Below are 57,671 nucleotides of genomic sequence, written 5' to 3'. Positions count from 1 at the left end.
TAGTTTTGTAGGAGGGAAGTGTGTTAATGGTGACTCAGGGAGAACGCATATCGAATCCATATTTATACGAAATGCTAAATCTGATGATTGGTCAGGCAATAGTAGTGCAAACAGAGAAAAATATCCATCAAGGAAAATTAATCTCTGTATTACCTGACAATATCGTTGTAGAGATTAGTCGTACTCCATTGTTCATTCGTCTAAAGGAAATCGTGTGGGTGACGTTGGCAAAGAGGGAAAAATAAGCGCATTAAGGTCTCTATACTCAGAGAATATGAGTTAGAGGCCCTTTTTGTTTAACTAGTAGTTAGTGAATGTCGATATTCATTTACAATACAGTGCCAAACCACCGTGTTTTTAATCGATTTCAGTTCCAACAGCTTATTTACACTTCTAAAAAGAAAACGTCATATTTGTTTGATAATCAAAAATAAGCTGCAAAGGAATGATAACTCTAGGTTCCTTAGCAGCTTATTTATATTGCCTAACGGACAGTAATTTAGTCGCACCGAAAGCGACACGTCATGCAGTCCCAATAATTAAGTTTCACTTTATTGATTCTCGTTAAAGTAATCTAAAACGCCTTGGTAGATGCCGAGAGTAGCTTGTTCCCGGTATTTAACGGTTGTAATAACACGTTCCTCGCTACCATTACTTAAGTAGCCCAGCTCAACAAGGACAGCTTTTTGACGATTTTCTCGTAGAACTAAATAATTTCCTTGTTGGGTACCACGATTTTTTAAATCGATTTTATTTGAGAGTCCATTATTTATTGCCTCTGCAAGACCTTGTTGATTACTATTCATATAATATGAGGTGAAACCATTAATGGAGCTATCGTCAGTTGCATCATAATGTATACTGATAAAAGCATCTGCTTCATATTGGTGTGCAATTGAAACGCGTTTGCGGAGGTCAACATATTCATCTGATTCTCTTGTCATGACAACATTTGCTCCAGCAGCACTCAACTTTGAAGCAAGAAGAGATGCAGTTTTCAATGTAATTTCTTTTTCGTCGGTTCCACGTTGTCCAGTTGTACCGTGATCATTCCCACCATGTCCTGCATCTACAATAATCGTTAACCCATTTAAAGTACCTTTCTTGCGTGGTTTCGATTTTTCCTTTTTGGTAGGAGTAGCAGCTTTGCTCGACGAAGAAGTCGTAACGACCCAGTTCGCTACAAAAGCAGTTTTTTCATCTATTTGTATTTCATAAAAATCATTTTTAGCGCCTACAATAGGGTAGGTTTCACCAGCGTCTACGCGTTCAACAACATCAGCAACTGTTGATGCATCTGTCCGTAAGTTTGTCCCATTATAAATGATTGTGACAGATTCAAGCTCTGAGGAAGTAGAAGAAGATTTTGATGCCGTACTTTTTATATTTGAAAAAGTACCATAAAAGCTATAAACCCAACCTGTTTTTTTATTGTTATATTGAATTTGTACCCAGTTATGTTCTTGAGCTAGCACCTTAAAGGCTTGGCCATTTGAAACAGTTCCTATTTTGCTAGCATTTAAGTCTGGCTTTTGGCGCACATTAAGAGCATCCACTAAAACTGTAAATGTAGTATCTTTGTTGACTTTTTTTGTGGATACTTCGACTTTAGGTTCATCAGCCTCAGCTTTTACCTTTTTTTCAGGTAGAGCATTGATCGTCACATAGTCAGTGGATACCCAACCAACTAGCCCATTCCAATCTATTTTCGCCCATTCACCATTTTTTGCAATAAGGTTAGCTTGGTCGCCTGTTGATAATTGTCCAAGAACTGCTGAAGATATGTCAGGCTCAGTACGGATATTTAGACGATCGACTTGTGAAATCAACGTTTGATCAGCCACTTGCTTATCGTCTATCGAAGCGGTTAGCCAGGATGCTACCCAACCTTCGTACTTGCCTGCTTTTACTTGTATCCAATCGCCCTCACGACCAATAGAAGTTAATGGGTCACCCTCATCTAATGTCGTAATAATTGGATATGACAGTCCAGGTCCCTCACGTAAATGAAGAATCGTTCCAGTTACTTTTAAGTCACTGGAGTCGGCTAGTGCTCTTTGAACAGAGTGACTTGGAAATGCAAACGTTAGCACTAGTACGAAGATGATTAGAATATGTAAAAGTTTTGTCCTCATCAGATTCCTCCTATTCTTGTTCTATTTTACCATGCTTTAGTAATAGAATTCGTGGGAAAAAGGTAACGGAATTTGTTATTTTAACGAATGTAATGTAAAAAAAACAAAAACAGTTGACATTGCCTTTTGTTGTGACTAACATAAAGGGTAATCAAAAAAATGATTAACCGCTTATGACCAAGCAAGTAGCGTATACCTCTATTGAAGAAGAGAGGGAAAGACCTAGGCTGAAATCTTTCCTACAAAAATGTATAACGTGAATAACACTTGAGAGGCTTTTTTCTGAAAAGTAGTGCTTAGTAGGAAAAAACGGAATCGGCCGTTATCCGATCAGGAGGAGGACGCATGTATTTGATGCGTCAACTAGGGTGGAACCGCGGAAGCTTATACAGCTCTCGTCCCTTGCATTACGCAAGGAGGCGAGGGCTTTTTTATTGGACAAATTTTAAGGAATTCATACTTAAAATGAAGAAAGTCCAGAAGACAGCTTGCTCATAAGCAATTTACAAAGGAGGTATTTCTATGAGTTTTAAAGTGCCACGAGGGACGCAAGATATTTTGCCTGGTCAATCTGAAAAATGGCAGAAGGTAGAAGCGGTTATCCGTGATATTTGCCGTGTCTATCGTTACAACGAAATTCGCACACCCATTTTTGAACAAACAGATTTATTTGCACGTGGTGTCGGTGAAACAACAGATGTTGTTCAAAAGGAAATGTATACATTTGAAGATCGCGGTGGCCGTTCGTTAACATTACGTCCGGAAAATACAGCTGGAGTAGTTCGTTCTTATGTTGAGCATAAAATGTTTGGTGCACCTGATCAGCCAGTAAAGCTTTCATATTTAGGACCTATGTTCCGCTATGAACGTCAACAAGCAGGGCGCTACCGTCAATTTGTTCAATTTGGAGTAGAAGCCATTGGTTCAGCGGATCCAGCTATCGATGCAGAAGTAATCGCGCTAGCAATGGATGTCTACGGTTCAGCTGGTTTAAAAGATTTAAAATTAGTCATTAATTCACTTGGTGACAAAGATACACGTGACTCACACCGTACAGCACTGCTACAACACTTCGAACCACATATTCATGAGTTTTGTTCGGATTGCCAAAATCGTTTGCAAAAAAATCCACTACGAATTTTGGACTGTAAGGTAGACCGTGAGCACCCATTAATGAAATCTGCACCAGCATTAACTGATTTCCTAACAGAGGAATCAGCAACATATTTCGCACAAGTTAAAACGTATTTAGATACGCTGGGAATTTCATATGAGGTTGATCCAAACCTTGTAAGGGGTCTTGATTATTACAATCATACGACTTTTGAAATTATGTCAACGGCTTCTGGCTTTGGAGCGATTACTACACTTTGTGGTGGTGGGCGCTACAATGGCCTTGTACAAGAAATTGGTGGACCAGATGTACCAGGTATCGGGTTCGCATTAAGTATTGAACGCTTGTTGCTAGCACTTGAAGCTGAAGGTGTTGAATTAGACACAGCATCAGGACTTGATGTATATATGATCGCTATGGGCGAAGACGCGAAACTAAAAACAGTAGAATTAACAAGTACCTTCCGTGCAAAGGGCATTTCAGCTGAGATGGATTATTTAGATCGCAAAATGAAAGCTCAAATGAAATCTGCAGACCGTTTAGGTGCAAAATATACGATTGTTTTAGGTGAAACAGAGCTTGAAGAGCAAGTAGCTACTGTTAAGCATATGGAATCAGGAGAACAACAAAAAGTAGCGTTCTCAGAATTAGTGAATTACCTTTTAAAACAATAAACGAACACAAGCTGTTAAAACATAAATCGTTTTTATCATTACAGGATTAGCTGTCCAAATGATTCAAATATCTACGTCGTTTTGGACAGTTAATTCATTTAACAATGAACGGATATCTAATTTTCCATGGCATCAATTCTCTACTTAGTAGGAAGTGTATGCTACATATTTAAAATAACCGGTCCATCATCAAAAGTTAGGGATGACATATTGTAAAAACATATGTCAAGTGGATAAGTGAAACTGGACGCCCCCAGGAAAGCGCCAGGTGGAACGGAAATCAACCCTAAGTTATGGTGATGAGCCAAATAAATTTTGGAGGAATTAAATAAATGGCAACAAGAACACATGCTAGTAACGAGCTTTCAGAAGCATTACAAGGTGAAAAAGTCGTATTAAAAGGTTGGGTACAACGTCGTCGTGACCTAGGTGGTTTAATTTTCATTGATTTACGTGACCGTACTGGAATCACACAGGTAGTGTTTAGCCCTGACGTAGCAGAAGCACATGCTTTAGCTGATAAAGTACGTAGTGAATATGTAATTGAAATAGAAGGAACAGTGATCCTTCGTTCAGAAGACCAAATCAACCCAAATGTACCGAACGGTAAAATTGAAGTAGAAGCAACAAAATTAATCGTCATTAATACAGCAAAAACAACACCATTCCAAATTGAAGATCGCACAGACGTATCCGAAGATTTACGTTTAAAATATCGTTATCTTGACCTACGTCGTCCGGTTATGTTTGATACATTCAAAATGCGTTCGGACGTTACGCGTACAATTCGAAACTTTTTACAAAACGAAGGCTTCTTAGAAGTAGAAACACCAATTTTAACAAAATCATCTCCAGAAGGGGCTCGTGACTATTTAGTACCATCACGTGTACATGAAGGTGAATTTTATGCATTACCACAATCACCACAGCTATTTAAGCAATTATTAATGGTGTCAGGTTTTGAAAAATACTTCCAAATCGCACGTTGTTTCCGTGATGAAGACTTACGTGCTGACCGTCAACCAGAGTTTACACAAGTTGACATTGAAACAAGCTTTTTAACGCAAGAAGAAATTATTGAAATGAACGAACGCTTAATCCAAGCAGTTATGAAAGAAGTAAAAGGCATTGATATTCCTGCTCCATTCCAACGTATGAAATATCAAGAAGCAATGGATCGTTACGGTTCTGATAAACCAGACGTACGTTTTGGTTTAGAGCTTGTTGATTTAAATGACATTTTTGATGGCTGTGATTTCAAAGTATTTGCTGATACAGTGGCACAAGGCAAACAAGTAAAGAGTATTAACATTAAAGGTGCAGCAGATAAATACTCTCGTAAAGACATGGACGAGCTAACAAAATTTGTTGGTATTTACGGAGCAAAAGGTCTTGCTTGGTTAAAAGTAACGGAAGAAGGCTTAAACGGACCGATTGCAAAATTCTTTGACGATGCATTAGCAGCTGCTTTAATCGAACGTATGAAAGCAGAAGTGGGCGATATTTTAGTATTTGTAGCTGATCAAGCGTCTGTTGTAGCAGCTTCATTAGGTGCTCTTCGTACGAAATTAGGTCAAGAATTAGGCTTAATAGATGAATCACAATTTGCGTTCCTATGGATTACAGATTGGCCATTATTAGAGTACTCTGAAGAAGATGGTCGCTATAAAGCAGCACACCATCCATTCACGCGTCCATTTGACGAAGACATTCAATTAATGGAAACAGATCCTTCTGCAGTCCGCGCACAAGCATACGATATCGTATTAAACGGTTATGAGCTTGGTGGAGGTTCATTACGTATTTATGAGCGTGAATTACAAGAAAAAATGTTTAATTTACTTGGTTTCACAGAAGAAGAAGCAAGAGCTCAATTTGGCTACTTATTAGAAGCATTTGAATACGGTGTACCACCACATGGAGGTCTTGCATTTGGTCTTGACCGCTTCGTAATGCTACTTGCTGGCCGCACTAACTTACGTGACACAATTGCATTCCCGAAAACGGCAAGTGCTAGCTGCTTAATGACAAATGCACCTAGTGAAGTGTCTCCTGATCAATTAAGCGAGTTAAGCTTAGCCATCAAACCATTCAGAAAATAATTTGTACTTCTAAATACCTGGATTCCCTAGCGAAATTTGTCGGGAATCTAGGTATTTTTTGCGTTTTCGCAAGAAGACAGATTTTTTTAAGAAAATAGTTTGAATTATCAGAAATATAATGTTATTATAACTGTAATACGAATCCTGATGTGTTTGTCTAATTGCTAGCTCTACTTAACAGTTTTGACCGAACACTATAGAATCGGGAGCCTTCATTTTGTAGTCGCAAACAAGCCCCATGCGGAGCGGGACGTTTAAAGCTGCAAAGCGGGCACCCCCCTGCGAAATGCGGGTTCAAAACGAATGTTTCTTGGCATAACGGCACAATCGGGATTCGTCATACATAGTTATTAAGCAAAAAAGGAGCATTTAAATAGCTCCTTTTTTAGTGTTATTCGAAAAATAACTAGAAGCAGAACAAAAAAATTTAGAGGAGTATTGCGATGATCCTAGGCTTAAAAAAGAACGAAGTGAAAATCGTACCATATGATAGTGAATGGAAAAATGTAATGAATTAACTTAAAAATTTAGAAAATATGAAAAAATCACTTTTTATTTTTGGAAAATCATCATATAATTGGTATAGACAACTATACCGAATAAAAAAGTTGCCTGTAGCTTCGGTCAAGCTCCTCAAAAAACGCTAGGGGGTGATCTATTGAAGAATACGCTGTTAATTTCCAATGTTACGATCGTCAATCATGATGAAGCGCCGTTTAAAGGAGACATTTACATCGATGATGGTAAGATACTTAAAATAAGTCATAACATGTCTGAAAAGGCTGAGCAGTATATAGATGGCAAAGATAATAATTGGTTCCTGTTACCTGGCTATATTGATATGCACATACATGGCTCTGCCGGGCATGACGTGATGGATGCTACGCAATTAGCACTGCATCAAATGGCACGCTCTTTAGTTCAGGAAGGCGTGACAGGCTTCCTTGCTACTACAATGACGCAATCTATAGAAGCAATTGAAAGCGCTTTAGCGAATGTTGGTCAATTTGAAAATAATGAGGATGAGGCGAGCTTATTAGGTATACATGTAGAGGGACCGTATATATCAAAAAAACGGGCAGGCGCACAACCGATAGAATACATTATTTTGCCGTCTACGGAGCAATTTGCATACTGGCAAAAAGTAAGTAAGCAACGTATTAAACAAGTAACTTTTGCCCCTGAGGTAGAAGGAGGCTTTCCGTTTATTGAATCGTTAAAGGATTTAAATGTTATCGCTTCAATTGGCCATTCTGACGCATCCATGGAAGAGGTGGATCGGGCAGTAGTATTGGGAGTAAGGCAGGCTACACATTTATATAACCAAATGCGCCCTTTCCATCATCGTAATCCAGGTGTCGTTGGTGCAGTGCTTTTAGATGATCTAGTAAAGACTGAAATTATTGCAGATTTCGTACATAGTCATCCTCAAGCTATTAAGCTAGCGTATCGTATAAAAGGCGCGAAGGGTATTATCTTAATTACCGATGCGATACGGGCAAAAGGCTTACATCACGGTGATTATGATTTAGGTGGTCAAACCGTTCATGTTTCTAAGGAGGGCGCTCATTTATCTAATGGGGCTTTAGCTGGCAGTGTGCTAACGATGGAGCAAGCAATAAAAAATATGCAAGCAATCACCAATTGCTCATTGCAGGAAATTGTCGCAATGTCCTCTACGAATGCTGCTAAGCAATTACAACTTGCAACGAAAGGTCGTATTGCAGAAGGTTATGATGCAGATTTTGTATTACTAGATGAAAATTTAAATGTACAAAAAACTATTTGTCGGGGTAAAGTTGTATTTGAGAAATGAAAGTAAAGAGGCGATAAGAATGGTACAAGGTTTGTTAGATAAAAATTCTCATATACCTATTTATATACAAATAGAAGAGATCATTAAACAACGTATTTATTTAGAAGAATACAAAATCGGTGAAAATATACCTTCTGAGCGAGAGCTTTCTACGCAGTTTGATGTTAGTAGAATGACTGTTCGTCAATCTATCACAAATTTAGTCAATAGCGGATTGCTGTATCGTGAAAAAGGCAGAGGTACGTATGTTGCTAATCCAAAATTAGAACAACCGTTAAAAGGATTAACAAGTTTCACAGAAGATATGCGGGCTAGAGGGATGGAACCAAGCAGTAAAGTTTTACGCTTTGAGAAAATCGTACCACCAGTTGATATTGCAAGAGATCTCATGTTAGATGCTGGTGAAGAGGTATTCTTCGTTGTACGAATTCGTAGTGCTGATTCCAAACCAATGGCCATCGAAAGAACATATATTCCAGTGAAAATATATCCTGAATTAGATGAAAAGAAAATAATGGGGTCATTATATGCGTTAATTGAAGCAAAGTTCCATCAAAAAATTGGAAACGCTATTCAGCAAATGGAGGCAGCAATTGTTCTAAAAGAAGATAGTAAATTTTTGCAAATTAATCATACTGCACCGGTGTTAATTATTAAACGTACAAGTTATTTATCTGATGGAGTTCCATTTGAGCTTGTGCGAAGTACTTACCGAGCTGATCGATACAAATTCATTAGTGAAATTAAAAGGTGATCCTATGGATGCATATTTTCTAGAAATTCAAAAGATAATGCAAGTCGTCAAAGAGCAAGAATATCCCCAAATAAAAGAAGCCGCACAATTAATTGTACAAAGGCTTCAACGCGGAGGAATCGTCCAATTATTTGGTTGTGGCCATTCGCATCTTTTAGCGCAAGACGTATTTTATCGCGCAGGGGGGCTTGTACCTGTACGTCCTATAATTATTGAACCTTTAACATTACATGCAGGGGCAATGACATCATCAAAAAACGAAAAGGACCCGACGATCATTGAACAGTATAAAGATCATTTTGATTTTCATGAAAATGATGTTTGCATTGTTATTTCAACCTCTGGGAGAAATCAAGCACCTATAGATGTAGCATTTTTAGCGAAAGAAGCAGGAGTACTTGTCATGTCTCTGCAATCGCTTGCTTATTGCGAGCAAACGAGCCGTCATCAAAGCGGGAAGCGCTTAGAGGATGTAGTAGATAAAGTGATCAATACGCATATACCAATAGGAGATGGTTTACTGCATCACAATGACATACAGTATGCCCCATCCTCTACAGTTATTGGTTCAATTATACTAAATATATTATTTAGTGAAGTCATTGAGATCATAGCTCTATCTGACGAAGTATTACCCGTTTTTAAAAGCAATAATGTTGACTCGGATTCGTCTCATAATGAGGCTATGATTGCCTATTATCAACATCGAATTAAATTTAAATGACAAGCGGAGGGATATCGTATGAAGAAAACATATAAAATAACAGCGCCGGAGGGACTACATGCTAGACCCGCAGCTTTACTTGTAACAGCAGTCACACCATTTGAGTGTGATGTTCAGTTAACCTATAAAGAGAAATCAGTCAATTTAAAATCAATTATGGGTGTTATGGCACAAGGAGTAGCACCCGAAAGTATTGTAGAAATTTCAGCAGATGGGCCTGATGCTGAGAAACTTTTTCAAACAGTAACAGAATTAATTGTTTCTAAGGGAATTGGGGAAGAATACTAAACATCAAAGGCATTGTTGACTCTCAAGGGCAAACTATAAAGATTCAAGGTAGTCTTTAAGTGTACTTTTAATTGCGAGAATATTCTGTGTGGAAAGGGGGGCTTTTTTCTATGGAAATAAAAATAATCCCACCAAAAGATTATTTACAGGTACATCAATTAAGAGATTATTGTTTTCCTAATAAGTATACTGGCGCGCGTCGGGATGATTTTCATTATTGGGTTGAGCATAGCACAACATTAGGGGCTTACGATGAACATAAAGTAGTTGGACAGCTCCTAATATTGCCACTTAATATGACAATTCATGGTGAAAATTATGAAATGGGTGGAATTGGCTTTGTTGCAACCTATCCTGAGTATCGGCAGCAAGGGATTATCAAAAAGCTTATGACTGAGGCACTGAAGAAAATGCGAGAGAATGGGCAAAGCATTTCTGTGTTAGCACCATTTTCTGTATCCTTTTATCGTTATTTTGGATGGGAATTATTTTTTGAGAAGTTACATTACACGATTCCTCAATCGATGTTTCCTGCTTTCGGAAAGCAATTGGACGTTGTAAAACGTATGAGCTTTGAATGGCCAGAGCGTGATCTTTTTCAGGTGATTAAGGATTTTCATAATGCACAAGCGCTTATCAACAACGGAAGTATGCTTCGAGATGATGCGTGGTGGAAAAGAATAGAGAGAAGGATGCCTGATAGTCATTTTGCGGCATATTTTAACGATGATAAAATTGCAGGTTATATTCGGTATAAAATTAAGGATGAGACGTTTGAGATTCATGATTTTATTGCTGAGGATTTGCTTGCAGAACAAGCGATATGGCGTTTTATAACGTCGCATGCGGCGAGTATAAGTAACATTAAGGGAGTTACTTCTAACAACCATCAATTTGGCTTTTATTTTAAAGAACCTCAGTTTAAAAAGGAAGTTGTTCAAGATGTGATGGTAAGGGTCGTTGACGCTTTGAGGTTTATGCAACATTATCCGTGGGGTGATATTCAGGAGCCGCTATATATTCAAATTGAAGATACGTTTTGTAATTGGAATGAACACGTATTTCAAATAAATAAAAGTGGAGATATCTCGATAATTGAGACTAATTCTATCCTAGAAATGCATATGTTAACATTACCAATTAATCTTTTTTCAGCAATGATGGTTGGCTATTTAACTGTAAAGGATGCGGTTATGTATGCAAATAAACATTTAACTGAAGACATAATTGGTCGATGGCAGCTTGCATTACCCTCTAATAAACCAACATTTTATGAATACTTTTAAGAAAAGCGTTCATGAATGAATAACTATCGGACAATTAGTTCTGAAAATTTAAATTTTTTTAAACTTTTTTCTGGACTATACCACTTAAATGAATCCTTTTAGTAGTCTGGAACAAAGATATAGCCCAGTTTTCAAAACCATTTCTTAAGGAAGAAAATAGTGTAAAAAGGATATTGTGGTATATACCAATAGGTGCTATTCTCAACTTAAGAAAGCGATTTCATACGTCTTTCAGCGAATGGCCAAACATTCGCTGAAGTAGAGGAACTCAGTCTAAGAACGCCACGTCCTGTGGCAATTTATCTGTGCGAAAGCGAAGCGGCAGCAACACACGACTGAGTGACCAACGTCGTGTTGGCCCAAGCCTCCGGCCGATTCCAGACGCAATTATACCAAGGCATAATTGATAAATATAATCGCTAGAAAGACGAACTTAAATCACAAAGAGGAGTGTTTAGATGAAAAACATTATGCTAGTGTGTGTAGCGGGAATGAGTACTAGTTTGCTAGTGTCGAAAATGCAGAAAGCAGCGCAAGAACAAAATATTGAGGCAGATATTTATGCAATTGCTGAAAGTGAGGTCGACAAAGTATTAGCTACTAAAATGGCAGACGTGCTGCTACTAGGTCCGCAAGTCCGTTACTTAAAAGGAGCATTTGAAACAAAATACAAGGAAAATTTTCCGATTGATGTTATTAACATGATGGATTACGGCATGATGAATGGCGAAAATGTTTTAAATCAGGCGTTAAAGTTGATTGGTTAAGGGGGCTATGGCAATGGAAGAAACAGTTTTGATGGAATCTATTATGGGACTGATTGTGCACAGTGGTAATACGAAAAGTGAATGTATGGAGGCAATCCAGCTAGCAAAAAAAGGACAGATTCAGGAAGCAAAGGAAAAAATACAGCTAGCCAATGATTCATTGATTGAAGCTCATCATTCTCAGACGGCTTTACTGTCACAAGAGGCAAGGGGAGAAAAAGTAGAAGTGTCAATGCTGTTAATTCATGCGCAAGATCATTTAATGAATGCCATTACGTTTCGTGATCTAGCATCAGAAATGATTGAGTTGTATGAACGAATCAAAGGGGTGTAGCATCAAGCCTTGATGTCACAATAAAAAGTAAAGGGAGTGTGTGAAATGTTCCGTTTTTTAGAAGAAAAATTTGTGCCGGTTGCAGCTAGGGTAGGGAATCAGCGTCATTTAGTTGCCATTCGAGATGGTTTTATTACAATCATGCCATTGACTATTGTTGGATCACTTGCGGTACTTGTTAATAATTTGCCTATCAAATTTTATCAAAACGCACTTGATGCTATTTGGAAACATGAAACTTGGACACAGTGGGGCGGCAATATTTGGGGAGCGACATTTGGAATTCTCTCACTATTATTAGCCTTTACTATTGCTTACAACCTTGCAAAAAGTTACGACAAGGATGGACTGTCAGCCGGTGTCATCAGTCTTTCCAGTTATATGACATTTGGAACTTTTGCTGAAGGTGGATTAACAGGGTTAACAACAGGTACAGGCGGTTTGTTTATAGCCATTATTGTTGCTTTGCTGTCAACGGAAGTATTTTGTAGATTGTCTGGCAACCCTAAGCTATTAATTAAAATGCCGAATGGTGTACCGCCAGCTGTTTCAAAATCATTCGCCGCATTATTACCTGCAATTATTACAATTGGTTTATTTGCTCTAGTTCGTACAATTATTTCGGCGGGCTTTGATATTCCTGATATTGTCGGTTCATTCTACACAGCAATTCAAGAGCCGTTTATGGGCTTAACGAATACATGGGTTGCGGCTTTAGCTTTAGCATTCATTCCTACGTTTTTATGGACATTAGGTGTTCACGGTGCTAACATTATCGAACCATTTATGCAATCGATAAATTTGCCAGCTATTGAAGCGAATGTAAAAGCCATTTCATCTGGAGAAGTAGCACCATACATCGTAAATAAACCATTCTTTGATGCCTTCATCAATATGGGTGGTTCAGGTACAACAATAGCACTTATAATTGCTATTTTCATTATCGCTAGAAAGAATAAACAATATAATACCGTCGGAAAATTGTCGGCAGCACCAGGCCTTTTCAATATTAATGAACCATTACTTTTCGGTCTTCCAATCGTGTTAAACCCAGTGTTATTTGTACCGTTTATTTTGACACCGATGGTTAACGTAACAATTGCTTTCTTTGCAACAAAGTGGGGCTTTGTGCCGGCAGCTACAGTTTCGCCTCCGTGGACAACGCCACCGATTATTAATGGATTCTTAGCCACTCAATCTTGGCAAGGAGCTGTTCTTAGTATTGTTTTACTGATTGTCGCAGTGTGTATTTATTTACCGTTTATTTCGATGGCAAACCGTATCGCAAAGCAGAATGAACAGCGAGCCGCAGTATCAGAGTCTCAAAACGAACAGCAAGTTACAAAATTAGAAAATCAAAAAGTAGAAGTGTAATTGTGAACTAATGGAGGTATTTGCAATTGAGAAGATTAGGGATTTCACTATATCCTCAGCATAGTACACTAAAAGATATGAAGCGGTATGTTCAGCTCGCTCATGATAATGGTTTTGATCGAATATTTACATGTCTTATGTCGTTAAATAACGATCAGGAGCGACAAAAATTACAACAGATAAACAGATTTGCGCAGCAGCTTGGCTTTGAAATTTCAGCTGATATTGCACCAGCTGTTTTTGAAGATTTAGGCTTAACGTATAAAGATATTGGGTACTTTAAAGAGCATTATCATTTAGCGGCATTGCGCTTAGATATGGGTTTTTCTGGCCAGGAAGAAGCGTTTATGTCCCTCGATGCAAGCAATTTAAAAATAGAGTTAAATATTAGTAACGGTACTAAATATGTAGAAAATATATTATCCTATCAACCGAATAAAGATAATATTATTGGCTGTCATAATTTTTATCCTAGACGTTTTACAGGTCTATCACGCCAACATTTTTTACAAACATCTCAACAATTTAAAGCTAATCATATTCGAACAGCAGCAATGATCTCATCTCAGCATGCAACGTTTGGACCTTGGGAAGAAACCGAGCATGGCTTACCAACATTAGAAGAGCATCGTCATTTGCCAATTACTGTGCAAGCGAAGGATTTATGGCACACTGGCTTAATAGATGATTGTATTATCGGCAATATGTATGCTTCTGAGGAAGAATTACGTGCATTAGGCCAATTAAATCGTCATAAGCTAGAGCTGAAGGTTGAACAGTCTGTTGAAACGTCGATTTTAGAAGAAGCAATCCTTTTTAAGGAGCCGCATTTTAATCGTGGTGATGTTTCGGAGTACGTGATCCGTAGTACGCAGTCTCGTGTTAAGTATAAAAATGGTGACTTCCCTGTACACGATAGCCGCCCATTAACATTGGGGGACGTGACAATCGATAATAATTTAGATGTTCGTTATAAGGGCGAGCTCCAAATTGTTTTAAAGGAAATACCGAATGCCGGGTCAACAAATGTTGTGGCAAGAGTAGTAAAAGAAGAACAATTTTTATTAGCACATATTCAGCCATGGGCATCATTTGGCTTTACGAAATGATTAAAGAAGAAGGGATTAAGCCATTTGTTAATAGGGCTTAATCCCTTTTTTTATGGTTCAGCACCAAAATTCGTGGATGACATTTGTTAAAACATATACTATGCAAATAAGTTGATTGAAGGGAAGCTCTGCTCTGCGAAAGCGAAGCGACAGCAAATGTTTTATCTGTGCGGAAGCGAAGCGACAGCAACAACAACAGCAACAAAGCGCCCAATCGGAACGGAAATCAACCACACGTTTTGGGGCGATCCTTTTTTATTTTGATTTACCAATGTTTTCGATAGTGACAACTATATTTAAGCCAGGGCGAAATTGAAAGAGAAGAAAGGAGTAAAGAGATATGTATGTATTAGCGATTGACGGTGGAGGAACGAAAACGTCAGCAGTGATTTGTGATGAACTCGGCAATATTTATGCAAAAGTAGTAACGACTCGAAGTAACCCTACAGCAATGGATGTTCAATATTTTCAGTCAACGATTCATAATATACTGCAAAATTTACAACAACAAGATTCGCAAGTTTTTGCAGCTATTGATAGTTGTTTTGCTGGCATGGCTGGGGTCAAGGAGCTACAGGCAGAAAAAGTTGTAGAAACGATAGTACGCCAATACGTTCCTAAAACAACAAATGTTTTTGTTGATAATGATGCTCTAATTGCACTTTATGCAGGCACACTTGGACAAGCAGGCATTGTGCAAATTGCTGGGACAGGTGCTATCACAATGGGCTACGATCATGAGCATCATTTTCATCGAGTAGGGGGCTGGGGTTATCTTTTTGATGATGAGGGCAGTGGCTATGATTTAGGTGTTCAAGTGCTAAAGGCTATTTTTCAAAGCTATGATGGCCGAGGAGACTCAACAGCGTTGACAGATGTTGTGCTACGATATTTTTCTGTGGAAACTGTACCACAATTAATAGAGTGTATATACGGAGAAGAACATCCTCGGACAGTGATTGCACCGTTAAGTAAATATATTTTTGAAGTGGCAGAAAAAGGAGATCGTGTCGCTACTAAAATCATTGAGGATGCTTGTAAGAACTATTATGTGGCGATTAAAGCATGTTACTCCCATATGGCTTGGAAGGAAGGAGAGGTACCTGTCGTATTAGTGGGAGGCGTTTTTAAGAATGAAGCGTATTTTTTACAAGGATTACAGCAATTTGCACAAGCAGACGGGATACCATTGAAATTTATGGCACCAGTCTTACAACCAATTGGTGGGGCAGTAATCGCGGCTTTCAAGCAAATAAACGTTCAGCCTGGCTCAGATTTTGTGGAATCTTTCTCTAAAAATTATGAACAAGAATGAAAGCGATAAGATGCAAGGCAATTGAATGACTTTTAATCAATTGCCTTGAAATTTCGTCCTCTAGCTTTAAACCGTGTCCAACATATAGATTTTGATGGACTCAATTCAAACTTTACATACTTAAAAGTATTTTGATTAGGAATACTTATTTTTTTTAGTTATAATTTTTCCTTGATGAATATCGTGATAACATGTAAGATAAGTTTGATTTTATCTTAGTATTTAACTAGGTTTACTAATGAAGAAATCAGTGGAAGGTCTTTATCTACCGCTAATTATTCATTTTCACTAATAGTGCTTTATGGGCGATTATATAGTGCTCATTAAAGTGGAATAAAAATTCAATAGACGGAGAGTGTAAGGATGTTACATCAATTTTCACGTAATGAGCTCGCAATAGGAACAGAGGGGCTCGAAAAATTAAAAAATACGACAGTAGCCATTCTTGGTGTAGGCGGTGTAGGTTCATTTGCTGCTGAGGCATGTGCACGAAGTGGTATTGGTCGCATTATATTGGTAGATAAGGATAATGTAGATATTACAAATGTTAATCGTCAATTAGTTGCCTACCTTTCAACGGTCGGAAAATCTAAGTCAGGTGTCATGAAAGAGCGTATTGCTGATATTAATCCAGAATGTGAAGTAATTGATATGCACATGTTTTACACAGAGGAAACATATGAGCAATTTTTCGCACAAGGCATAGATTATGTCATTGATGCAAGTGACACAGTGATGTATAAAATTCATCTTATGAAGGAATGTTTAAAACGAAATATACCGATTATTTCTAGTATGGGTGCGGCCAATAAAATGGATCCTACTCGTTTCAAAATTGCGGATATTTCAAAAACGCATACGGACCCATTGGCTAAAATAATCCGTACGAAATTACGGAAGGACGGTATTCATAAAGGAGTAACGGTTGTTTTCTCGGATGAGAGTCCGATTGTAGTTCGTCCAGATGTAGTGGAGCATGTCGGAAAACCGGATGCAGCTATCCGTAAAGCAAAAATGCCGCCATCTTCCAATGCCTTCGTTCCTTCAGTGGCAGGTTTAATTGCAGCAAGCTGGGTAGTGAATGCAATCGTAAAGGATGTAAAAATTACACGTGTACAAGGCTAATGCACTTTTGATAGGTGGTCGATAAATTCAAAATGATCATCGGTAAAATTAACAATATATATCGATAAACTTAAAAAATTTCTCGATAAAAAATAAAAATGGTATCTTCTAGTAGAAGAACGAAAATCACCATCAGTTATGATGGCGGACCATTTTATGGAAGCAGCTGTCTTGTTGAAGACAGCTGCTTTTTATATGTTACAATAGGAGCGTTGTAAAAAAAGAGGTCTAAGATATTTGTTAGGTAGTTAATGAGGGAGAGACGGTCGCCTGAACGTTAGGGCAGCCTCACATTATGACTCCTCCAATATTTGCTGTAGAACCTATAAAAGGAGGCATTTTATGATGGAGCAAATCTATCAAATGGAATATAGAGGCTTAAATCTATTCGATGAAATTAGCACAGTAGAATTAGCTATTGATGAAGAAGGGCAAACAATTCATATTTTTGATGTTGGACAGGTTGTTAGCCCTATTTTTAATTTTGATGTTTCGGCTTACGAGCTATCAGATGGCTTTTACAAAATGGCGGATATACTCCGACATAAACGTATATTGACAAATCAGCAACCGGATAATGAACTAACACTTAGTGAGTGGTTAATTACAAACACTGCCTATTTTTATATACCGCAAAAAAGAATAAAAAAATATGCGCAAGGAAGTATTAAAGAAATAATTGATCGAACGAAAGAGCAATCTTTATTTGATGATTATGTTCAAAGAACATAATTTTACCAGAATAGTTCGCCTAACGTGCTCAAAATGCTATTAATTCACGAAATTGTCTTATTTTTTTCATGTGACCACTTCTCTATTTAGTTTATTGCTATAATTTGAATAAATTCCAATAGATAATAGATCAGTTTGTTTGGAATGTACACGACTGCTTAGGGAAGTAGAAATGGCGTTTAGAAAACAAATGAGAACATCGGAGAGTGGTAAAATGGAGATTCAAGTAATTCGTGATCATTTAGATATTGTAAAACTTCAGCAGCAAATGAATGATATTGTATTTGACTATTTGGATACATCTAATAATTATTCAAAGGCTATGAGAGGACTAAATCCTTTATATACAAAGGTTACAACATATTATAAAGAGTATTTAGACAATAGGGCAGGAGAATTACCAAGTGCCAATACTTATTGGCATTTGTTTATAGATTGTTGTGCAAAGCTTTGCTACTTTTTAGCGGCATCAACTTATTATTCATCTAATGAGTTACAAAAAACACCTGAAAAAGTTGAGCAATTATTAACAATTGCAGCCTATTCTTTACCTAGCATTGACCAGGAGGAGAATGAACAATTATTATCAGCGATTTTCGCACTTTATAGTGAAGTCGTAAAAGATGAAGAGAAAACTGTATCACTGCGAAATGCAGTACTGGAACAAAAAGGTGCAGTCAAACAATGTATGCATCAATTTAAACTATTTGTTGAGCATGAATTTAAAGCATAATATAGGAGTGATTTATCATCACTTATAGAAAATAGAATAACTGTTTAGAATCTGCTTACTTTTTGCGGTTAATCCAGCAATCCTTATAGCACGCTACTTTGCGAGGGATGATTGGGTTTTCTGATTGTTAAAGTTTTGCAGATTTTTTTGTTGTACGAAAATTAAAAAAGGACTTTTTTCTTAAAAGGTATTTATAAATTCTTGTCGAAATATAGTAAAAAATTGAAAATCTATGTGTAAGATTTTTCATCATTATTTTGTTAAAAGAAGTGGCGGCACAATTATGCCGAGGCATAATTGATTGGAGGAGGCTGTTCAATGTTAATAAACGGTATCGAAATCGATTTAGCGAAATTAGAAAAACCACTCTTATTAGTAAGTGAGGATGAGGAATTATTATTTCTACGGCTTATACAACCAACACTCGAACATGAGCTTATTCAATGCGAATTAGCTCTCGCGACAAGAAAATCCATCTCATTAGTTAGAGATTTTTGGTTGGCATTGTATAAAGGTGGAGAAAAATTATATAACAACAGTGAACATGCGCTCCTATATCCAATTCGTTTAATCATATTCGAACTGGTGACACAAGCTGAATACTTTAAACATTTGTCGAAAAAATCTATTGGAGATGAAAGTTTGTCACTTATTTATGCTATTATCCTAGTACAATTTGTCTTACGGTGGATAAAGGAACGGTTTAGTAATAACAAGGAAGTGTATGAGACATTAAAATTATTATATAGAACTACAGATGGAAATGCGGAGGATCAACTCTCTCCGTCAAGGGAGCAATCGATCGGTCAAGCGATTGCTGTAAAAGCAATTCGCTTTGAAGTTCGGGAGAACTCTCAGGAATTTGCTAGTCTACTTTATCAAACTTATAATTTTCTTCATTATTTACATGAGGAGCAGAAAGAGACGACTAAATTATCTGCAATTAGAAATATGGAAGAAATATTGAACCGATTTTACAATAACCGTTATACAACAAATAAGGAGACTTTTACAGGATGATTGCTTAGTACGCTTCCTGTTATTTTTGAAAGTAAGGAAAAAAATAAGGCACTTCTAGTTCAGATTGAAGTGCCCTACTTTCATGAAAAAATAGTATATTATGATTTTCAGTTAAGCTAATAAAGTAAAGATATTACTTTCCATCCTTATGAAAAGATCTAAGCTTTTCGTAGATTCCTGCCATTCGTTTTTCTTCACCTGCAATAACAGGTTTATAAAATTCTGTGCCCACTAGCGCATCAGGTAAATATTGCTGGTCAACCCAGCCACCAAATGTGCCAATAGGGCTGTTGTGGGGATATTGATAGCCTACATGACCTAAATCTTTTGCTCCCTCATAATGAGCATCGCGTAGATGATGCGGAATATCGCCAGTTTTTCCTTCATGAATGCTGGCAATGGCGGCATCGATGGCTGAAATTGCAGAATTGGATTTGGATGCAAGGCACATTTCAATAACAGCACTTGCAAGCGGGATACGTGCCTCGGGTAGCCCTAAACGCTCAGCCGCTTGAACAGCCGCAAGCATATGCGGTCCAACATCAGGATTGGCAAGTCCTATATCTTCATAAGCCATCACAAGTAAGCGTCGACTAACAGCTACTAAATCACCTATTTCCAATAAATGAGCTAAATAAAACAATGCTGCATTCGTATCACTTCCACGAACCGATTTTTGCAACGCAGATAGTAAATTATAAAAATGAGATCCCTTTTTATCACCATAAACACCAATTCTCCCGATAAGATGCTTAAGAATATGATCAGCAGCAATTGTTCGACCGTCGACTTCATCACTTGCATAATAAAGCGATTCAAGCAAGGTTAATGCCTTCCGAGCGTCACCATTAGCTGCTTCAGCAATTTGTTCAATTTGAGGATCTGTTAAGACAAAATGATGTTTACCTAGCCCGCGTTTCTCATCAGAAAGTGCATTTTTTATAAGTTCGATGATATTTTCTATCGTTAAACGTTGTAGTTGGTAGATTTCTCCGCAACGTGAGCGGATAGCGGGATTTACATCATGGTATGGATTTTCCGTCGTAGCTCCAATTAACACGATTGAGCCATTTTCCACATGTGGCAACAAAGCATCTTGCTGTAATTTATTAAAACGATGAATTTCATCTAAAAAAAGAAGGACTTTTCCTGAGATTCTAGCTTCTTGTACAATATCCTCGACATCCTTTTTACCAGCGCGAGTTGCATTAAGCGCGAAAAAGGGAAGGTTCGAGCTTCCTGCTATGGCATTCGCTATTGACGTTTTGCCGATACCTGGCTCACCAAATAGTAGCATGGATGGGACATGCTCATTTTGAATCATTTTATAAAGAGCGGTAGTAGGACCGATAAAATCTTGGTGTCCTACAATTTCATCAAGGGTTAAAGGACGCATGCGATAAGCGAGTGGTTCATTATGCATTGAAAATTCCCCCTTTCAACTGTTTTTATTGATTTTTAACTTATTTCAGCGGGTGTCACGCAATTATGCCGAGGCATAGTTGATTTGCTGAATGTTTTTTTGCTTAAAATAAAACGATAATAGTATTTTGCCTAACTATACTAAGGCGCAATTAATAGTATATCATAACCTCCTGAGAGTATTTCCGAGTTATACGAGAGGAGATTATGATATACTGTTTGTAGTATTTTTGACTAGACTATTTGAGGGTGATAAAATGAAAATTTCTACAAAAGGCCGTTATGGTCTAACGATCATGATTGAATTAGCAAAGCATTATGGAGAAGGACCTATTCCACTGCGAAAAATTGCTGCAGAAAAGGAGCTTTCTGAGGCATATTTAGAGCAATTAGTTTCACCATTACGTAATTCAGGCTTAGTGAAAAGTGTGCGCGGAGCATATGGTGGATATATGCTAGCAAATCCACCAAGTGAAATTTCTGCGGCTAATGTTATTAGTGTGTTAGAGGGTCCTATTCAACCAGTAGAAGGTATTGAAAATGAAGAAGCTCCTCAGCGAGAATTATGGCTTCGTATTCGTGATGCTGTGAAAAATGTATTAGATACAACGACAATTGAAGATTTAGCACAATATACTGAGGAAAATGTAGCGGAAGGCTATATGTTCTACATTTAAAATGTCTAGGCTAAAGCACATCTCCATGCTCAATGGCATGGAGATGAATCTTTAGCGCTTTTCGTACAAAGGAGTTTTCAACATGAATTCATATATTTATCTCGATCATGCTGCGTCTTCACCAATGAATGACAACGTAATAAACGCTATGACTACAGCAATGCAACAAGTTTATGGGAATGCATCAAGTATTCATGGGATAGGTCGAGAGGCGCGCAAATATTTAGATGATGCACGTGAAATACTTGCCAAATCTATTGGCGCTCAACCTGGGGAAATTATTATAACAAGTGGTGGAACAGAGGCGGATAATACAGCTATTTTTGGCACTGTTTATGCACAGGCTTCTGAAGGGAAGCACATCATTACTACTCAAATTGAACATCACGCGGTGTTACATACTTGTGAAAAACTTGAGCGAGATGGCTTTGATGTGACATATTTACCAGTAGATGAAAATGGACGTGTTTCTGTAGAAGACGTGCGAAATGCATTGCGTGAGGATACAATTTTAGTAACGATTATGTACGGTAATAATGAAGTCGGTACAATTCAACCAATTGCCGAAATTGGTAATTTGCTACGCGAGCATAAGGCTGTTTTCCATACAGATGCTGTTCAAGCATATGGTTTAGAGTCAATTAATGTTGCTGATTTACATGTTGATTTACTAAGTGTTTCCGCACATAAAATTAATGGGCCTAAAGGTATTGGTTTCCTATACCAAAAAGCCGGAATACCATTCACTAGCTATGCATTAGGTGGCGCACATGAGAAAAAACGTCGTGCAGGTACTGAAAATGTGCCCGCAGTGATTGGCTTTGCAACTGCAGTGCAAATTGCAAATGAGTTGCGAGAAGAGAAGCGTGCGCTATACAATCGCTTTAAGCAAATTATGCTGGATGTTTTCACGAAGGAAAATCTAGCATTTCATGTGAATGGAGAGTTAGAAAATACGCTCCCACACGTTTTAAATGTAAGTTTTTCTGGTATGGAAGTAGAGTCATTCCTTGTAAATCTTGATATGGCAGGTATTTGCGTATCTAGTGGTTCTGCATGCACTGCTGGCTCCATTGATCCATCACACGTATTAGTTGCGATGTTTGGTCAAGATACAGAGGAATTACGTAACTCGATTCGTTTTAGCTTCGGACAAGGTTTAACAGAAGCTGATGCACAACATGCGGCAGAAAAAACAGCAGAGATTGTGAAAAGACTCGCGAAAAAGTAGTTTGCTGAAAAATTCAGGCGTGTTGATTAGGAAAAAACAGGCTTATTATTGAGCGATAAAATCTTTGTTAATATTTTGCTAATGTATACCCATTTTAACTGATTGTAGCGGAGGAAGCGGCTCGACGCTCGCCCGCAGGAAGCTTTGCTCTGTGCGAAAGCGAAGCGTCAGCGACAAATGTTTTCTGTAAAGCGGCAGCTACAAAGTGAGTAGCCCGTAGCGGAAATCAGAGCCTTCTAATTAATTGGGGTGGATAAAAATGGTAAATTAACACGCTTGAAAAATTATATATTTAATAGAAATTGAATAAAAGAAAAGGTGACCATAATGAAAGAAACACGTGACCCCTCACAAATTCGTGTTGTTGTCGGCATGTCGGGTGGGGTAGATTCTTCGGTTGCTGCATATTTACTGAAACAACAAGGATATGAAGTAATCGGGATATTTATGAAAAACTGGGATGATACAGACGAAAATGGCGTTTGTACAGCTACAGAAGACTATGATGATGTTATTAAAGTATGTAATCAAATCGGTATTCCTTACTATGCTGTGAATTTTGAAAAGCAATATTGGGATAAGGTTTTCACTTACTTTTTAGAAGAATATAAAGCAGGACGTACACCAAATCCTGATGTTATGTGTAATAAGGAAATTAAATTTAAAGCGTTTTTAGAGCACGCGATGGATCTTGGAGCTGATTATTTAGCGACAGGTCACTATGCTCGAGTTGATCGAAGTGGTGATGGCGAAGTAAAAATGCTTCGTGGTATTGATAATAATAAAGATCAAACGTATTTCTTAAACCAATTATCACAGGAACAATTGTCGCATGTAATGTTCCCAATTGGACATATTGAGAAAAAGGAAGTCCGTAAAATTGCGGAGGAAGCTGGGTTAGCTACAGCGAAGAAAAAAGATTCAACAGGAATTTGCTTTATTGGAGAGCGTAATTTCAAAGAATTCTTAAGTAAATATTTACCAGCTCAACCTGGTAAAATGGAAACGATGGATGGTGTCGTAATGGGCCACCATGATGGATTAATGTACTATACGCTTGGTCAACGTCATGGTCTTGGAATTGGTGGTGACGGTGAACCTTGGTTCGTGTTAGGAAAAGATTTGGAGCGCAATGTGCTGCTAGTTGGACAAGGTTTTAATAATGATTCATTATTTTCTACTTCACTGACTGCTGTGAAAATGAGCTATGCTTCGACAAAAAAATTGCCCGGGAAATTTTCATGCACAGCAAAATTCCGTTATCGTCAAACAGATACACCAGTAGAAGTGGAAATTTTAGAAGATGGACGTACACATATTACGTTTGCTGAGCCGGTACGGGCGATTACACCTGGACAAGCTGTAGTACTATATGACGGTGAAGAATGTTTAGGTGGCGGTACAATCGACGAAGTCTTTAAAAATAACAAAAAACTAACATATGTAGGTTAATTAGCGAAAAGACTGCTTATACTACTTTTCTGAAGCGTATAGAATTAAAGCAGTCTTTCGCTACATAGAGGTGAAGAAAAACAATGAATTTTAACGAGCAGGGCATTCAAGCCTTTCAAGAAAAGCGCTACGAGGATGCTGCACAACTTTTTACACAAGCAATTGAAGCAGAGCCAGGAAACCCAATTGGTTATGTGAATTTTGGAAATCTCTTAGCGGTCTTAGAGGATACTGAACGTGCAGAACGTTTCTTTCAAAAAGCAATCACTGTTGATGAAACGGCAGCAACTGCTTACTATGGCTTAGCAAATTTATATTATAACGCTGAACGCTATGCGGAGGCAGTAAAGCTTTATGAACAAGCGCTAAAGCATAAAATTGAAGGCGCAGATGTGTATTATATGATGGGCAAATGCTTTGAGCGAATGGAAAATCCGAAGCTTGCTCTGCCATATTTACAACGAGCTTCAGAACTTGCACCAGAAGACACACAGATTCGTCTAGCATATGCAATCGTGCTATGTGCGCTAGAAATGTTCGTAGAAGGTAAAAAAGAATTAGATTATCTGATCGAACAGGATTGGAATAACGCAGATGCACATTACAATTTGGGTGTGCTATATGCGGTATCTACTGAGCAAACAAAAGATGCTATGTACCACCTAAAACAAGCCTTTACGTTACAGCCCGAATACGACCAAGCACGTTATCTTTATGATATGATTGCACAACGATTTAATTAAAAAAAGTTTTTAAAACATGAAAAGGATGCCGAAAATACATTGGCATCCTTTTGTGTTGCTGAACAATGAGATAAAGCTGTCATATTATTAAAAGGCTGTTAGCCAACTAACGCCTCTGAACGTATAAGTACTTTACTTCACAAATTTACCCTTTTAATTTCTTTTACTACTGTTATTAAAATTGCAATTACCAATACGATCACGCCATTAATCATCAGAAAGTACCCTATTTGTAAACCATAAAACATTGCAAAGGGATCATTAATAATAGCTATTGCTAATAAACTTCCTGCGCCACCAAACGCTATAGCTAAACCTAATATAGTTAAGGCGGCAGAATATACACTTTTCTTCTTTAAAAACACAAAGAATCCTATTATGTTGGCGATAATTGTAAGTATAAACATAAGTATTGTGAAGAAATCCATTGTTTCACGCCCTTTAATTATTCGTACTTTTGTTAATTCCTATTTAAATTGTCCAATAATTACAATTTTTTATAAGTAGCTACTTTTGAATCAACAAAGTTTCATTTAATTGTCTTGTAGACAAACTGAAAGGATGCCAATATTATTTCGGCATCCTTGTTGATTTTAGTCTTTATTGTCCTTTGAAGGATAATCAAATGGTAGTTGATAAATATATTGTGCTAAATGTGCAATTGGAGCAGCATCTAATAATGAAGGTTCTGCTTCGTTCTCTTTTAAAATATTAATTTCTCTATTCAGTCGTTCCATCTTTCGATCCAGCTCAGCTACTTGAATAGCAGCTTCCTTCAATTCAAAACGGATATGTTCAGGTACTTCCTTGTTGTATTTGTAATAGATTTTATGTTCAAGGCTAGCCCAGAAGTCCATTGCAATGGTACGAATTTGAATTTCGGCATATACCTTCTCCATACGATCAGACATAAATATGGGGATTTTTATTATCAGATGCAAGCTTTGATAACCATTCCCCTTTGGCGATGCAATATAATCTTTTACCTCTACAACTTCAATATCATTTTGTGCCTGTATCATCGCACTCACTTTATAAATATCTTCTACAAAGGAGCATGTAATTCTGATACCTGCAATATCACGAATGTTATCACGAATCGTTTCAATAGATGGCTCAAGGTTATTTTTCTTCATTTTTAATAAGATACTTTTGGGTGATTTTACTCGAGTTGATAAATGCTCAATCGGATTATATTCATGAATTAGCTGAAATTCTTCTTGTAAAATATTTAATTTCGTTTCTATTTCCTGCAAGGCGAATTTATAGACTAAAAAGAAGCGTGTTAATTCTGTTTGTAAAGTTTTTAGAGTAGTTGCTTCAAGTTCATTTTTCATGTTTCATAAAATCCTTTCTTTTAATAATGTGCGCTAACGAAGTAATAATATTATTTAACATTATCAATAATAGCTTATCAAAAATAGCTACTAAATAGAAATAAGTGCTCTGAATCTATGTATAGTATTCCTATTTCATAAATTTACATTGTAAAATTAAAAAAAAGGGGATGTTTAGTCCCCTTAGTTTAACGATAATTTAAATATTTAAAGATTTTGAAAACTTTAGTATCATTTGTTCATCATCAAGCTGATCATAATACCCCGTCTTTTTTGCAATAATCCACCACGTCTGAATAAGGTAAATTTCCACCAAAAATTGAAAGAGCGCTACCTATCGTAACGTGAAGCTTACCATTTGAAATATTTTTAAATCGCTTTAAGTCGTCTAAAGATCGAACGCCACCAGCATATGTTGTTGGAATCGTTGTCCAAGTAGCTAAATCATGCACTAAACTTTCCTGCATACCGCCTTTTTTTCCTTCCACATCAACAGCGTGAATAAGTAGTTCATCACAGAAATTTTCGATAAATGCTATAGACTCAGCATTTACTTCAAAATCACTAAACTTTGTCCATTTATCAGTAACAACAAACCATTTTTCATCGCGCATACGGCAGCTTAAGTCGATAACAAGATGTTTTTTACCAATATTTCGTACTAATTGCTTGAGTCGATCTAAATGGAGCTTACCATCATTGAATATAAATGATGTGACAATAACATGAGTAGCGCCTGCATCGATAAACTTTTTTGCATTTTCTGTCGTGATGCCGCCGCCAACCTGCAATCCTTGAGGATATGCTGCTAATGCTGCGAATGCGGCCTCTTCGTTTCCATCACCTAACATGATGACATGACCACCTGTTAATTGATCCTTGGCAAACATTTTTGCATAATAACTAGAGTCATGATTTGAAATAAAGTTCTCGATAACTTCTTGATCTTTATGACCTAGTGTGCTGCCAACAATTTGTTTTACTTTGCCATCGTGTAAATCGATGCAAGGTCTAAATTCCATTAGCTTCACAATCCTTCCGTACAATAAGTTCACCTATATAATAGCATGGAAAGGTTGATAATAACTGTGAATTGTCAGTTATCGAAATATTCTTTAAGTAAGTGTTTTTGTAGCGAACGAAAATGGTCCACTAACAGAAGTATCCCGTTGTATCCAGACATTCGATAAATAGAGGAACTTAGGATAGAACTTCACATCCAGTAAAAATGCCATGTCCTTTGCCATTACCGAAATGACCGCATTGTGTCTGCCCTCATGCAAATCAACACAAAGTCACTTCCAGGCGCATTGCTTATCTGTGCGAAAGCAAAGCGACAGCAACAATTGTATCGAGGCATACGTGATTAAAATTTAGTGAATTCTCTTTTTAAACGATTTTTCAAGTTACGGTGTGGTAAAATATAATGATTGAAATGAACGGGAAAGGACGAACCGAAAATGGCAGATAATCTTGATTTATTTGAACTAAATAAATTTTTTATACTCGGACGTCCAATCGTCTCTATTTTCCATAATGCACAAAATATGTACTCGATAGTTCGTGTGAAAATTCAAGAGACCAACTTACAGTATGAAGATAAGGAAATAATTGTTGTTGGATATTTTCCTCCTTTACAAATGGATGAACAATATCGTTTTACAGGATTATTGAAGCAACATCCAAAATATGGTGTTCAATTTCAAATTGAGACGTTTACAAAGGAAGTGCCAGCAACAGAGCAAGGAATTATTCATTACTTATCGAGTGATTTGTTTGTTGGAATCGGAAGAAAAACTGCTGAAACAATCGTAGAGAAGCTAGGCGCAAATGCGTTACGTCTTATTTTAGAGGATCCAAATGCGCTTGATGCTGTACCTCGTTTATCTGCTGAAAAAAAAGAGGTTATTCATCGGACGATTGAACAAAATCTAGGCTTAGAACGAGTGATGATTCAACTTAATGAATGGGGTTTCGGACCACAGCTCGGCATGAAAATTTACCAAACGTATCGGACAGAGGCAATCGAATTATTAACTGAAAATCCATATCGCTTAATTGAAGATGTAGAAGGTGTAGGTTTCTTTCGTGCCGATGAACTAGGTTCTAAATTGGGTATTACCGGCAATCATCCAGACCGTATTAAGGCGGCGATTCTACATACTCTCAATACTGCAGCATTATCGGATGGGCATGTGTATTTAGATGCTGAAAATGTTTTACCACTTGTAAAAGATATGCTTGAGCAGAGCCAACGAGAGGAAATTCCCTTTGAGACTATTTCTAAAGCTTGCATCGAATTGCGTGAGGAAAGTAAAATCTGTGGGGAAGAAACGAGACTCTATTTGCCATCCCTATATTTCTCGGAAGTAGGAATTGCATCAAAAATAGTAGCTTTAATCGAACGTAACAAGAAGGCTGAACATTTTAGTAAGGACGAAATACGCAAAGCAATTGGTGAAACAGAAGAGCTGCTCAATGTTACATATGCTGAGACACAAGCGAATGCTATACAACAAGCGCTAAACTCAGCCGTTATGATTTTAACTGGTGGACCAGGTACAGGTAAAACAACTGTTGTTCGGGGAGTAGTAGAAGTGTATGCAAAGCTACACGGACTATCATTAAACCCGAAGGAATATGCACAAAAAGAAGAGCCTTTTCCGATTATTTTATGTGCTCCAACAGGACGTGCAGCCAAGCGTTTGTCGGAATCGACAGAGCTTCCCGCAATGACGATTCATCGATTGCTAGGCTTTACTGGTCAGGAAAAAGAGGAAGAAACTGAGCGTGAGGTTACAGGGAAACTCATTATTGTAGACGAAATGTCGATGGTCGATACTTGGCTCGCGCATCAATTATTAAAATCCTTGCATGAGGATGTACAAGTTGTATTTGTTGGCGATCAAGATCAGCTTCCGCCAGTAGGACCAGGACAGGTGTTAAAGGATTTGTTGACTTCCGGTCAAATACCTACTGTCGAATTAACAGATGTTTATCGACAGGCCGAGGGCTCGACTATTATTGAACTTGCTCACCAAATTAAACGAGGAAATATTACAAATGACCTAACGTTAAAAACGTCCGATCGTTCATTTATTAAAGCCGCATCAGATCAAGTAGCAAGCGTTGTCACTCAAGTTGTGAAAAGTGCAGTTGCGAAAGGGCAAGAAATCCGAAATATCCAAGTGCTGGCACCAATGTACAAAGGTCCAGCAGGAATAGATAATTTAAATAGAATGATTCAGGAGCTTATTAATCCAAACGAAACGGGTACTAGAAAAGAGCTTGTCTTTGGGGATGTCACATATCGAATAAAGGATAAAGTCTTACAGCTTGTCAATCAACCCGAAAGTAATGTTTTTAATGGTGATATGGGTGAGGTAATTAGTATTATCAAGGCCAAGGAAACAATTGAGAAACAAGATTTGCTTGTTGTATCATTCGACGGTATTGAAGTAACTTATCAACGTAGTGACCTCAATCAATTGACACTTGCCTACTGTTGTTCTATTCATAAATCGCAAGGCTCTGAGTTCCAAACGGTTATTATGCCGGTTGTACGAGGGTATTCTAAAATGCTGCGTCGTAATTTGCTATATACAGGTATTACGCGTGCGAAAAATTTCTTAATTTTATGTGGTGAGCCTGATGTGCTAGCAGATGGCTTACAGCGTACAGATGATTTGCAGCGATTTACGTCTCTACGTGCAAGGCTCAATCCAATGGATATTGTAGAGGAAATTGAAGAAGTAGAAACGAATCCAGTAAACGAAGATTTACAAAATGAAAAACAAGCCATTGATTTTAAGCTAACTGTAGAAACAGAATCATATATCCATCCATTAATTGGCATGGATGGTATCTCGCCATATGATTTCTTAGATGAGTAAAATACAAAACCCGGTCAATTCTGAATTGATCGGGTTTTGTTGTACGATTTTTTAATTAGTGAATACCAACTAAGTGATGTTTTACTACTTCATATGCTTGGCACACATTTTTAAATTGATCTTTTTCTTTGGCAATCAAATCTGAAGCAATAGAAAATAAAAGATTCTCTTCATTATGATCCTCCATTTTGTTCATTAAAGCAGCTTCCATTTGAGCTACGTACGAGAGGATTTGTTTATTCATATATATTCTCCTTTTATTAAAAAGATGTTTTCGTTTTGGTTTCGAAGCTATCTTACACCTGCATAAATAAAAAATCTAGCAATTCTGTACTAGTCAAAGTAGACTTTTTTGTGAATGTGTCGCAAAAATGAACTTGTTTAAAAAGTGCTGATTGAAACCATTTTTCTCTAAAGTAACTGAAAAATCATGCAATGAAGGCGGATTTTCAACTGTATTTATAAAGTGGTACAGTTTATAAAATTCAAGGTCTGATATAATACAGTTTGCTGAGGCGTAACCTAAATTAGGAAGTTTCATATACTAAATAAGTATAAAAACATTTGTGACGTTTAGGGGTGACTGCATGCCAGTAATTACAGGACAGCAATATATTGACCGTATTGACGCTTTACAAACCTACATTTCGATTGATGGGAAAGTTGTCACAGGGAAAGTGTCGGAGCATCCAGCATTTAAGGGAGTTATGAAGAGTCAGGCAAGGCTTTTTGATTTACAACATGAAGATGCATTGTTCGAGGAGATGACATATGTTTCGCCAACGAGTAATAACCGTGTAGGTATGTCTTTTCTTCAGGCGGTGGCAGTCGAGGATCTTGTGAGAAGACGCAATGCTGTACGACAATGGGCATTATCCAATAATGGCCTTATGGGTAGAAGTCCGGATTACATGAATACAACATTAATGGCTTTAGCATCGGCTGCGGAGTATTTAAAAGATAAGCCAAATTGTTTTCCTCAACATTTATTAAATTTTTATGAGTATGCCCGTGAGAACGATTTAACAATGACGCATACATTCATCGAACCACAAGTAAATCGCCGGAAATTTTATTTTGAAGATGAAGATGTTATTATTGCTGCTAAAATTGTGGAAAAAACGACCGAGGGGTTAGTAATTAAAGGTGCGAGATTACTAGCGACACAGGGAGGAATTACAGATGAACTCCTTGTTATATCAACAAATGGTTATGATGAAGGTAAAGGCTTTGCTTTCTCAATACCAAGTAATACAAAAGGATTAAAGTTTTTATGTAGGCAATCATTTGTCGGCGGGGAATCGGCTTTTGATTATCCATTAAGTAGTCGTTACGAGGAAATGGATGCAATCGTTGTATTTGATAATGTTGTAGTACCGTGGGAACGCGTCTTTTATTATGAGAATATGGAAGTTGCCAATAATTTTTTGAACGTAAGTGGTTTTCAAACATATGGTTTACATCAAGTTCTTACACGTCAAATTGCCAAAACAGAATTTGTCTTAGGTGTTGCACAGTCAATTGTAAATACGATAAATATCGGCGAATACCAACATGTACAGCAAAAGGTTGTTGATATTATCGTGGCATTAGAAACGATGAAGGCTTTACTGTTAAAGTCTGAAATAGAAGCAAAAATAGATGCTTTTGGTTTTCTAAGACCTGACCATGCGACAGTACAAGTAGCTATTCAGATTTTTCCTAAAGTGTATCCGACCTTTACAGAAATTATCCAGTTACTTGGCGCAAGTGGATTAATGTCCATTCCAAGTGAAAAAGCATTTGCAACGGATGACGGCGATCTTGAGCATTATTTGCAGTCTTTTCAAGATGGTGGAGAGGAGCGCGTCAAAAAATTCCGCTTAGCTTGGGATTTAACGATGAGTAGCTTTGGTACACGACAAACACTATATGAGCGCTTTTTCTTTGGAGACCCTGTCCGTTTAGCTAGCGCGCTTTATAATTCTTACAATAGGGAAGAATTAGTGGATAGAGTCGAAAACTTTTTAAAAAATAATAATTAATTTCGAGGAAGTAACTGTTTAAAAACTAATTTAAACAGTTACTTCTCTTTTATATGAATGGCTGTAAAAAATATATACTATCAATATTTTTATAGATAAGTTAGCACATCATCAAACGTAACGATTCCAAGTAGTTCAAAGTTTTCTGTTACAACGGGGACTGCTAAAAGACCATATTTGCGTATGATTTGGAAGACCTCAGCTTGGCTTGTATTGGCAGTCACTGAAATGATTCCAGAGTTCATAATTTCAGCCATTCGACTCTCTGGTGGAGAAATAATAAGATCTCGTAATGATACGACTCCAAGCAATTGATTATTGAAATCTGTAACATATAAGTAATTAAAAGTTTCTGCATCTGCCTCATTATGCTTTAGGCGGTCAAACACATCAATTACTAAATCATCTTTTGCCATTATTACTACATCTTTTGTCATTAAGGCTCCCGCTGACCCTTTTTCGTATTGAAGTAATTGTTTAATATCATCAGCCTCATCTTTTTCCATTTGTTCTAAATAATAATCAGCTTCTTTATATGATAGTAGTCCCAAAAAATCGGTAGCGTCATCTGAAGGTAATTCATTTAACATCTCCACTGCAAATGGCCGATCAAGCTCCAAAATACATTTTTTCTGCATGGACGGTTCTAGCTCGCTAAAAATATCGCCAAATTCACTAGGAGTTAAAAAAGAATAAATTGTAATGCGTCTTTCCTCGCTGAGTTCTATAAAAAATGTTGCCTGATCCATCGGATGTAAATCTAGGAAGTCCTTTCGGAAGGAATCTTTTTTTTCAGACTTTAAAGATTGCAACATGTAGTATGTGTACTCTTCTTTATACTTGTATTGGTTTAATCTAATCATTTTTTGACACGCCTTTCTATTACAAATTCTCAATTTCAACACTTAGAACGTGATCAATTTTTTTAACATAATAATATATTTCCGTAGTATACTGATCTTCCGGTACAGAAAGAACTAAATCAATTAATTGGTGGCCGTTATCAAGATCTTTGAGCTTGAAATGCCGAATTTTATATTCATCTTTTTTTGATTGTTCGTTTTGCCCTTTATACTTAATCATTTTAATTAATTCGGTCATACGATAATTCGATTCCACGATAATTTTTAATGAAATTTCCTGACGGTTAAGTGTTGATAGGCCTAATGTTTTAATGAGAAGGGGCACAATATTGACTGCACCCATCAAGAGGATGACAGCACAACTTGCTTCTAGATAAAACCCCGCTCCAATCGTAATTCCAAGCGCAGAAGCGGACCAGATTAGTGCAGCGGAAGTAAGGCCAGAAATAACCTCGTTACTTCTTCGCAAAATAACGCCAGCCCCAATGAAACCAACTCCACTTACAATCTGCGCAGCAAGTCGCATTGGATCCATATTCGGATGATTTGCACCTCCAAATTTACCGAATGCTTCTATAGAAACAATTGTTAATAAACAGCTAGCAATAGAGATGACCATACTAGGTCTTATGCCAAGTTGTTTTTGTTTAATCTGTCTGTCAATCCCAATCAGTAATCCGAATAGCAAAGCTAAGATTAGCTTGATTATCATTTCTACTGTCATTGTCATTGTCATCGTTAATCACCTCTTCATTTCTTTGTTTAGAATGCCCTTTAAAACAAAAAAAGCTCCCGTAAAAAAAGGGAGCTTTTTGCTTAGAATGTATCTTGTTCGACGTACACATCAAATAAACCTATCTTGATATTTCCAATTTGCAAAAAAAACAGAATTGGATGATTGAAGAGAGGGACATATGTGGACTGAACGTTAAAACGCTGCCTTTTGCCATATTCGAATTATTTAAATCTATGAAATGCCATATCGAATAATTGTCCATCACATGTTTCCCCCTTTTTAGTCAAATAAAATAAAAACCCCTCTATCGATTCAAAGAGGGGGTGAAGAGCGCACAAAAAAGCACGTCCGATTCCCCTTGATCGAGTTTTAGCACTATACACCGTAAAGAAATGAAATTCATTTCTTAGCCACCTTATGAAAAGCCTTAATTCGGCAATTCCTGTTCTACCCATGGGCATCTTTCGATATTTCTGGGCAGTGGCCTATGTTTGCATAGGAGCCTCACCTAACGAGGACTTATTGTTTTCAGCATTGTACTCCGAATAATTTTAATTGTCAACAACTGTTCCAAAAACAAAAATCTTAAAATGGTATCAAGGAAATAGTGTATTTTTGGCTCATCATCATATAAGGGAGTTCTGTTGTTTATGCATTTCCCACTTGGATGACGGGATGAGCTGTTTGTAGCATTGACCTCGAAGGGTATTACAGGAAGTATCTCCTTTAGCCTTTGTTTTTCTACTTACCCGTTACAGATTTTCGTCTAGCTCCATTTAAGTCAATTTTTATATTTAGCATACGTTTAAAAAATATCATCCCAAACTTTTATGTATTTCTACTCAAATCAAATGAATTAATAAATTCTAGGATTGTTTTTTGTTTTCAAAGGCTGAACTAAGAATGATAGTGCATCTATACAGGATCAATATTGAAATTGATTAAAAATACATTGAGAGTTGGGGGAAGCGAGCGCCTCAGTCTAACTTTTGTTGCTAAGCAAATCAATTCTTCGCTTGAAAAAACAGCTTAAAAGAACAGAGAATGTGTTGAAAAAAGCAAAACTCTTTACCTGTACTGTATGGGAAAAATTCAGTGAGATTTCCAATTTGGAACAGAAAATTGTGATAAAAAACACTTTGAAAATATTATTAGCCTATTGACAAAATAAAAAATACGGATTAAGATGGCGAAGAAATTAAATAAAACCTCGTTAGGTGAGGCTCCTATACAAACATAGGCCACTGCCCAGAAATATCGAAAGATGCCCATGGGTAGAACAGGAATTGCCGAATTAAGGCTTTTCATAAGGTGGCTAAGAGATTATTTATTTCTTTACGGTGTATAGTGCTAAAACTCGAGTTAGGGGGAATCGAAAGTGCTTGTTGTACTTATTTATTTTATTATGCGCTTTATTAAAACCTCCGGGACTCCTGGAGGTTTTTTTATTTCCAAAAAAAGAACCTTATCGCAGATTGCTATATAGTTTCACCCCTTTTAGCAGAAGAATAAGAGTTCGTTTTTAGAAAGGAGGGGGTCAAAATGGAGAGTCCAAGTATGACCGATGGAGATAGTAGGAGTAAAAAACGTAAATCTGTTTTAGTTCAACAGATTAGGAGGACGATTCAATGCTTAAAATCTATAAAAGAGGCAGAGAAGGGCTGGAAGAACAGCCTAAGATCGTTCAAGGTAGCTGTGTTTATCTCACTGAACCGACAGAAGAAGATATACAGTACGTTACTAATCGCCTTGGGGTACCAACTGACTTTATCAGTGACTCCCTCGATATAGACGAACGATCGCGAGTAGAAAAAAATGGAAATGATTTATTACTAATTATCAATGTACCCTTAAAAATGCCAAATGGTGATACTATACCATTTAGGACAATTCCAATCGGTATTATTCAAACAAGTGAAGTAATTGTCATAATTTGTCGTAATGATCATCTGGTTTTACAGGAATTTAAAAAAAATCTCGATAAAAGTTTTAATAACAATATAAACGTATCTTTTATTTTACAGCTATTGCTTGTTACAGCTAGTTACTATTTACGTTGTCTCGATGATGTTGATCGAAAAGTTATTGTATCTGAAAAATTAATACAAAAATCAATCAAGAACAGTGAAGTGTATACTTTGCTCAATATAAATAAGAGCCTTGTTTATTTCATAAAGGCACTAAAAGTAAATCTATTGATGATGAGGAAATTGTCAAGAGTACTTGAAATGAATGAAGAAGATGAAAAACGGATGCAAAGCACTCTTAATGAGATGCAACAAGCTCTTGATACATCAAAAATTTACAACGAAAATTTAGGTAATATGATGGATGCATATTCTGCTGCGATTGAAATTAACCTAAGTGTTGTAGTGAAAGTTTTAACTGCATGTACGATTATTTTGACGTTTCCAACGATGGTCGCAACAATTTATGGGATGAATGTCCCGTTACCGAAACAAGATGGTGCATATGCATTAGCAGTACTAATGTCAATCTCTGCAGTCATTAGCTTGTTAACAGGTTGGGTGTTTTATAAAAAACGGCTATTTTAGAAGAGAAAGTGAGGAAAAAAGATGCTTACGATATATCAAAGTAATTCAATAGGTCAATTACAACAGGTATCTGAGATTGTTCACAACACGTTGCTCTATCTTGTGGATCCGACAGATGCTGAAATTTCCCAAATCTCAAATAAACTTAATGTTCCGAAAGATTTTATTCGTGATTCTTTAGACATCAATGAGAGACCTCGGATTGAAAAAGAGGATTCGTCAATGGTCATCATTCTTAATTCTCCTGTTGTGATGAATGAGAAACGTTTGTACGAGGAAATCCCTTATCGTACATTACCAATCGGGATTATTCATGTAAAGGACCATCTAATAATTGTCACAAAAGAAGACAACCCATTATGTAGAGACATATTTTCAGGAAAGTACGGAACATTTCAAACGCATATGAAGACTCGAATAACATTACTTCTATTTGAAGCGATTGCTCAATCGTATCTCGATTTTCTCAAGCGTATAAAAGCACAAGTTGGACGATTACAGCGAGAATTAAAAGAGTCACATAACAATAGAGAGCTTTTCGGTCTGATTCATATTAATAAAAGTTTAGTATATTTCTCAACATCTTTACGAGCTATGCGCAATGTTTTTTTACACCTTTCCAAAGGGCAAGGTATAAAGCTATATGAAGAAGATCAACAAATGTTGCATAATGCGCTAGTAGATATTGAACAAGCGGCGGAAGTAACAGAAATGCGAAGTCTTAGTTTAAGTGGTCTTATGGATGCGTACGCAGCAATCACTCATAATAACCTAAATAGTGTTTTGAAAATACTGACTACTCTTACGCTTGTATTAATGATTCCGACTATAATTGGAAGTATTTTCTCGATGAACGTCCCATTGCCCTATGAAGATCAGCCATTCATGTTCTTAGTAGTTATTGGACTAATGGTAGGAATCAGTGGAAGTCTCTTCTACGTATTTTACAAATCAAAATTTTTACGTTTCTAATATATTCGGATAGTATGTAAGAAAGGTTGTGTTATAAAATGCTTTTAATTAACAAAAGTACCTCAGAAGGTAAGCTTGAACAAACATCAAAAATTGGTTATAACAGCTGGCTTCATCTAGAAGCACCAACAACAAGTGAAATTGAACATGTAGAGGCAGCTCTTGGTGTTCCAAACAATTTTTTAACTGATTCACTTGATATAGAAGAACGCCCGCGAATTGAAGAGCGCAACGGAGCGGTCTTGATAGTTATTCATGTCCCATATGATCAATTAGATGTCGAGAGTTCTGATCAAGACGTGAAGTATCGGACAATCCCAATGGGTATCATACACACAAAAAATCATATGATAACGATTTGTAGAGAGGAGCTACCTTTTATGAAGGATTTCTTTAACGGCGAAATGACTCTCTGTGAGACACATATGAAAACGCGTAACACTTTAAATATATTAAGTATAACGGCTCGAGCATATATTCGTTTTTTAGCTACAATTGAACGGGAAATCACTTTAGCAGAAAAAGAACTTTCTAAGTCATATCGTAATAGTGAGATGTATACACTCCTTAACTTAAACGAAAGTCTTATATATATGGTAACTTCTCTTAAACAAATGAAATTTACGATGCAAAAAATATTACATGGTAGCTCTATCAAATTAGACGAAGACGATGCAAGTGTTTTAGACGACTTGCTTATTGAATTAGATCAGGCATATGAAGTGACGGAAATTAATCAAATTAATTTAAATAATATTATGGATGCATATGGTAACGTAATTCAAAACAACGTAAGCCAAGTCCTTAAATTACTAGCTTCATTTACAATCATCTTATCGGTGCCTATGTTAATTGCCAGTATTTATGGAATGAATGTACCTCTACCATATCAAAATACATCAAATGCATTTTGGATAGTGATTGTTGTAATGTTCTTGTTAACAGGATTGTCTACTCTCGTTTTTTACAAAAAAAATTATTTCTCACGATAGCCTCGGTGTGAAGGATAATTACCTTGGAGAAAAATTGAGCTTAGTTATGATTAGCAATTATAGTGCCAATTGACAGAAGAACATATTTTTTTTATAATTCTTGTTAGAAAATTGTAAAAAACGATGATGGAAAAAGTACGTATTTGTGCGTGTAAAAGAAAGGGATTTCTTGGCTGAAAAAATCCTCACAATAGCGAATACCGAAAGCTACTCCAGAGTGCAGTTAATCCCTGCCGTTCACTTACGTTACAAGTGCTAAAGAGGTAAGTATACTTTTACTTACAACTAGGGTGGTACCGCGAGATAAATTACAAGTCCTCGTCCCTTTTTTGGGATGAGGGCTTTTTTATGTTTATTTGCGGATTCATCTCGTAATTTTACAAACATATAGGGAGGAACTTTTCAAATGAAAGCAGTAGAAATTCGCCGCATGTATCTAGAATTCTTTAAAGAAAAAGGTCATCATCATGAGCCATCAGCACCACTTGTGCCGATCAATGACCCATCATTACTTTGGATTAACTCAGGTGTTGCAACACTTAAACCATATTTCGATGGTCGTATCATTCCTGAAAATCCGCGTATTACAAATGCCCAAAAATCAATTCGTACAAACGATATTGAAAACGTAGGTAAAACAGCTCGTCACCATACGTTCTTTGAAATGTTAGGTAACTTCTCAATTGGGGATTACTTTAAAAAAGAAGCTATTCATTATGCTTGGGAGTTTTTAACGGATAAAAAATGGATGGGCTTTGATCCAGAACTTTTATCGATTACGATTCACCCTGAAGACCAAGAAGCGTATGACGTTTGGCATAACGAAATTGGTATTCCGGAAGAGCGTTTAATCCGTCTAGAGGGGAACTTCTGGGATATCGGTGAAGGTCCATCAGGTCCTAACTCAGAAATTTTTTATGACCGTGGGGAAGAATATGGTTCAGATGAAACTGATCCAGAAATGTATCCAGGTGGTGAAAATGAACGCTATCTTGAAATTTGGAACTTAGTGTTCTCTCAATTCAACCATAATCCTGATGGCACATATACACCACTTCCAAAGCAAAATATTGATACTGGTATGGGTCTAGAGCGCATCGTATCGGTAGTTCAAAATGTTCCAACGAACTTTGATACTGATTTATTCATGCCTATTATTGAAAAAATCGAGCAGTTGGCAAATCGCAAATACAAACGTCCAGGTGAAGTCGCGCTAAGTGAAATCTTCGGTTCGGAAGAAGATATCAATACACCATTTAAAGTAATCGCTGACCATATTCGTACAGTGGCGTTTGCTATTGGAGATGGTGCTCTTCCTTCAAATGAAGGTCGTGGATATGTATTACGTCGTTTACTACGTCGTGCTGTGCGCTATGCAAAACAAATCGGCATTGAAAAGCCATTTATGTTTGAATTAGTACCAACTGTTGGTGAAATTATGAATGATTTCTACCCAGAAGTAACGGAAAAATGCGAGTTTATCCAACGTGTTATTAAAAACGAAGAACTTCGCTTCCATGAAACATTAGATGGTGGTCTTGCTATCTTTAACGAAGTGGTAGAAGCTCAAAAAGCAGCAGGCCATGACTATATTCCAGGTGCAAATGCATTCCGTTTATATGATACTTACGGTTTCCCAATCGAATTAACAGAAGAGTATGCGGAAGAAGTAGGCATGAAGGTAGATCATGAAGGCTTTGAAGTAGCAATGGAAGAACAACGTGAACGCGCACGTGCAGCTCGTCAAGATGTGGATTCTATGCAAGTACAAAACGAAGTGCTAGCAAACTTGACGGTTGCAAGTGAATTTGTAGGCTATGATACATTAACGACAGACACAGAAGTGGCAGCGATTATTGTCAACGGCCAAGTGTCAAAAGTAGCATCTGAGGGGCAAGAAGCATTAGTTATTTTAGCTGAAACACCATTCTATGCTGAAATGGGTGGTCAAATTGCAGATAGCGGTGTGATTGCTAATGATAGCTTTACTGCCATTGTAAAAGATGTACAAAAAGCTCCAAATGGTCAGCCGCTTCATACTGTACTTGTAGAATCTGGAGAAATGCATGTTGAAGATGCTGTAAAAGCATTAGTTAACCGTGATGAACGTAATTTAATTATTAAAAACCATACAGCAACACATATTATGCAACGTGCATTAAAAGATGTACTAGGCGACCATGTTAGCCAAGCTGGGTCATATGTAGGACCTGACCGTTTACGCTTTGACTTCTCTCACTTTGGACAAGTAACAAAAGAGGAATTACAACAAATTGAACGTATTGTAAATGAAAAAGTGTGGGATGATATAGAAGTCGTTATTGAAGAAAAAGGCATCGATGAGGCGAAAGCTATGGGAGCAATGGCACTATTCGGTGAGAAATATGGCGATATCGTTCGCGTTGTTTCAATTGGTGATTACTCTATTGAACTTTGCGGTGGTTTACACGTAAAACGCTCTTCTGAAATTGGTTTCTTCAAAATTGTTTCAGAAGGTGGTATCGGTGCAGGTACTCGTCGTATCGAGGCTGTGACAGGTAAAGTTGCCTATGAAGCTGTAAAAGAGGAAGAAGCTTTATTAAACGAAGCGGCAGCATTATTAAAAGCAAATCCAAAAGATCTTGTGACAAAAGTACAAGCGTTACAAGCTGATTACAAAGATTTACAACGCGAAAATGAAGCATTATCACAAAAAATCGCGAATGCACAAGCAGGGGCTATTGTGGACGCGGCGCAAACTTTTGGGGATGTAACTGTTCTTTCTACTAAAGTTGAAGCAAAGGACAACAATCAACTTCGTCAAATGATGGATGACTTGAAAGCTAAAATGCCTAAGGCTGTTATCATTCTTGGTGCTGTCGATGGCGAAAAGGTTATGCTATGTGCTGGAGTAACAAAAGATTTAGTTGGTGGCAATTACCATGCCGGAAATATCGTAAAAATGGTAGCAGAAGCATGTGGTGGTAAAGGTGGCGGTCGTCCAGATATGGCGATGGCAGGTGCAAAAGAAGCATCAAAACTTGATGAAGCACTACTTTCTGTGTATGATTATGTTAAATCCATTTAACTTCTTTCAGCGGGTGTCTAAACACCCGCTGAAATAGAGGAACTCAGGGTAAGAACTTCACATCCTGTGAAAACGCCTGAGTGACCAGCATCGTGCTGGCCTAAACCCTCCGGCGGATGTCACGGAATCGGAAAGAAGTTCTTAGGGGATGTTAGCAGTCATCGCATCCATGCGATAACGGCTAACTGACCTGCATCGGTAAAAACGCCACGTCCTGTGGCATTACCGAAATGACCGACATCGTGTCGGCTTAAGCACAAGGTCGATTCCGGACGCAATTATGCCGAGGCATAATTGATAATACGCCAAAACATGTTATAATAAAGAGAAATTGGAGATGAGCTTTTTTGCACATCTCCTTATTTCTGAAAGCGAGGTGCTGGTCATGAGTTCATTTGATCAAACTATGAAATTTAATTTTCCAGAAGAATCAATGGAACAGGAAGTCAAGCAGGTAATGTTGAAGGTACATTCTTCATTAGAGGAAAAGGGATATAACCCTATCAATCAGATTGTCGGTTATTTACTTTCTGGTGATCCGGCGTATATTCCTCGCCATCAGGATGCTCGTAATTTAATTCGCAAGCTTGAGCGTGACGAAATTCTAGAAGAGCTTGTTAAGTTTTATATTAAAAAGAATAACGAGGACTAGAAATGAGAATTATGGGATTAGACGTTGGGTCAAAAACAGTTGGCGTTGCTGCAAGTGATGCTTTAGGGTGGACGGCTCAAGGTATTGAAACCGTAAAGATTGATGAAGCTAACGGTGAGTTCGGCATTGAGCGAATAGCTGAGTTAGTGAAGGAGTACGCTATAACAGAATTTGTTGTAGGATACCCGAAAAACATGAATAATACGGTTGGACCGCGTGGGGAGGCTTCTGAAAACTATAAAAAGCTTTTAGAAGAGACATTTTCACTACCGGTCAAACTTTGGGATGAGCGTTTAACAACGATGGCTGCTGAGCGTATGCTTATCGAAGCAGACGTGAGTCGCAAAAAGCGTAAGCAAGTCATTGATAAAATGGCTGCTGTGATGATTTTACAAGGCTACTTGGATAGCAAAAATTAATTGATGAGGTGACAACCATGGCACAAGAGCATAACCATGAAGAAGAACTACACGTACAACATATTACAGTAATTGACGAGAACGGAAATGAACAGCTTTGTGAAGTAATTCACGTACATGAATCAGCTGAATTCGGCAAATCATACGTATTTTACTCTATGGTAGGCGCAGAAGAAGATGAGGATGGCTCTGTTGAAATCTTCGTATCTTCATTCGTTCCATCAGAAAATGGTGAAGATGGTGAATTAACACCAATCGAAACTGAAGCAGAGTGGGATATGGTAGAAGACGTATTAAACGCTTTAGAGGATGAAAACGAAGAATAATCATCGTAGTCATTAACTTCTTTCAGTATTCATCTCTCAACTCTATAGGGGAGAGATGAATACGGGTATAAGTCACTTTACAGCAAATGTCCTGAAAGAAGTTAAAGCCTCCGGCGGATGTCACGGAATCGGATAGGAGTTCTTTGTGTTTGCACAAAGCCGATTCCGGACGCAATTATGCCGAGGCATAATTGATAAGTTTGGAACAAGGATGGCAACAAGCACTCCTTGTTCCTTTTTTACTTTTGAATACAAAAAGTTGTGGATGACATTTTTATATATGCCTGTATATTGTTGATTGGAGTGGAGGCTGGTCGACTCCTTGTGGCTCATCGGACGCCCCCAGAAAGCTCTGCTCTGTGCGAAAGCGAAGCGACCGGCCGGAACGGAAATCAACTACACGATATGGTGATGAGCCATAAACTGTGAAGTTATGTGAGACTATGGCGAATCCAATGAATTAAAGGTGAAATTTTTATACCACACCTAAATGGCACGTCAGAAACATAATTTAGCCTAATTAAGGAGGAAATTAAATGAACGAAGAAACACAAGAATTTCTGATCATTGGAGAGAATGGCAAGGAGCAAAAGTGTCGTGTTGTTTTCACCTTCGATGCAGAAGAAAAATCATATGTATTGTTTTCGTTAATTGACGAGGATGGGAATGAAATTCCTGGTGACATTTCTGCTATGACATTTGATTATGATGATAACAATGGAGAAATGACAAATTTACAGCCTGTTGAAACAGAGGCAGAATGGGAAATGATTAATGAAGTGGTCCTGACACTTTTAGACGAGTTTGAAGAAGGGCCGCAGCAATTTACAATTACAGATGAGCATGGAAAAGATCAAGTATGTGAGGTTATTCATACATTTTCATCAGAACAATTTGGCAAATCTTATGTACTTTATGTTCTAGCAACGGACGAGCCAATAGAAGATCGAGACATTTTTGCTTCTCAATACGTATCTGGAAATGACGGAACGATTGAAGATTTATTACCAATTGAAACAGAAGAAGAATGGGCATTTGTTGAAGATGTATTAAATGAATTGTAATTAGAACTCTGAGTAGTAACTTGCTACTCAGAGTTTTTTTATTGAGTAACGATTAATATGGAGCGACGCCTGAGAAGTATTAATAGAAAATTTCTATCTATTATGTAAAAACATTCTATATGAAAACTATATTTATGCATTTTCGAGAAAATTTACGTGTTTTTCAAGAGAGAAATTGATTTCTTGCATTTTGTTTTGTCTGAATTTTTAAATATTTATAAATTAAGCGAGATATCGAACGTTGACCAATCATAAGTAAACAGATAAGATTTGTTTTACATTAAACCAAGTAAGTTTATTTACAAAGGAGGAAATTAAACATGAGGTTAATATGGGGACTGCTAGTCGGTGTATTAGTGATAGGTTTGTTGGTAGGTTGCACAAACAAAGGAGAAGCGAGTAAAGACGAAACAGTAACATTAAAGGTAGGGGCAGCCAATGTACCACATGCGGAAGTATTAGAGTATTTAGCAAAGGATCTTGAAAAAGATGGCGTGAAATTAGACGTTTCCATTTTAAAAGATGCTGTTCAAACAAATCAGCAAACGGCAGATGGCGAACTAGATTTCAATTACTTTCAACACATTCCATTTTTAGAACAGACGAATAATGAAAGTCATTTAGATTTAGTGAGTGTAAAAGGAATTCATATTGAACCATTTGGTGTGTACTCTAAAAAAATCAAAAATATAAATGATTTACCGCGAAACGCAAAAGTTTCCGTTCCAAATGATGTCGTCAATTTCTCTCGGGCTTTACTACTATTTCAGAATAATGGACTAATCGAATTGAATAAAGCAAAGGAAAATGATTTTACAATCGAGGATATTACAAAAAACGAAAAAAATATTCAATTTATCGGTGTTGATTCTCAGTTATTAACTCGTTCACTAGATGATGTAGACGCATCGGCAATTAATACGAACTACGCCTTAGAAGGGGGTTATAACCCTGTGGAAGATGCACTTATTATCGAAGGACCAGAATCGCCATATGTCAATATTATTGCGACGACAAAAGAAAAACAAAATGATCCAGCAATTCAAACGGTCGTTAAATGGTTGACGAGCGAAAAGGCACGTGCTTTTTTTGAAGATCAGTATAAAGGGGCTGTCGTTCCAGCATTTTAAGTCGGGCGTATCAAAAATAAATGAAATGCTAAGGAGGTAGACGTGAAATGATTGAATTTATCGAAACGACAAAGGAATTTCAGGTAGGAACAACCGTTGTAACGGCATTAAATCATATTAATTTAACGATTCAAAAGGGTGATGTTTTTGGTGTTATCGGCTTTAGCGGTGCTGGTAAAAGTACATTAATACGGACAGTGAACTTACTGGAGGAGCCAACGTCTGGTCGCGTTCTTGTGAATGGCAAGGAGCTGACAACATTAAGTAAAAAGCAGCTTCGCGAGGAAAAGAAAAACATTGGTATGATTTTTCAACACTTCAATCTGCTCCGTTCTAAAACCGTCTTTGAAAATGTTGCGATGCCTTTAGTATTAAGTGGCATTAAAAAATCAAAAATTGAAGATCAAGTAAGTGAAGTTTTGGCATTTGTTGGTTTACAGGACAAAGCCGAGCGTTATATCGATGAACTTTCAGGTGGACAAAAGCAGAGAGTGGGCATTGCTCGTGCACTTGTCACAAAGCCAACAATTTTATTGTGTGATGAGGCGACCTCCGCTCTTGATCCACAAACGACTAAATCTATATTGGAGTTACTCAAGAAAGTCAATATTGAGTACAGTATTACCATTTTAATGATTACACATGAAATGGAAGTCATAAGGGACATTTGCAATCGTGTAGCTGTTATGGAAAACGGAAAAGTTATCGAAACAGGCAGTGTACTTAGAATTTTTTCTTCACCGCAAGAGGAGACAACTAAAAACTTTGTACAATCGGTAGTTCGAGATGAAATTCCACAATCTGTCTACGAGCAACTTAAAACGATAGATCATTCTAAAAAAATTTATAACTTGAAATTTATAGGTGTAGACGTTGGGCAACCAGTTGTCTCTCAAGTAGCAAAAAAGTTTGATGTTGATGTAAATGTATTGTTTGGCAATATTACAGAGCTACAAGGGATTCCCTTTGGTAATTTAATCGTTGAACTAGTTGGCGTAGACAAAGAAATAGAAAAGGCACATCAATTTATTCGAACGAAAGATATTCAAATAGAGGAGGTTATTGCACATGAAGGTGAGCTCACAAATCATTATCGACGCAGTGTTAGACACGCTGTACATGGTTAGTATTTCGTTATTTTTTGGTGCGATTTTAGGCTTTATTTTAGGGATTACTTTAGTTGTGACGAGAAAAGGGCATATTCTTGAAAATACAATGATTTTCTCAATCATCAATCCCATCGTCAATACCTTGCGCTCCATTCCGTTCATTATTTTGCTTGTTGCTATCATTCCATTTACACGCTTCCTCGTTGGAACAGCAATAGGTACGACAGCTGCCATTGTGCCACTCGTCTTGCATATCGGTCCATATATATCAAGATTAATAGAAAATTCATTATTGGAAGTGGATGAAGGCATTATTGAAGCAGCAAAGGCAATGGGTGCATCTCCACTTCAAATTATTCAAAAGTTTTTACTACCTGAAGCTTTCCCCTCTTTAATATTAAGTGTGACGACGGCAACAATTGGGCTTATTGGGGCGACTGCAATGGCAGGGGCAGTTGGAGGAGGTGGCCTTGGTGATGTAGCCATTACTTACGGCTATCAACGCTTTGACAATGTCACGATTTTAGTCACGGTGGTGATTCTAGTAGTACTCGTACAAATCATTCAAAGTATTGGAAATAGTCTTGAACGAAAATTACGCAGGGTGTCATAAAGGAGAATTAATATGAGGAAACTAAATTATTTTTTCGGTTTAATAACATTACTGTTCCTACTAGTTGCTTGTGCAAAAGCAGATGAAAAAGATGCTGTGAAGGTTGGAATCCGTAGCTCGGAATTGAAAACATGGGAGTTTATAAAAAAACAGGCTGCTAAGGAAGATATAAATCTCGATTTAGTGACATTCTCAGCACAATATGATCCGAACCAAGCATTGGCGGAGGGGGAGGTTGATATGAATGCATTTCAGCATGTAGCTTACTTAAATTTATTTAATACGAGTAACGATACAGAATTACAGGCAATCGGCACAACGATCATGGCTCCGATAGGCTTATATTCTAACAAATATAAATCCTTCGATGATATCAAAGAGGGCTCCAAAATTGCTGTACCAAACGATCCTTCTAACTGGGGTAGAGCGTTACTGCTGTTACAGGAGAATGGATTACTGACGGTTACAGATAATTTTGATGGCAACGGTGGAGAGGATCGGATTAAAGATAATCCGAAAAAATTGAACATTTTACCAGTAGATGGTGCGACGACACCGAGGGTTATGGAGGATGCCGATTTTGCGATCATTAATAATGGGGTTGCTGTCGAAGCAGGACTGCTATTGAAAGATGCCATTATTCATGAGAATGTAACGGCGAAACCATTTATTAATGTCATTGTGGCAAGGCCCGAAGATAAGGACAATGAGACATTGAAAAAAATTATTGATATTTATCAGCGTGAAGAGACGGCTACATTCATTAAAGATATTTCTAAAGGGAATTATATTCCGGTGAAAATGCCTTTAGATGAATTAGCTACATGGAAGGAATTTTACCTTCATTGACCAACACTTTATTTACCTAATGCCTTTGTTTATATATGGATAGTGAGATTGATTCATATGAAAGGGAGATGACGACAAAATGACTAAGAAAAAAGAGTTAAAGCTTGCATTATATTTAATTGGGGCAGGTATGCATATTGCAGCTTGGAAGCATCCTTTAGCAAAAGTTAATGCAAGCATCGATATTAAAGCTTTGCAAAAGGTGGCGCAAATTGCTGAAAAGGGTAAGTTTGATATTGCCTTTGTTGCGGATAGTTTAGCAATCAATCATGAATCACATCCACATATTTTAAATCGCTTTGATCCTCTAATACAGATTACAGCTTTGGCAGCTGCGACAACAAAAATTGGCCTTGGTGCCACTGCATCAACCACATATAGTGAGCCATATGTATTAGCGCGACAGCTAATGTCCGTAGACCATATTAGTGATGGGAGAGTAGGTTGGAATCTAGTGACAACAGCAGATGCCACAGGAGAGACGGCTTTAAACTTTAGCCGTGACAAGCATTGGGAGCACGATCATCGTTACGAACGTGCGGAGGAATTTATCGATGTAGTTCAATCATTATGGGATTCATGGGAGGACGGTGCTTTTGTTTACGACCGTGATAATAATATTTTTTATGATCGTAATAAAGTACATGAAACCGCTTTTAAAGGCGAATATTTATCAGTGAAAGGTCCATTAAATATTGCACGTTCCGTTCAGGGGCAGCCTGTTATTATTCAGGCAGGCGCTTCAAAACCAGGGCAAAAATTAGCAGCGCGAACAGCGGAGGTTGTTTTTGTTCATTGGGACGATATTGAAAAGTCCAAGGAGCATTATCGTCATTTAAAGGCACAGCTTGCTCCATTTGGACGCACCGAGGAGGAGCTTCTTGTGTTCCAAGGGATATCGCCAATTGTGGGGGATACTGAGGAAGAGGCTATCCGTAAGTATAATGAATTACAGGCGTTGATTTACCCATATGAGAGCTTAAAATTTGTTTCAGGCTATATGGGAAATGTGGATTTTTCTAAATACTCGTTAGATACACCTGCAATCGAAGTGGATTTTCCTAAGGTCAACAGTATTCAAAGTCATTTCTATGAGCATTTAGAAATTATCAAAAAAGAAAATTTAAAGGTTGGCGAATTATATGCACGCCTATTTGGTCCTGCGAAGCGCGATGCTTTTGTTGGAACACCAACACAAATTGCTGATGAGATGGAGCGATGGATTACAGAGGAAGCGGCAGATGGCTTTATGTTAATGTTTCCGTTATTACCACGTGATTTAGAAGACTTTGTGAACAAGGTCGTGCCTATTTTACAAGAGCGGGGTATTTATCGAAAAGAGTATACAGGTTCAACACTAAGGGAACATTTAGGACTGAAAAAACCACAAAATCGATTTACGAAAAGTAAGGTGACTCATTGATGAGTGATATTTATATTCGTAACGATCGTGAGCAAAAGCTAGTCCAATATGCTAGTGAATTGGCACAACAAATTGACAAGACTGCTGGTAAATATGATGAGAGTGGAGAATTTCCGTTTGAGCAATTTAAAATTTTAGAGGATGCTGGTTATTTTAAATTAACCGTGCCGAAAAAATACGGTGGTGAGGAAATTTCTCTTTATGAAATGTTATTAGTACAAGAACAATTAGCAAAAGGAGATGGTTCTACTGCATTGTCTGTTGGCTGGCACTTATTAACCTTTTTGAACGTTCGTGAGGCGAAGACGTGGCCCGAGCCAATATTTGCGGAATTAAGTCGTAAAGCCGTTAAAGAAGGTTCTCTATTAAATATTATCAATAGCGAACGAGGAAAAGGTAATATTTCTCGCGGTAGTTTACCTGGCACAATTGCAAAAAAAGTGCCTGGAGGCTATATCATTACAGGTGAAAAGGCTTTTGCTTCCCTAGCCCCCATTTTAAAACAATTTACGATTATCGCCTATATAGAAGAAGAGAATTTAACAGCTGAATTTTTAATAACTAAAAATGATCAGGTAGAGGTTGTTAATACTTGGGATGCAATGGGAATGCGTGCAACAGGTAGTCATGATATTATTTTTCATGACACGTTTGTTCCGCAGGAGGCATTGCTATACAAGCATCGTCCAAATGAAATAAACCGTTTTTTAGCTGATGGCCGTATCTATTCATTAGAAATTCCAGCTGTTTACTTAGGAGTTGCAGGGGCTGCTAGGGATTATGCAATAGATTTTGCTAAAAATACTTATTCATACAGTTTAGAAAATACAATCGCACTCGCAAGTCATGTCCAACAAAAAATTGGTGAAATTGAAATACTTTATCAAACGGCACGCCGAACATTGTATAGTATTGCAGCGCAAGTAGAGCAAAATCCCGCGATTAAGGATCAACTTTCTGAAGATGTTAGCATTGCAAAGTATGTCATTTGTAATAATGCAATTGATATCGTAGCAAAAGCAATGCAAGTTGTTGGTGGACGAAGTCTGTCTAAGACTAGTAAATTACAGCGACTATTTCGAGATGTTCAATGTGGCCGTTTTAATCCTCCAGCAGATGATGTAGTTATAACACAGCTTGCAAAGGGATTATTAGTCGATGTCAAACAAGGAGCTTTTCAATTATAGGTTCACTTTATCTTGATGTTTTTCAACCGTTCTTGTGGAAAAAATATTATTGAGTCTGCTAACAATATTGTTGGCAGATTTTTGTTTTTTATGAAGGGGCTTTCCATTACAAATAATCAAAACGACCCATTATTATCTTTCTAGTTTTCTCTAGTATGTTATCAATGCTTTAAAACTGTTTTCGTCTCAGCTTTTTTTACTAATTCTAGGGAATAAACTTTTATTTATTATACTCATTCTATTGTCGCAAGCTATTTTTTTATATGTGCTTTTTCTACTGAATTATCTATTTCTGTTTGTCGTGAAAGTTGATTTCTAGTATGATAATGGAGTGATAGGGGGGAAACCCGTGAATAACGGTTCAAAAAAACAAGAAATGTTTTCAAAAATGCAAGAAAGAAAATCCGAGGTAAAAGTTGTGAGAAAAATCGTTGCTATTGTTGCAATTGCTTTGGTCCTAATTTTAGGGATAGTCGGTTTAATTGGCTATAATTATGTGAAGAGTGCATTAAAACCAGTAGATCCAGATGCCACTAAAACAATAGCAGTTGAAGTACCAATTGGTTCAGGTTTAAGCTCTATTTCGACTCTATTAGAGAAAAAAGGGTTAATTAAAGATGCTCGTGTTTTTAAATACTATGCCAAATTTAAAAATGAATCTCAGTTCCAAGCAGGCAAATATGATTTATCACAGTCAATGACATTAGACGAACTAATCAAAAGTTTAAAAACCGGAAAGGTCTACCGTACGCCAGTCTTTGCAATGACCATTCCTGAAGGTTTAACACTTGAACAAATCGGTAATATTGTGGAAAAGAAAACACCTTACACTCAAAAGGAATTTATGGACTTAGTAACAAGCGATACATTTGTTCAACAAATGAAGGCTAAATATCCTGAGCTTGTTACGGATGCGGTTTTAGCCGATAATATTCGTTATGATTTAGAGGGCTATTTATTCCCTGCAACGTATTCTTATTTTGAAGAAAAACCAACATTGGAATCGATTGTAGACGAAATGGTAGGGGCAATGGACAAGGTTGTGAAAAATTACAGCGATGCTCTTACGGAAAAACAAATGTCAGTACATCAATTAATAACATTTGCTTCATTATTGGAAGAAGAAGCTACTGCTCAAACAGATCGAGAAACAATTGCGAGCGTATTCTATAACCGTATCAATCAAGGAATGCCTCTGCAAACAGACCCAACTGTTTTATATGCACTAGGATCTCATAAAGATCGTGTGCTTTATAAAGATTTAGAAGTAGATAATGCCTATAATACGTACAAAAATAAAGGCTTACCACCAGGTCCTATTGCGGGTGCTGGAAAAACTTCAATTGAAGCAGTGCTTAATCCAAGTGAAACAGATTATCTCTTCTTCTTAGCGGATAAGCAGGGTGTCAATCACTTCTCGAAAACATATGATGAACACTTACAGAAAGAGCAAAAATATTTGCGCAATGCAGAGTAATTTCAGTTAATTTGTGAGATGTTAAGTTACTTTTCAGCGTGTGTCCATACATCTGCAAAAAAACGTAATTATGCCGAGATATACTGGATATTATTAAAAAATAAATAGTAAAAATGTGGGTAGAAGGAAAGAAAAATAGCTTTCCTTCTATTTTCATGCTATTATAAGTTGTGATTTTTAATCGATCCGCATGGGAAAAATTCAATCAGTCCGTTAATGCGGAAAAATATACGTGGTGGCAATTGTTTAAAGCTTATAAAAACAATTGCTCATTTTTGTATGACGAAGTACCAAGACATCACGTTTGGTCTTTTTCTTTTTGTTGTTAAATGATGAAGTACAGACAACGGGGATTACTCGTTGCCTTTTAACTTCTTTCAGCGAGTGTTTTTGTAGCGAAAGCGTAGCTTAGATACAGATGTCCAAGCATCCGCTGAAAGAAGTTAAAGCCTCTGGCGTATGTCACGAAATCGGCTGTGTGCTTGCACAAAGCCGATTCCAGACGCAATTATGTCGAGGCATAATTGATATGAGGGTGAACTTAAAAATGGAATTATCAGATGCATATATTCAATCATTTATTCAACCACGTAATGAATTGCTTTTAGAAATGGAAGCATTTGCGGAGGAGAATCATGTACCGATTATGCAGCTTGCAGGCATTGATGCACTAAATCAACTGCTACGTATTCAAAATCCGTCGAAAATTTTAGAGATTGGTACAGCAATTGGTTATTCTGCAATAAGAATGGCCGACGCTTTACCTAACGTGCATATCGTTACAATTGAGCGAGATACTGAGCGTGTTGCGAGAGCAAAGGCTTATATTGAACGTTCTACAGTTTCAGATCGTATAACGGTCATTGAAGGTGACGCCTTAGAGGTGAACGATGAAGCAATTCATACGACCTTCGATGCAGTTTTTATCGATGCTGCAAAGGGACAATATCAACGCTTTTTTGAAAAGTATGCGCCTCTTGTAAAATCTGGCGGAGTTCTATATATCGATAATATGTATATGCATGGCTTATCAGATTTGGATTTAAAAGATGTACCGCGTCGCAAGCGTACAATGATTCGAAATTTAAAAAACTTTACCGATTGGATTATGGAGCACCCTGATTATACTAGTGCATTTTTACCGGTCGGTGATGGTTTATTACTATGTTTGAAGAGGTGACTATTATGAAAAAACCTGAATTGCTTGTTACACCGCAATCAGTGGACCATGTAAAAGCACTTTTACAGGCTGGAGCAGATGCTTTTGTCATTGGTGAACAACAATTTGGTCTTCGTCTAGCAGGGGAATTTACTGTTAGTGAAGTGGAAGAAGCTACAAAGTTGATTCATGCAGCGGGTAAAAAGGTTTATGTTGCGGTAAATGCGCTATTCCATAATGAAAAAATGGATGCGCTTGCCGAATATTTAAAGGAAATGCAACGTATTGGTGTTGACCGTTTAATTTATGGTGATCCGGCAGTATTAATCATCCGTCGTGAACAAGGTGTTACAATACCGCTACACTGGAATCCAGAAACGACTGCAACGAACTGGTTTACAGCAAATTATTGGGGGAAACGCGGAGCAACTCGCGCAGTACTTTCACGTGAACTTTCTTTAGATGAAGTGCTAGAAATTAAAGAAAATGTAGAAATAGAGGTTGAGGTTCAAGTACATGGAATGACATGTATGTTCCAATCAAAACGCCCATTACTAGGCCATTATTTCTTATATCAAGATAAAGTAATGGAAATTGAAAATCGTAAGGAAAATCGCAATATGTTCCTTCATGATGATGAGCGTAATAATAAATATCCAATTTATGAAGATGCTAACGGTACGCATATTTTCAGTCCAAACGATATGTGCATTATTGATGAGCTTGGCGAATTATTCGAAGGTGGCATAGATGTATTAAAAATTGAAGGAGTTCTTCAAACACCAGAATATGTAGTCACAGTAACAGAAGCTTATCGTCAAGCAATTGACACATATTTTGACGAATCAGAAGAGGCGTATGAAGATATTAAAGATGATTTACTAGCTAAAATTGAAGAAATTCAGCCTGCCATCAGACCTCTTGATACTGGCTTTATCTTCAAGGAAACAGTTTACTAGGAGGTGGCAAGAACATGGCATTAGCATTAGAACAAAATGACAAAATTCGTGAGATTGTAGACGGGAAACGTGTCATTACAAAAAAACCAGAGCTACTTGCCCCTGCAGGTAGTTTAGAAAAATTAAAAGTAGCAGTTCATTATGGAGCAGATGCTGTATTTATCGGTGGACAAGAATTCGGTTTACGTTCAAACGCAGATAACTTCTCAATTGAACAAATGCGCGAAGGTGTTGAATTCGCTAATAAATATGGTGCGAAAATCTATGTTACGACAAATATTTTTGCCCATAATGAAAATATGGACGGCTTGGAGCAGTATTTAAAAGATATTGAATCTGCAGGTGTTACTGGCATTATTGTAGCGGACCCTCTGATCATTGAAACTTGCCGTACAGCTGCACCAAAGCTTGAAATTCATCTTTCTACGCAGCAATCTTTATCAAACTGGAAGGCTGTCCAGTATTGGAAAGAAGAAGGCTTACATCGTGTAGTATTAGCACGTGAAGTAGGCGGCGAAGAAATGAAGCTGATGAAGGAAAAAGTCGATATTGAAATTGAAGCATTCGTTCATGGAGCGATGTGTATCGCCTACTCTGGTCGCTGTGTACTTTCAAATCATATGACTGCCCGTGACTCTAACCGTGGTGGTTGCTGTCAATCTTGTCGCTGGGACTATGATTTATATGAGCTAGAGAATGGCGAAGAAAAGGCACTTTTCGATGATAATCACGCATCTTTCGCGATGAGCCCGAAAGACTTAAAGCTAATTGAAGCAATTCCACATATGATTGAGCTTGGTATTGATTCATTAAAAGTAGAAGGTCGTATGAAATCAATTCACTATGTTGCTACAGTTGTTTCAGTGTACCGCAAAGTGATTGACGCTTATTGTGCGGACCCTGACAATTTCAAAATTAAACGTGAATGGCTTGAGGAATTAGACAAATGTGCTAACCGTGACACTGCAGAAGCATTCTTCCACGATGCGCCTGGTCACGAGGAGCAAATGTTTGGTGTACATGGCCGTAAAACGACTTATGAGTTTGCTGGTTTAATTTTGGAGCATGACTCAGAAACGAAAATGGTAACAATGCAACAACGTAACTATTTTAAACCTGGCGATGAGGTAGAATTCTTTGGACCAGAAATCGAAAATTTCCGTGTTACAATGGGTGAAATTTGGGATGAAGATGGCAATAGCTTAGATGCTGCGCGACATCCTCTACAAATTGTTAAATTTAAATGCGACACACCATTAAAACCACATAATATGATGCGAAAGGAGAATAATTAATGGCAGCAAATCGTCCAGTCGTCATCGGAATCGCTGGTGGCTCATGCTCGGGAAAGACGAGTGTGACACGTGCTATTTATGATGTTTTCCGCGATCATTCAGTAGTTGTAATTGAACAAGATTTTTATTATAAAGATCAAAGTCATTTAACGTTTGAGGAGCGTTTAGGTACAAACTATGACCATCCGTTAGCGTTTGATAATGATTTATTAATTGAACAACTAAAAAAATTATTGGTCCGTCAACCAATCGAAAAACCAGTATATGATTATGTGCAGCATACAAGAGCTAAAGAAGTTATTCATGTAGAGCCTGTAGACGTTATTATATTAGAAGGTATTTTAGTGTTAGAAGATGCAGATTTACGTGATTTAATGGATATTAAATTGTATGTAGATACGGACTCAGATTTACGTATTATTCGTCGTATAATGCGTGATATAAAAGAGCGTGGACGTACAACAGATTCTGTCATCGACCAATATTTATCGGCAGTGCGACCAATGCATAATTTATTTATTGAACCAACGAAACGTTATGCTGATATTATTATTCCTGAAGGCGGGGATAATGAGGTTGCGATCGATTTAATGGTAACGAAGATTAAAACTATTCTTGAAACCGACAACGTATTGTAATAAGATAGAGTGGTATTGACAATATTTACATGCATATCTGTACATATTTCAGAAAGGCATGCATACTATTAGGTCAAAGCGTAATTTGAAAAACGTTTAAAAATAATAAAATTCGATTAAATGATCCTACAAGGCATTTAATCGAGTTTTATGTTTTTATATTGACGAAAACAAGGAGTGAAGAACTTTGGCAAACGAAAAACAGTACCCAATGACAGCTGAAGGTAAAAGAAAATTAGAAGAAGAATTAGTGAAATTAGAAACGGAAACTCGTAAGGAAATCGTAGAACGTATTAAAATCGCTCGTGATTTCGGGGATCTTTCTGAAAATGCTGAGTATGATTCTGCAAAAGAAGAACAAGCCTTTTTAGAAGGTCGTATTTCTACATTAAAATCAATGATTCGTAACGCAGTTATTATTTCTGAGGACGAATCAGATAATAGTGTCGTATCATTAGGGAAAACGGTTACATTTGTAGAAATTATTAATGGAAAACCATCAACTGATGAGGAGTCGTATACAATTGTTGGTTCGGCTGAGGCAGATCCAATGGAATTCCGTATTTCAAATGAATCACCAATTGCTAAAGGCTTGCTAGGTCGTGCTGAAGGCGAAGAGGTTGTCGTACAAACACCTGGTGGTGAAATGAAAGTTAAAATTATTTCAATAAAATAATTTTTGTACAAGCAGTTAGCTTATCTTTGTAAAAGAGAGCTAGCTGCTTTTATCTTCATCCAGCACAATGTATTGTATCTACAGTACCGCCAAGGCGATACTGTTCTTGATTCTTTCGTCTATGTGAGTTTTTACACTTCTTTTAGCAAAAGGCATTTGTAGCGACAGATACAGGAGTATCCCACTTTTATTTATAGGTTGTAAGATGAATGCGGAGTATTGTAGCAATTTAACTGTGCGAATGCGAAGCGACAACAACATATGACTGAATAACCAACGTCGCGTTGTCCTAAAGCCGATTCCGTACACAATTACGCCGTTGCATAATTGATTCAATAGCCGAAATCCAATAAATACCTTAAGAGGTCTTTGGTTTTGTCTATGATATAATAGGAGCATAATTATTTTGCAAGTGCTGTTGAACTTGATAAAATATTGGCTAGAGAGGGGGAGACTTCATGAGTGAACGAAAAACTCGAAGCAGTCGTCATTTGCAGCCATCTCATAATAAAAAGCTAGATAAACTATTGAATGTATTAATTGGTATTGTCGTGATATTAATTATTATAGTAGCCACATTTGTGTTTAAATGGCAGGATGATGCAGGGCAAGTTGAGAAGGACGAGCCAATACAGGAGCAGAAGAACGATAAAGAAGACGTGAAGGAAGAGCCTTCTAAAGAGAAAAATAATGATGTAACAGCTCAAGAGGAAACAGAGAAAGAGCCTACAGATGAAACTCAAACATCTGAACAGGATGCTACTACTGAAACCACGTCAGACAACCCAAATGTTGATAAGGTTGTAACCAATAAAAGCTGGAAGCCTACACCTACAACACAAACAGGTCAGCATGTTTCTTCTTACGATGATAAATCTGTAGATTGGGCTGAAAAGGTGGCCACAGTTACAGCTGCTACTGGCATCGAAAAGGACAATATGATTATTTGGCGTTTACAAAATAACGGTGGCGCTAATTCGGCTATTGCAACAGTTTCAACTAATGATAAGACACAAATGTACCGTGTCAGCATGGAGTGGGTCGACAACGAAGGCTGGTTACCAGTCAAACTTGAGCAACTAAATACATTAAATGGCGCCTATTGACGAAAGTAGCTCGTTTTATTATTTTTAACTTATATCAGCAGATGTACAAACATTCGCTGATATAAAGGAGCTCAGTCAAAGAACGCCACGTCCTGTGGCAATTTATCTGTGCGAAAGCGAAGCGACAGCAACATGGTTTTAACTGTGCGAAAGCGAAGCGACAGCAACATGGTTTTAACTGTGCGAAAGCGAAGCGACAGCAACATGGTTTTAACTGTGCGAA

General features: G+C 37.3%; 52 protein-coding genes, 1 other RNA gene, 2 riboswitches and 2 other annotated features. Of the genes, 45 read left to right on the top strand and 8 right to left on the bottom strand.

Translation table 11 applies throughout. The features are described from left to right. The first annotated feature begins 26 nt into the window (after positions 1-26). Positions 27-245, top strand: a complete 219-nt coding sequence (locus AC3WSK_RS19115) for a DUF2642 domain-containing protein (RefSeq protein WP_492414354.1) — start codon at positions 27-29, stop codon at positions 243-245. Positions 246-551: 306 nt separating this feature from the next. Here the strand turns inward: AC3WSK_RS19115 and AC3WSK_RS19110 are convergent, their stop codons facing one another. Continuing rightward, positions 552-2,135: an N-acetylmuramoyl-L-alanine amidase family protein gene (locus tag AC3WSK_RS19110; RefSeq protein WP_492414355.1), complete on the bottom strand. Its 1,584-nt coding sequence runs from the start codon at positions 2,133-2,135 to the stop codon at positions 552-554. Positions 2,136-2,299: 164 nt separating this feature from the next. Beyond that, positions 2,300-2,541, top strand: a binding site (T-box leader). Positions 2,542-2,657: 116 nt separating this feature from the next. Here AC3WSK_RS19110 and hisS point away from each other — a divergent pair. The 17 genes from hisS (at position 2,658) to AC3WSK_RS19025 (ending at position 19,402) form a co-directional block, all read left to right on the top strand. Then, on the top strand, positions 2,658-3,923 hold the full coding sequence (gene hisS, locus AC3WSK_RS19105) for a histidine--tRNA ligase (RefSeq protein ID WP_079562822.1): 1,266 nt from the start codon (positions 2,658-2,660) through the stop codon (positions 3,921-3,923). Positions 3,924-4,255: 332 nt separating this feature from the next. Continuing rightward, positions 4,256-6,025 (top strand): aspartate--tRNA ligase, encoded by a 1,770-nt coding sequence (aspS, locus tag AC3WSK_RS19100; RefSeq protein WP_079562823.1) that lies wholly within the window; start codon positions 4,256-4,258, stop codon positions 6,023-6,025. A gap of 138 nt (positions 6,026-6,163) precedes the next feature. After that, positions 6,164-6,363, top strand: a non-coding RNA gene (ssrS, locus tag AC3WSK_RS19095) — 6S RNA. Between the two features lie 320 nt (positions 6,364-6,683). Continuing rightward, entirely contained in the window at positions 6,684-7,841 is a 1,158-nt protein-coding gene (gene nagA / locus AC3WSK_RS19090; RefSeq protein ID WP_492414356.1) for an N-acetylglucosamine-6-phosphate deacetylase, read from the top strand. A gap of 31 nt (positions 7,842-7,872) precedes the next feature. Next, positions 7,873-8,595: a GntR family transcriptional regulator gene (locus AC3WSK_RS19085; protein ID WP_079562891.1), complete on the top strand. Its 723-nt coding sequence runs from the start codon at positions 7,873-7,875 to the stop codon at positions 8,593-8,595. A gap of 4 nt (positions 8,596-8,599) precedes the next feature. Then, on the top strand, positions 8,600-9,319 hold the full coding sequence (locus AC3WSK_RS19080) for a sugar isomerase domain-containing protein (RefSeq protein ID WP_427483529.1): 720 nt from the start codon (positions 8,600-8,602) through the stop codon (positions 9,317-9,319). Positions 9,320-9,337: 18 nt separating this feature from the next. Further along, entirely contained in the window at positions 9,338-9,607 is a 270-nt protein-coding gene (locus AC3WSK_RS19075) for an HPr family phosphocarrier protein (RefSeq protein WP_079562826.1), read from the top strand. A gap of 110 nt (positions 9,608-9,717) precedes the next feature. Further along, entirely contained in the window at positions 9,718-10,893 is a 1,176-nt protein-coding gene (locus tag AC3WSK_RS19070) for a GNAT family N-acetyltransferase (protein WP_079562827.1), read from the top strand. 458 nt (positions 10,894-11,351) lie between these two features. Then, positions 11,352-11,660 carry a PTS sugar transporter subunit IIB gene (locus tag AC3WSK_RS19065; RefSeq protein WP_079562828.1) on the top strand — a complete coding sequence of 103 codons (309 nt, stop codon included), beginning with the start codon at positions 11,352-11,354 and terminating at the stop codon, positions 11,658-11,660. Positions 11,661-11,673: 13 nt separating this feature from the next. Continuing rightward, positions 11,674-11,994 carry a PTS lactose/cellobiose transporter subunit IIA gene (locus AC3WSK_RS19060; protein ID WP_079562829.1) on the top strand — a complete coding sequence of 107 codons (321 nt, stop codon included), beginning with the start codon at positions 11,674-11,676 and terminating at the stop codon, positions 11,992-11,994. Positions 11,995-12,039: 45 nt separating this feature from the next. Then, positions 12,040-13,368, top strand: coding sequence for a PTS sugar transporter subunit IIC (locus AC3WSK_RS19055; RefSeq protein WP_079562830.1), 1,329 nt, complete (start codon positions 12,040-12,042; stop codon positions 13,366-13,368). A 26-nt stretch (positions 13,369-13,394) separates the two neighbouring features. Next, positions 13,395-14,477: a DUF871 domain-containing protein gene (locus AC3WSK_RS19050; RefSeq protein WP_079562831.1), complete on the top strand. Its 1,083-nt coding sequence runs from the start codon at positions 13,395-13,397 to the stop codon at positions 14,475-14,477. Between the two features lie 340 nt (positions 14,478-14,817). After that, complete coding sequence (locus AC3WSK_RS19045; RefSeq protein ID WP_492414357.1) at positions 14,818-15,792, top strand: N-acetylglucosamine kinase; 975 nt, start codon at positions 14,818-14,820, stop codon at positions 15,790-15,792. A gap of 363 nt (positions 15,793-16,155) precedes the next feature. Continuing rightward, positions 16,156-16,917 carry a tRNA threonylcarbamoyladenosine dehydratase gene (locus AC3WSK_RS19040; protein WP_079562833.1) on the top strand — a complete coding sequence of 254 codons (762 nt, stop codon included), beginning with the start codon at positions 16,156-16,158 and terminating at the stop codon, positions 16,915-16,917. A 342-nt stretch (positions 16,918-17,259) separates the two neighbouring features. Further along, the gene (locus AC3WSK_RS19035) at positions 17,260-17,649 is read left to right on the top strand and encodes a hypothetical protein (protein WP_240518334.1); all 390 of its coding nucleotides are present in this window, start codon (positions 17,260-17,262) and stop codon (positions 17,647-17,649) included. 214 nt (positions 17,650-17,863) lie between these two features. Then, complete coding sequence (locus AC3WSK_RS19030) at positions 17,864-18,382, top strand: hypothetical protein (protein WP_079562834.1); 519 nt, start codon at positions 17,864-17,866, stop codon at positions 18,380-18,382. A 318-nt stretch (positions 18,383-18,700) separates the two neighbouring features. Next, the gene (locus tag AC3WSK_RS19025; protein ID WP_492414358.1) at positions 18,701-19,402 is read left to right on the top strand and encodes a hypothetical protein; all 702 of its coding nucleotides are present in this window, start codon (positions 18,701-18,703) and stop codon (positions 19,400-19,402) included. 133 nt (positions 19,403-19,535) lie between these two features. Here AC3WSK_RS19025 and AC3WSK_RS19020 read toward each other — a convergent pair whose 3' ends face one another. Beyond that, positions 19,536-20,825, bottom strand: coding sequence for a replication-associated recombination protein A (locus AC3WSK_RS19020; protein WP_079562835.1), 1,290 nt, complete (start codon positions 20,823-20,825; stop codon positions 19,536-19,538). A 256-nt stretch (positions 20,826-21,081) separates the two neighbouring features. Here AC3WSK_RS19020 and cymR point away from each other — a divergent pair, with 256 nt between their 5' ends. The 4 genes from cymR (at position 21,082) to AC3WSK_RS19000 (ending at position 24,927) form a co-directional block, all read left to right on the top strand. After that, positions 21,082-21,501, top strand: a complete 420-nt coding sequence (gene cymR, locus AC3WSK_RS19015; RefSeq protein WP_053484768.1) for a cysteine metabolism transcriptional regulator CymR — start codon at positions 21,082-21,084, stop codon at positions 21,499-21,501. An 82-nt stretch (positions 21,502-21,583) separates the two neighbouring features. After that, complete coding sequence (locus AC3WSK_RS19010) at positions 21,584-22,732, top strand: cysteine desulfurase family protein (protein ID WP_079562836.1); 1,149 nt, start codon at positions 21,584-21,586, stop codon at positions 22,730-22,732. A gap of 327 nt (positions 22,733-23,059) precedes the next feature. Continuing rightward, positions 23,060-24,184 carry a tRNA 2-thiouridine(34) synthase MnmA gene (gene mnmA / locus AC3WSK_RS19005; protein WP_492414359.1) on the top strand — a complete coding sequence of 375 codons (1,125 nt, stop codon included), beginning with the start codon at positions 23,060-23,062 and terminating at the stop codon, positions 24,182-24,184. Between the two features lie 83 nt (positions 24,185-24,267). Next, positions 24,268-24,927, top strand: coding sequence for a tetratricopeptide repeat protein (locus AC3WSK_RS19000; protein WP_079562838.1), 660 nt, complete (start codon positions 24,268-24,270; stop codon positions 24,925-24,927). Positions 24,928-25,064: 137 nt separating this feature from the next. Here the strand turns inward: AC3WSK_RS19000 and AC3WSK_RS18995 are convergent, their stop codons facing one another. From AC3WSK_RS18995 to hisA, 3 genes are all read right to left on the bottom strand, one after another. After that, positions 25,065-25,355, bottom strand: a complete 291-nt coding sequence (locus AC3WSK_RS18995; protein ID WP_079562839.1) for a 3-isopropylmalate dehydrogenase — start codon at positions 25,353-25,355, stop codon at positions 25,065-25,067. A gap of 165 nt (positions 25,356-25,520) precedes the next feature. Further along, the gene (locus tag AC3WSK_RS18990; protein WP_079562840.1) at positions 25,521-26,264 is read right to left on the bottom strand and encodes a GTP pyrophosphokinase; all 744 of its coding nucleotides are present in this window, start codon (positions 26,262-26,264) and stop codon (positions 25,521-25,523) included. Positions 26,265-26,518: 254 nt separating this feature from the next. Further along, the gene (hisA, locus tag AC3WSK_RS18985) at positions 26,519-27,286 is read right to left on the bottom strand and encodes a phosphoribosylformimino-5-aminoimidazole carboxamide ribotide isomerase (protein WP_427483539.1); all 768 of its coding nucleotides are present in this window, start codon (positions 27,284-27,286) and stop codon (positions 26,519-26,521) included. Positions 27,287-27,724: 438 nt separating this feature from the next. Here hisA and recD2 point away from each other — a divergent pair, with 438 nt between their 5' ends. Continuing rightward, positions 27,725-30,157 (top strand): SF1B family DNA helicase RecD2, encoded by a 2,433-nt coding sequence (gene recD2, locus AC3WSK_RS18980; RefSeq protein WP_079562841.1) that lies wholly within the window; start codon positions 27,725-27,727, stop codon positions 30,155-30,157. Between the two features lie 55 nt (positions 30,158-30,212). Here the strand turns inward: recD2 and AC3WSK_RS18975 are convergent, their stop codons facing one another. Beyond that, positions 30,213-30,401, bottom strand: coding sequence for a hypothetical protein (locus AC3WSK_RS18975; protein ID WP_079562842.1), 189 nt, complete (start codon positions 30,399-30,401; stop codon positions 30,213-30,215). 343 nt (positions 30,402-30,744) lie between these two features. On the opposite strand from AC3WSK_RS18975, the gene hpaB reads away from it, so the two are divergent. Continuing rightward, the gene (hpaB, locus tag AC3WSK_RS18970; protein WP_079562843.1) at positions 30,745-32,181 is read left to right on the top strand and encodes a 4-hydroxyphenylacetate 3-monooxygenase, oxygenase component; all 1,437 of its coding nucleotides are present in this window, start codon (positions 30,745-30,747) and stop codon (positions 32,179-32,181) included. Between the two features lie 89 nt (positions 32,182-32,270). On the opposite strand, the gene AC3WSK_RS18965 is transcribed toward hpaB, so the two are convergent. Next, positions 32,271-33,044: a magnesium transporter gene (locus AC3WSK_RS18965; protein ID WP_079562844.1), complete on the bottom strand. Its 774-nt coding sequence runs from the start codon at positions 33,042-33,044 to the stop codon at positions 32,271-32,273. A 19-nt stretch (positions 33,045-33,063) separates the two neighbouring features. Beyond that, positions 33,064-33,774 carry an MgtC/SapB family protein gene (locus AC3WSK_RS18960; protein WP_427483611.1) on the bottom strand — a complete coding sequence of 237 codons (711 nt, stop codon included), beginning with the start codon at positions 33,772-33,774 and terminating at the stop codon, positions 33,064-33,066. A 353-nt stretch (positions 33,775-34,127) separates the two neighbouring features. Continuing rightward, positions 34,128-34,303: riboswitch (M-box (ykoK) riboswitch) on the bottom strand. A 679-nt stretch (positions 34,304-34,982) separates the two neighbouring features. Beyond that, positions 34,983-35,157: riboswitch (M-box (ykoK) riboswitch) on the top strand. A gap of 251 nt (positions 35,158-35,408) precedes the next feature. On the opposite strand from AC3WSK_RS18960, the gene AC3WSK_RS18955 reads away from it, so the two are divergent. From AC3WSK_RS18955 to AC3WSK_RS18855, 21 genes are all read left to right on the top strand, one after another. Further along, a complete protein-coding gene (locus AC3WSK_RS18955) occupies positions 35,409-36,335 on the top strand; it encodes a magnesium transporter CorA family protein (RefSeq protein ID WP_492414360.1) in 927 nt (308 codons plus the stop codon). Between the two features lie 21 nt (positions 36,336-36,356). Then, positions 36,357-37,307 (top strand): magnesium transporter CorA family protein, encoded by a 951-nt coding sequence (locus AC3WSK_RS18950; protein WP_492414361.1) that lies wholly within the window; start codon positions 36,357-36,359, stop codon positions 37,305-37,307. A gap of 38 nt (positions 37,308-37,345) precedes the next feature. Continuing rightward, a complete protein-coding gene (locus AC3WSK_RS18945; RefSeq protein ID WP_492414362.1) occupies positions 37,346-38,299 on the top strand; it encodes a magnesium transporter CorA family protein in 954 nt (317 codons plus the stop codon). Between the two features lie 114 nt (positions 38,300-38,413). Then, positions 38,414-38,628 (top strand) — a binding site (T-box leader). 77 nt (positions 38,629-38,705) lie between these two features. Then, entirely contained in the window at positions 38,706-41,366 is a 2,661-nt protein-coding gene (gene alaS / locus AC3WSK_RS18940) for an alanine--tRNA ligase (RefSeq protein ID WP_427483542.1), read from the top strand. A 385-nt stretch (positions 41,367-41,751) separates the two neighbouring features. Next, positions 41,752-42,018: an IreB family regulatory phosphoprotein gene (locus tag AC3WSK_RS18935; RefSeq protein ID WP_004226839.1), complete on the top strand. Its 267-nt coding sequence runs from the start codon at positions 41,752-41,754 to the stop codon at positions 42,016-42,018. A gap of 2 nt (positions 42,019-42,020) precedes the next feature. Further along, positions 42,021-42,437 (top strand): Holliday junction resolvase RuvX, encoded by a 417-nt coding sequence (gene ruvX / locus AC3WSK_RS18930; protein WP_079562849.1) that lies wholly within the window; start codon positions 42,021-42,023, stop codon positions 42,435-42,437. A 17-nt stretch (positions 42,438-42,454) separates the two neighbouring features. Further along, the gene (locus AC3WSK_RS18925; RefSeq protein ID WP_049667728.1) at positions 42,455-42,763 is read left to right on the top strand and encodes a DUF1292 domain-containing protein; all 309 of its coding nucleotides are present in this window, start codon (positions 42,455-42,457) and stop codon (positions 42,761-42,763) included. A gap of 536 nt (positions 42,764-43,299) precedes the next feature. Continuing rightward, positions 43,300-43,827, top strand: a complete 528-nt coding sequence (locus AC3WSK_RS18920; protein WP_427483543.1) for a DUF1292 domain-containing protein — start codon at positions 43,300-43,302, stop codon at positions 43,825-43,827. A gap of 320 nt (positions 43,828-44,147) precedes the next feature. Beyond that, on the top strand, positions 44,148-44,957 hold the full coding sequence (locus AC3WSK_RS18915; RefSeq protein ID WP_492414363.1) for a MetQ/NlpA family ABC transporter substrate-binding protein: 810 nt from the start codon (positions 44,148-44,150) through the stop codon (positions 44,955-44,957). Between the two features lie 47 nt (positions 44,958-45,004). Then, complete coding sequence (locus AC3WSK_RS18910; protein WP_427483545.1) at positions 45,005-46,084, top strand: methionine ABC transporter ATP-binding protein; 1,080 nt, start codon at positions 45,005-45,007, stop codon at positions 46,082-46,084. Continuing rightward, a complete protein-coding gene (locus AC3WSK_RS18905; RefSeq protein ID WP_427483546.1) occupies positions 46,026-46,679 on the top strand; it encodes a methionine ABC transporter permease in 654 nt (217 codons plus the stop codon). Before AC3WSK_RS18910 ends, AC3WSK_RS18905 begins: the two co-directional genes overlap by 59 nt. A gap of 12 nt (positions 46,680-46,691) precedes the next feature. After that, entirely contained in the window at positions 46,692-47,528 is an 837-nt protein-coding gene (locus AC3WSK_RS18900; protein WP_492414364.1) for a MetQ/NlpA family ABC transporter substrate-binding protein, read from the top strand. A gap of 79 nt (positions 47,529-47,607) precedes the next feature. Continuing rightward, positions 47,608-48,951 (top strand): LLM class flavin-dependent oxidoreductase, encoded by a 1,344-nt coding sequence (locus AC3WSK_RS18895; RefSeq protein WP_492414365.1) that lies wholly within the window; start codon positions 47,608-47,610, stop codon positions 48,949-48,951. After that, positions 48,951-50,138, top strand: coding sequence for an acyl-CoA dehydrogenase family protein (locus AC3WSK_RS18890; protein WP_427483548.1), 1,188 nt, complete (start codon positions 48,951-48,953; stop codon positions 50,136-50,138). The genes AC3WSK_RS18895 and AC3WSK_RS18890 overlap by 1 nt, the downstream gene beginning before the upstream one ends. Positions 50,139-50,487: 349 nt before the next feature. Further along, positions 50,488-51,615, top strand: coding sequence for an endolytic transglycosylase MltG (gene mltG, locus AC3WSK_RS18885; RefSeq protein WP_079562857.1), 1,128 nt, complete (start codon positions 50,488-50,490; stop codon positions 51,613-51,615). Between the two features lie 547 nt (positions 51,616-52,162). Beyond that, entirely contained in the window at positions 52,163-52,795 is a 633-nt protein-coding gene (locus tag AC3WSK_RS18880; protein WP_349660149.1) for an O-methyltransferase, read from the top strand. Between the two features lie 5 nt (positions 52,796-52,800). Next, on the top strand, positions 52,801-53,733 hold the full coding sequence (locus tag AC3WSK_RS18875; protein WP_492414366.1) for a peptidase U32 family protein: 933 nt from the start codon (positions 52,801-52,803) through the stop codon (positions 53,731-53,733). A 14-nt stretch (positions 53,734-53,747) separates the two neighbouring features. After that, a complete protein-coding gene (locus tag AC3WSK_RS18870) occupies positions 53,748-55,028 on the top strand; it encodes a peptidase U32 family protein (RefSeq protein WP_427483550.1) in 1,281 nt (426 codons plus the stop codon). Beyond that, complete coding sequence (udk, locus tag AC3WSK_RS18865) at positions 55,028-55,666, top strand: uridine kinase (RefSeq protein ID WP_079562861.1); 639 nt, start codon at positions 55,028-55,030, stop codon at positions 55,664-55,666. The genes AC3WSK_RS18870 and udk overlap by 1 nt, the downstream gene beginning before the upstream one ends. A 187-nt stretch (positions 55,667-55,853) precedes the next feature. Beyond that, positions 55,854-56,342: a transcription elongation factor GreA gene (gene greA, locus AC3WSK_RS18860; protein WP_079562862.1), complete on the top strand. Its 489-nt coding sequence runs from the start codon at positions 55,854-55,856 to the stop codon at positions 56,340-56,342. 458 nt (positions 56,343-56,800) lie between these two features. Then, entirely contained in the window at positions 56,801-57,448 is a 648-nt protein-coding gene (locus AC3WSK_RS18855; RefSeq protein ID WP_079562863.1) for a YrrS family protein, read from the top strand. Positions 57,449-57,671: the final 223 nt, after the last annotated feature.

The organism is Lysinibacillus sp. EB271-A1-10B (assembly GCF_058791335.1).
This window is presented reverse-complemented; position numbering and strand designations above follow the sequence as displayed.

Excerpts from the sequence above, each read along its gene's own strand:
- AC3WSK_RS18965 (WP_079562844.1), bottom strand. The coding sequence starts at position 33,044 with ATGATTAGATTAAACCAATACAAGTATAAAGAAGAGTACACATACTAC.
- AC3WSK_RS18975 (WP_079562842.1), bottom strand. The coding sequence starts at position 30,401 with ATGAATAAACAAATCCTCTCGTACGTAGCTCAAATGGAAGCTGCTTTA.
- AC3WSK_RS19075 (WP_079562826.1), top strand. The coding sequence starts at position 9,338 with ATGAAGAAAACATATAAAATAACAGCGCCGGAGGGACTACATGCTAGA.
- AC3WSK_RS19060 (WP_079562829.1), top strand. The coding sequence starts at position 11,674 with ATGGAAGAAACAGTTTTGATGGAATCTATTATGGGACTGATTGTGCAC.
- recD2 (WP_079562841.1), top strand. The coding sequence starts at position 27,725 with ATGGCAGATAATCTTGATTTATTTGAACTAAATAAATTTTTTATACTC.
- AC3WSK_RS18870 (WP_427483550.1), top strand. The coding sequence starts at position 53,748 with ATGGCATTAGCATTAGAACAAAATGACAAAATTCGTGAGATTGTAGAC.
- AC3WSK_RS18960 (WP_427483611.1), bottom strand. The coding sequence starts at position 33,774 with ATGACAATGACAGTAGAAATGATAATCAAGCTAATCTTAGCTTTGCTA.
- mnmA (WP_492414359.1), top strand. The coding sequence starts at position 23,060 with ATGAAAGAAACACGTGACCCCTCACAAATTCGTGTTGTTGTCGGCATG.
- AC3WSK_RS19080 (WP_427483529.1), top strand. The coding sequence starts at position 8,600 with ATGGATGCATATTTTCTAGAAATTCAAAAGATAATGCAAGTCGTCAAA.
- AC3WSK_RS18955 (WP_492414360.1), top strand. The coding sequence starts at position 35,409 with ATGCTTAAAATCTATAAAAGAGGCAGAGAAGGGCTGGAAGAACAGCCT.
- AC3WSK_RS19115 (WP_492414354.1), top strand. The coding sequence starts at position 27 with ATGGTGACTCAGGGAGAACGCATATCGAATCCATATTTATACGAAATG.
- AC3WSK_RS19000 (WP_079562838.1), top strand. The coding sequence starts at position 24,268 with ATGAATTTTAACGAGCAGGGCATTCAAGCCTTTCAAGAAAAGCGCTAC.
- AC3WSK_RS19035 (WP_240518334.1), top strand. The coding sequence starts at position 17,260 with ATGATGGAGCAAATCTATCAAATGGAATATAGAGGCTTAAATCTATTC.
- AC3WSK_RS18950 (WP_492414361.1), top strand. The coding sequence starts at position 36,357 with ATGCTTACGATATATCAAAGTAATTCAATAGGTCAATTACAACAGGTA.
- udk (WP_079562861.1), top strand. The coding sequence starts at position 55,028 with ATGGCAGCAAATCGTCCAGTCGTCATCGGAATCGCTGGTGGCTCATGC.
- AC3WSK_RS18945 (WP_492414362.1), top strand. The coding sequence starts at position 37,346 with ATGCTTTTAATTAACAAAAGTACCTCAGAAGGTAAGCTTGAACAAACA.
- AC3WSK_RS18895 (WP_492414365.1), top strand. The coding sequence starts at position 47,608 with ATGACTAAGAAAAAAGAGTTAAAGCTTGCATTATATTTAATTGGGGCA.
- AC3WSK_RS18935 (WP_004226839.1), top strand. The coding sequence starts at position 41,752 with ATGAGTTCATTTGATCAAACTATGAAATTTAATTTTCCAGAAGAATCA.
- AC3WSK_RS19065 (WP_079562828.1), top strand. The coding sequence starts at position 11,352 with ATGAAAAACATTATGCTAGTGTGTGTAGCGGGAATGAGTACTAGTTTG.
- AC3WSK_RS19030 (WP_079562834.1), top strand. The coding sequence starts at position 17,864 with ATGGAGATTCAAGTAATTCGTGATCATTTAGATATTGTAAAACTTCAG.
- AC3WSK_RS18995 (WP_079562839.1), bottom strand. The coding sequence starts at position 25,355 with ATGGATTTCTTCACAATACTTATGTTTATACTTACAATTATCGCCAAC.
- AC3WSK_RS18925 (WP_049667728.1), top strand. The coding sequence starts at position 42,455 with ATGGCACAAGAGCATAACCATGAAGAAGAACTACACGTACAACATATT.
- AC3WSK_RS18990 (WP_079562840.1), bottom strand. The coding sequence starts at position 26,264 with ATGAAAAATGAACTTGAAGCAACTACTCTAAAAACTTTACAAACAGAA.
- AC3WSK_RS19110 (WP_492414355.1), bottom strand. The coding sequence starts at position 2,135 with ATGAGGACAAAACTTTTACATATTCTAATCATCTTCGTACTAGTGCTA.
- AC3WSK_RS19020 (WP_079562835.1), bottom strand. The coding sequence starts at position 20,825 with ATGCATAATGAACCACTCGCTTATCGCATGCGTCCTTTAACCCTTGAT.
- AC3WSK_RS18905 (WP_427483546.1), top strand. The coding sequence starts at position 46,026 with ATGAAGGTGAGCTCACAAATCATTATCGACGCAGTGTTAGACACGCTG.
- alaS (WP_427483542.1), top strand. The coding sequence starts at position 38,706 with ATGAAAGCAGTAGAAATTCGCCGCATGTATCTAGAATTCTTTAAAGAA.
- cymR (WP_053484768.1), top strand. The coding sequence starts at position 21,082 with ATGAAAATTTCTACAAAAGGCCGTTATGGTCTAACGATCATGATTGAA.
- AC3WSK_RS19055 (WP_079562830.1), top strand. The coding sequence starts at position 12,040 with ATGTTCCGTTTTTTAGAAGAAAAATTTGTGCCGGTTGCAGCTAGGGTA.
- AC3WSK_RS18890 (WP_427483548.1), top strand. The coding sequence starts at position 48,951 with ATGAGTGATATTTATATTCGTAACGATCGTGAGCAAAAGCTAGTCCAA.
- AC3WSK_RS18920 (WP_427483543.1), top strand. The coding sequence starts at position 43,300 with ATGAACGAAGAAACACAAGAATTTCTGATCATTGGAGAGAATGGCAAG.
- AC3WSK_RS19070 (WP_079562827.1), top strand. The coding sequence starts at position 9,718 with ATGGAAATAAAAATAATCCCACCAAAAGATTATTTACAGGTACATCAA.
- AC3WSK_RS18875 (WP_492414366.1), top strand. The coding sequence starts at position 52,801 with ATGAAAAAACCTGAATTGCTTGTTACACCGCAATCAGTGGACCATGTA.
- hisA (WP_427483539.1), bottom strand. The coding sequence starts at position 27,286 with ATGGAATTTAGACCTTGCATCGATTTACACGATGGCAAAGTAAAACAA.
- hpaB (WP_079562843.1), top strand. The coding sequence starts at position 30,745 with ATGCCAGTAATTACAGGACAGCAATATATTGACCGTATTGACGCTTTA.
- aspS (WP_079562823.1), top strand. The coding sequence starts at position 4,256 with ATGGCAACAAGAACACATGCTAGTAACGAGCTTTCAGAAGCATTACAA.
- AC3WSK_RS18910 (WP_427483545.1), top strand. The coding sequence starts at position 45,005 with ATGATTGAATTTATCGAAACGACAAAGGAATTTCAGGTAGGAACAACC.
- AC3WSK_RS18855 (WP_079562863.1), top strand. The coding sequence starts at position 56,801 with ATGAGTGAACGAAAAACTCGAAGCAGTCGTCATTTGCAGCCATCTCAT.
- AC3WSK_RS18900 (WP_492414364.1), top strand. The coding sequence starts at position 46,692 with ATGAGGAAACTAAATTATTTTTTCGGTTTAATAACATTACTGTTCCTA.
- hisS (WP_079562822.1), top strand. The coding sequence starts at position 2,658 with ATGAGTTTTAAAGTGCCACGAGGGACGCAAGATATTTTGCCTGGTCAA.
- AC3WSK_RS18915 (WP_492414363.1), top strand. The coding sequence starts at position 44,148 with ATGAGGTTAATATGGGGACTGCTAGTCGGTGTATTAGTGATAGGTTTG.
- ruvX (WP_079562849.1), top strand. The coding sequence starts at position 42,021 with ATGAGAATTATGGGATTAGACGTTGGGTCAAAAACAGTTGGCGTTGCT.
- AC3WSK_RS19010 (WP_079562836.1), top strand. The coding sequence starts at position 21,584 with ATGAATTCATATATTTATCTCGATCATGCTGCGTCTTCACCAATGAAT.
- AC3WSK_RS19045 (WP_492414357.1), top strand. The coding sequence starts at position 14,818 with ATGTATGTATTAGCGATTGACGGTGGAGGAACGAAAACGTCAGCAGTG.
- AC3WSK_RS19025 (WP_492414358.1), top strand. The coding sequence starts at position 18,701 with ATGTTAATAAACGGTATCGAAATCGATTTAGCGAAATTAGAAAAACCA.
- AC3WSK_RS18880 (WP_349660149.1), top strand. The coding sequence starts at position 52,163 with ATGGAATTATCAGATGCATATATTCAATCATTTATTCAACCACGTAAT.
- AC3WSK_RS19040 (WP_079562833.1), top strand. The coding sequence starts at position 16,156 with ATGTTACATCAATTTTCACGTAATGAGCTCGCAATAGGAACAGAGGGG.